Genomic DNA, 57,671 nt, shown 5'->3' with positions numbered 1-57,671 from the left:
GGACATGCGCTTGCTGCTGCAATTTGTTATGAAGTGGCTTATCCGAACCTTACCCGACGTAATGCAGAAGACAGCGACTTTTTAGTGACTGTATCTAATGACGCTTGGTTTACGGGTACTGCGGGGCCATGGCAACATTTACAGATGGTGCAGATGCGTGCTAAAGAAAATGGTCGCTGGTTTATTCGTGCAACCAACACTGGTGTAACAGCATTTATCGATCAAAATGGTCATATCACTGAACAAGCACCGCTCGATAAAGAGTTTGTCTTGAGAGGTGATTTACCTGCCATGCAAGGTCAAACTCTTTATAACCGTTTAGGTGATTATCCAGTGTTAGGATTTGCAGTATTACTGCTGATTTTAGGTTGGGTGTATCGTCCACGTAAAGTTGACGTTTCTTTTAAATCACGTCGCTAAATTATAATAGCTTTGTACCCAGAGGAACTTCAAACTCTGGGATACAAAGTGCAACGTCCCCATCTGCGTTATGAAACCCTGTCACCAAACATTCTGACTGAATAGGCCCTATTTGTTTTTTAGGGAAATTCACTACAGCAACAACTAATTTACCAATTAAATCTTGTGGTTGATATAGCTTGGTAATCTGAGCACTTGATTTACGTATACCCAATTCTTCACCAAAATCTACATGCAAAATATAGGCAGGTTTACGCGCCTTTTCGAAAACTTCAGCTTGAATAATTTTACCAACGCGAAGCTCTACTTTTAAAAAATCATTCCACTCGATTTGTTCCATTTACTTTTCTCATGTTCTTAAATATCTGATTTGAAGCATATAATATGTACAAATAAAGAAACACCCTCTTTTTATTTCCAGTTTTCAAAATTCATGCTAAATTAAATCTGCTCATTAAAAAGCCGTAAACGTTTACGTCAATCAACGTGCCCATACCTCCAACAATGCTTGGAGCTATTTGTTCAAAATATTTTTATATTTTTGAATGGCACTGGCGTTTGTTGGTTTACGGAGTCAAAAATGCAAAACTCAAAATCTTTGTCTAGTTCTAAAAAACTTCCAAATCGCTATACATCTATCGTTTTACCTTTTCTTCTATCCATCATTATGACTTTTGTAGTGTCTATGGTCAGTACTTTACGAAGTTTAGGGCTAGAAGAATTTTCCATTTATGTCTGGATGTCTGCATGGGTCATTTCTTGGCTGATTGCTTTTCCAACGTTACTTTTAGTCTTACCTGTTGTTCGTAAAATTACGGCAATATTGGTACAACCTGCTTAACTAAAAAATAAAACGTAGATGTTGAGTCTACGTTTTATTTAAAAATCTGGTTTTAAAATATCATTAAAAAGCGATAGATAGTTCTAAAGATAAATAAGCAACTAGACTTGATAAAAAGACCATGGGTACATAGCGATAAGCTTTAAACAGTAATTGCTCATATTTCGTAGATATTTGTTTAGCTTGCCAGACACTCGCTTTTAATGCGGTAAAGAAGCTCACCATCAACCATGCACTCACAATACTTAATGCAAAGAAGCCAATCATAATTTGGCTACTTCCCTCTGTACTCAACCATAACTTTAATGAAAATTCAGCAATTGGCAATAAACCCAAAATCAATAGGACAGATTTGAGCATTACCCAATGGAACTGAGTCAGTTCATCTAATATGAGAAATGCTTTCATTTAATCTCTCCTTTTTAATTGAATAAAGTGCTTTTTATTTATTATGCAAAGCTTTCATTTAAATATATAGCTTATTTCTCTCTACATTTTAACTTTCTTGTAACTATTAAATATGGGAATAATTCTTATTATAAATCTCAAATATCATTATTAATTTTAATTTATATTTTTCAGTTGTTTATTATATTTTTCTGATTGAGAGAGATTATCAATTCGAATTTATCGGTTTATCTTTTTAACTAAATTGATAATCTCTATTATATTTTCAATTAAGGCTGATAATAAATATCCGCATCATTACCCTCACCACCATCTTTGCCATCTGCTCCAAATGAATACAAATCAAAAGCGCGACCATCTGCCCCAGGAATGACATATTGAATATCATTTTTCCAACTGTCTTTAGGATAACCACCTTTTACATAGCCACCCGGCATCCAGTTTTTCGCTGTTGCAGGTTGATTAACTAAAGCATCTAGCCCGCCTTCTTGCATGGTTGGGAAATGTCCATTATCAAGCTTGTACTGATCTAAAGCACCAGCCACACCTTTTAATGTAATTTGGGTGGTATCAATTTTAGCTTTTTCACTACGCCCCATGACATTTGGTACGATTAACGCTGCTAACACGCCTAAAATTACAATCACGACCATGACTTCAATGAGGGTAAATCCTGAGTTTTTATTTCGTTTGCGTTGCATAGGTTGTACTTTCATCATTATCTCTAATATCAAAGTTATTAAATCATATTGTTCATATTTACGATTGGCAGCATAACCGCGATTACAATAACCAGTACAATGCTTGCCATTAGAACCAGCATAAGTGGTTCAAGTAATGCCAGTAAGGTTGAAATGAATGTTGTAACCTCACGGTCTTGCATGGTCGATGCACGTTCTAACATGCGGTCCAGTTCGCCTGATGCCTCACCACTTCGAATCATTTGTACCATCATTGGTGGGAAATAACCACTACGCTCAAGCTGTGTACCCAAGTTACCACCTTCGGTAACACGCTCAGCTGCATGGGCAATTGAATCGCGTATGACCCAATTACTGGTCACTGCTGCACCAATCTTTAAGGCATCGACCAAAGGTACGCCTGAACGAGTCAAAATAGATAAAGTACTGGCAAATCGTGCAGAATTAATACCACGTGACAGTTTACCGAATAATGGCAATTTGAGTGTTAATCGATCAAAAGCATAATGCCCAGCAGTCGTTTTTAAAAATCGTACGAATGCGACAATTCCCACAACTGCAAAAATAATAATAAACACCCAAGCATGACGGATAAAATCGCTGGCTTTCATTAAAGCAACTGTAATCCACGGCAAGGCATCTTTACTTTGGTCAAACGTTTTTACAATCTCTGGCACAACATAAGTCATTAAGCCCATCACAATACCAAAAGACATCAGCATTAAAATGATTGGGTAAATCATAGCGCCCTGAACTTTCTTTTGCATGGCAAAACGGTTTTCGGTGTAATCAGAGAGCTGATCTAAAATCAGATCTAAATGCCCAGACCGCTCACCAGCTGCGACCGTTGCAATATAGAGGTCTGGAAACCGTCCAGATTGCTGCATCCCTTGTGCGAGTGAATGCCCTTCTAAAACGCGAGAACGGACAGATAATAAAAGGTTTTGCACATGTGGTTTTTCACTTTGCCTACTCACCGCACGTAAAGCTTCTTCTAGAGGAATTGCGGCTGCAACCAAAACAGAAAGTTGTCTGGTCATGAGTGCCAAATCATAAGCACTGAACTTTTTTTGGAATAACCCCTGACTTTGATGTTTATCTTTTTGTTCAACAGGGTCAACACTAATTGGTGTCCATGCTTTATCGCGTAATTGTTGGCGAATCTGGCGTGCTGAATCTCCTTCAAGCACTCCTTTTTGCTGCTTCCCTGAAGCATCAATGGCAGTAAATTGATATGCAGGCATGGTAATGTTCTAATTTTCCAAAAATAATAGTCGCTGCTGTTGCATCTATGCTACGCAATCATTCATATTCGTTCTATAGCCTGTGTAGAATACCCAAGTCCTCTTCACGACGCTATGCCGTTTTTTAAAATTGACGAAATGAGCCTCTATGACCATAACGCCAAAGCCTGATTCAGTTGTTTATCGTGTGCGTGTAGCCGTACCTGTGCATCTGTACGACACTTTTGACTATACACTCACCCAAGCACAATATGAACGGGCTCACGTAGGCTCACGCGTAGCTGTTTCATTTGGACGCCAAAGCTTAATTGGCATCATTACAGAAAAAGTGAATCCAAATGAATCATTTACAGGCAAATTTCAGCTTAAAGCCATTTCTGAACTTTTAGATGAAGAACCAATTTTAGATGAACAAGTTTTAAGTTTATTGACATGGTCCGCGCAATATTACCAATTTCCAATTGGTGAGGTTATGCAAACGGCTCTTCCAGCCTTATTGCGTCAGGGCAAACCGATGGATGTTTTGTTCCATCTTTGGAAAATCACACCCTGTGACAATGTTGAAGCACTACTTAAACGCTCGGTAAAGCAACAAGATGCGTATCAAATTTTAAAATTACACCCTGCCGGAACTACAGAAAATATTCTCAATTTAAGTGGTGTAGAAACAGCAACGCTTAAAGCACTTCAAAAGAAAGGACTGGTTGACTGCACGCTGGAACCACATGACTTTAGCCCAACACCTGTTCAATTGGCACAAATGCCGCTCACACTCAATGAAGACCAAAAGAAAGCAACCCAGCACGTCGTAAACGCGCAACATCAATACCAAGCCTTTTTATTAGATGGCTTAACAGGAAGTGGTAAAACCGAAGTTTATCTGCACATCATGCACGAGGTGCTAAAACAAGGTAAACAAGTACTGGTGTTAGTACCTGAAATTGGTTTAACCCCTCAAACGATTTCCCGTTTTAAGTCTCGTTTTAACTGTGATATTGCTTTATTGCACTCTGGCTTAAATGACTCCAAACGCTTACAAGCATGGCAACAGGCACAGACCGGAAAAGCGTCTATTATTTTAGGAACACGCTCTGCCATCTATACGCCACTGCCACGTTTGGGCCTCATCATTTTAGATGAAGAACATGATCTGTCTTATAAGCAACAAGAAGGCTTCCGTTACCATGCGCGTGATGTCGCACTGTACCGCGGTCACTTGCAAAACTGCCCTGTTATTTTAGGTTCAGCAACGCCAAGTATTGATAGTTATTATTTGGTCGAAACTGGCAAATTAACTGCACTGCAACTCAACAAACGTGCTGGACATGCACTTTTGCCTAAAATGCATTTGATAGATCTTAAAATTGTCAAAAAACAGCATGGAATTAGCCAGCCCCTTATTGAACAAATCAAACATACATTAGCTAGAAAAGAACAGGTTTTAATCTTTTTAAACCGTCGTGGCTATGCACCTGTACTGGTTTGTGAAAGCTGTGGATGGCAAGCAAATTGTCCGCATTGCGACGCGCATTTTACCTTACACACTCAGCCTTATTCTTATTTACACTGCCATCACTGCGGAACCATTCATCGCTTACCCGATCATTGCCCTGAATGTCAGCAAAAAAGCTTAAAAACTTTAGGCGCAGGAACCGCTAAGGTTGAAGAGCATTTACAAGAACTATTTCCAGATCATGATGTAATTCGGGTCGATCGTGACAGTACCAGTCGTGTCGGAAGCTGGCAAAAAATCTATGACCGTATTCATCAAAACAAACCAACAATTTTACTCGGCACTCAAATGTTGGCAAAAGGCCATCATTTTCCGCATGTCACATTAGTTGCCATTTTAGATATTGATGCAGGTTTACTTAGCGTAGACATCCGCGCACCAGAACGTACTGCGCAATTGATTGTTCAAGTAGCTGGCCGTGCAGGCCGTGGTGAGCATAAAGGCCATGTTTATTTACAAACATTAAGACCCGATCATCCTTTACTCATCACTTTAATTGAAAAGGATTATCGCGCGGTTGCCAAACAAACATTGGCTGAACGTAAAGTTGCTTTACTACCGCCCTACCGCTATGCAGTACTCATACGTGCAGAGTCTAAAGATCGTGACTATACCTTACAGTTTTTAAATGAAGCTGCCGAGCAACTTCGTCAAGTGGCTGGCGAGATTGTTGATATTTGGGGACCTATTCCAGCGCCGATGGAACGTAAAGCGGGACGCTACCGTGCCCACATGGTGATTTTATCTGCTGACCGTGCTCGCCTACATTTTTACTTAAGACAATGGTGGTCTCAATTGGTTCATGCACCAAGACAGCATCAACTCAGGCTATCAATTGATGTCGATCCGCAAGAATTTAATTAGATGATTTGAATATCATGGTGTGAAGAAGCCTTTTTGGCTTTACACTTAAAAGAGACTAATACATTCGAGGCAATGAATGTCATTCCTACTGCAAGCAACAATCTTTCTTGGAGCTTCTCTGATTTTAGTCCCTCTTGGCAAACGCCTAGGGATAGCAACAGTTTTAGGTTATTTATTTACAGGAATACTTCTAGGTCCTAGTGTTTTAAATATTGCACATGACCCTGAAGCAATTATGGAACTTGCCGAATTCGGTGTCATTTTATTGATGTTCCTGATTGGTTTAGAACTAAGACCACAGCGGTTGTGGGAAATGCGTGACTCTATTTTTGTAATGGGAAGTCTGCAAGTCCTCATTAGCGGTGGCGTACTTATGCTGATCATACTATTACTGTTTAAACAGCAGCTTTCTGTTAGCTTTGTCATTGGTTTTGCCCTTGCACTGTCTTCCACAGCTTTTGTCTTACAGCTTCTGACTGAAAAGCAGCAACTCAACACCACTTATGGTCAGCAGTCTTTTTCGATTTTGCTCTTTCAAGATATAGCGGCGATTCCCTTACTTGCCATCATTCCATTATTGGCAGGAACAGAATCAACCCATCACGGGATCGCTTATTTTGCGGCGATTATTGCAACCTTTACGGGCTTGTTTTTGTTTAGTCGCTACGTGATGCGTCCATTCTTTCGTTTTGTTGCCAAAAGTGGCGCGACTGAGCTTATTACAGCAGTAGGATTATTTATTATCCTTGCCGTTGTCTTGCTTATGGATACCTTAGGAATTAGCACCACATTAGGCGCGTTCCTTACAGGCGTATTATTAGCAGATTCAGAATTTCGTCACGAAGTTGAAGCGAGTATTGCACCGTTTAAAGGTTTACTACTTGGCTTATTCTTTATGACCGTGGGTATGACCACCCAACTGTCACTACTCATTGAAATGCCTTTACTTATTATTGGTGGAGCAGTCGGCTTATTACTCATCAAAACACTGATATTGACTGCCATTGCCCGCTATAAAAAATACAGTTGGAACAATAGTTTACTTTTGGGTACTTGCTTGGCACAAGGCGGAGAATTTGCTTTTGTAATTCTGAGTCTTGCAAAAAGTGAGAAGATTTTAACTCAAGCTCTATTAGAGCCAGTGACCCTTATTGTGACGTTGTCGATGGTACTTACCCCAGTAATTTACTGGATTATGGCAACCAAAGTCATTCCTCTATTTAATAAGGAACGTCCACCTGAGTACGATGAAATTCCTCAGCAGGATAACCCGATTATCATTGCTGGTTTTGGTCGATTTGGACAAATTATCGCGCGTATTGCCCGTCTGCAACATTTGGGCTTTACTGCAATCGACAATAATCTTCATCAAGTGGACTTTGTTCGTCGATACGGCGGTAAGCTTTATTATGGTGATGTGACCCAGCCAGATTTATTGCGTTCGGCAGGTATTGAAAAAGCCAAAGTATTTATTTTAGCGATTGATGATGTTGAAGATTCAATGAATGTCGCACGTCATCTCAGATTAAATTACCCAAACTTAAAGCTGTTGGCTCGTGCTCGTGACCGCCATCACGTACATCTTTTAAGAGATTTAGGCGTTGAATACATTTGGCGTGAGACGTATTTATCTTCATTAGGAATGGCTTATCGCGCCTTGAGAGAACTCGGTATCTCAGATGAACAAGCCTATAACAATATCGAAATCTTTCGGGATTATGATGAGAAATTGCTCATACAGCAGCAAAGTATTTATACTGATGAACAGAAGATCTTTGAAACGCATCGTAATGCCTTAGCCGAACTTGAACATTTGTTTGAAAGTGATGCACAGCAACAGGCTACGTCAAAACATGATGTGAATTTAAAACGTCATTTACAACCAAATCGCATCGACATTACAAGAGATCATCTAGAATAACTTGAGATTTCAGAAAATGGCTATATTAAGGACTTATTCACATTGCCTAAATAATTGGACAATGGGCACAAAGCTGCCCCTGTCCGGCTTGCGGCTTCGCTGCATTTCCTAAGCTTGATTAAAACGAAATAGTTATACTCTGCTTAGGGCCCTGGAGAATATTATGTCTGATTTACGCCAACGCTTTTATATTGAGAACTTTCCGGTTCGTGGGGAAGTAGTTCATCTAGAAGAGGCACTACAAACTATCTTAGCTCAACGTGACTATATGCCTGCGGTTAAAATTCTGTTAGGTGAAATGTTGAGTGCGACTGCATTACTTGCAAGTACACTAAAAATCAAAGGCCGTATCAGCTTGCAAATCCAGGCTAGCGGCACCTTTAAGTGGGCAATGGCTGAATGTAATCATTTGGGTGAAGTACGTGCTCTAGCTGATTACGAAACGGACCCACGCTTCATCGAAGCAACAGACAGTAGTACAGTTCTTGGCGCTTTAGTTAATCCAGTTTTATTTATTAATATTGAACCTGAATTTGGCGAGCGTTATCAAGGGATTGTCCCTCTTGATCAAAAAACTTTAGCTGGCTGTTTAATGCAGTATTACGATTTGTCTGCGCAAATCCCAACTCGCATTGTGTTAGCAAGTACGACCAAACGCTCTGGTGGTTTACTAATTCAACTTTTACCACGCCATGATGAAGAAGAGCAAAACTTAGTCGATGAAGATTTATGGCCACGTTTGACGATGTTGACCGAAACATTAAAAGCCGAAGAGCTGACCAATTTAGATGCAAACGAAATTTTATATCGTTTATATAACGAAGAAGAAGTTCGTTTACCAGAAATTGAAGCACTAAAATTTGGTTGTACATGTTCAAAAGAACGCTGTGCAAATGCGCTGATTCAAATTGGTGTAGACGCTGTTCATGAAACCTTAGAAGAACAGAACCCTATTCGTATGGATTGTCAGTTCTGTAATACTCAATACACATTTACTGCTGAAGAAGCTTTAGCATTATTTGGTGAACATTTGAGTTAATTATTAAAATTTATAAAAAGGCGGATATACCGCCTTTTTATTTGTCTGTACTTTTGATGATAGTTTTCAATATTTTATTTTAAATAGGATAATATAAGGCTACTTTATAGCCTATAAATAGATGCTTAAAACGCCATGAATTATTTTGATTATTTTCTCTTTATTTTTAGCGTAATTATTATGATTGCGACCCCTGGCCCCGTAATGATTTTAGTTGCAAGCGCTGGACTTAAAGGAGGCTATAAAAAAGCGCTTGAAACCATTTTTGGTACAAATCTAGCGTCTCTTGTCTTAATTTTTATTTCAGTACTCGTTTTAAAGGGAGTACTGAGTGTTAACGATAGTTATCTCAATATCATTCGTATTTTAGGCTGCCTATATATTGGTTATTTGGGTTTTAGTATTCTTAAAGAAGTAATTCAAGCACCTCATCCAGAAGCGATACAAACAGTTTCAGCACAAAATGGTGGCTTTAAAAAAGGCTTTCTCGTCGGTATTTCAAACCCTAAAGATATTATCTTTTTCTCGGCCTTCTTTCCGCAATTCGTCTCTATTACCCCTCAATTAAATTTAAGTCTAACCATACTCACCCTGACATGGATTGTTTTAGACTTCCTCACCTTATCTTTGGTTTATATATTCTTCCGTCGCCTCTCTAACAGTCATTTATATCCAAAAATATTAGGGCTATGCGGTTTATTACTTTTACTTATTGCCCTGTATGGCTTATATCAAAGTTTCATCTAAATCATGAAAGGTATAGGCCTCATTTGCCTATACCTTTTTCTATCAATTTCATTTTAGAATAGAACAACTCTTATACAATCTAGCTTATTGAAAACTCTAAAAATCGTTTCATAATGAAATAAACAACTCCATCGTGATAAAACATTATGGCAAAAAATTATTATGAAGAATTAGGGGTTACACGCAAAGCCTCTGCTGATGAAATTAAAAAAGCTTATCGAAAATTAGCCCGTAAATATCATCCAGACATCAGCAAAGAAAAAGATGCAGAAGAAAAGATGCAGGCAATTAATGTTGCCTACGACACGTTAAGCAATGCAGAAAAAAAAGCTGAATATGACCAGTTGTTAGATCATCCTCAAGGTTTTAATAACTTTGGTCAGGGTGCTGCACAAGGTGGTTTTGATGGAGCACAGTTTTATCGCCAAGGCTTTACAGGTGGTGAACAAGCAGACTTTAGCGGTTTTGAAGACTTATTTGGACGCTTTGGTGCAGGATTTGGTGGTGGTCAGCAGCAGTACCAAAGACAACAGCGTAGTTATCGCGGTGAAGACCAACATGCCAGCATAGAGGTTGATCTTGATATTGCCTATCATGGATCAACGCAACAGATTACCCTGCAAATCCCGACCATGAATGCTTATGGCGAGCCTGAAGTTCAACGCAAAACCTTACAGGTGAAAATACCAAAAGGTATGAAAGAAGGTCAGCAAATTCGCTTAAGTGGACAAGGACAAAGTGGTATCAATGGCGGTGCCAATGGCGATCTTTATATTGAAATTCAGTATAAAGATACAGACCGCGTTCATGTTGAAGGTAGCGATGTATATTTGACTGTAGATGTAGCGCCGTGGGAAGCTGCATTAGGTCAAGGTATTGAGGTAAAAACACCAGCTGGACCTTTAAACGTCAATTTACCTCACAACGCAAAACAAGGACAACAGCTACGTTTAAAAGACAAAGGGATACCAAATAAAACGCCAGGCCATCTCTATTTAATTTTAAATATTGTATTCCCACCCGCACATTCTGAAAAAGAAAAACAAGCTTATCAGCAACTGGCTGAAGCCTTCGCTTCATTCGAACCTCGTTCATCTCATTAGGGAGCAAGATCATGACAACCATTCATTATCGCGAAATTGTATATGACGGCCATACCTTTAGTGCGGAGGTCGTTGATGAACAATCTACATTTGACCTACAACAATTTGCTCAAGCTTGTGGTCAAAGCCCTGACTGGATTATTCAGTTAATTGAATATGACATTTTATCTGTCGACAATACGCCTGAAGCACACCAATTTATCGGTGAAGATGTGGCACGTGCACGTAAAGCTTATCGTCTGCAACGTGACTTTGACGCAAGTTTGGCAGCAGTTGCGGTGATGTTAGATTTGATTGATGAAGTACAACAACTTAGAAAACAGTTAAAGCATTTTCATTAGATTAGATAATCACGACGGAGTCCTACTGGCACTCATTGTCTATTCCATCAGCTAATTACGTTACTTTTGTTTTGGCATGAGTAGCGAAGCTACACAAGGCCAAAACCAGAGATATTGAAGTGCGTACTAAGGTCAAATTTATATTTGAACGTAAGCTACGCACTTCGTTTGTCTTGCGCTCGAAGCAAACGATGTTTGCTTTTTCTCGCTCAGGTTGTGGATGACGCTTAGCTCGAGAAAATTTTTGAAAAAATTCAATAAAAATAAAAATTTATTTTAATCGAGTAATCTTCTCTAATTCCTTCACCGTCTGTTTAATCGGCTCATACTCCAAAAACCAAAATAAATTCATCCGATCTTGACGATGCTGTTGAGCCAGTAAATCAATCACACTTTTTTCACCACGCCCAACCAAGTGCTGTCTATAAAAATAGTACAACAGAAAAATCGTACTAATCAGCATGGCACCCAACATAATCCAGAAACCAACAGGTGATTTAAGACCAGGTATAAACTCAAAGTTCATTCCATAAATGCCTGTTAAAAGGGTAAGCGGCGCAAAGACTGCCGTGATAATCGCAAGAATCCGCATGTTTTCATTGGTTTGGTTTGCAATAGCAGAAAAATGTAAATCAATGGCCGACTGAATTGCACTACGTAACCGCAAAGTATGTTTCTGAATACGTTCAACATGACTCATTAAATCATTTAAACGAACCAGTAAAATATCTTGAGAATTATGGATGTGACTGCCAACAACATGATGGTAATTTTCTACAATTTCATCCCGAAACTCTTGAAGGGTTTCAATTTGTTCTTCACATAAATTTTCGACCTGTTGAAAGGCCATATTCTCATGGAACAACTGGTGCCATTGTTTAAAACGACGATTACCCTGCAATAGTTGTTGTTGCCAATGCTCTACTCTTCTCGTCAATGGTGAGCGGATATCAAGATAACCATCAACCATACTATTTAACAAGCGTAATGATAAATCGACGGGTGAATTCGGTAATTTACGGGTTTTGTTTTGTTCTTCTAAAGTTTTACATAAAATATTTTCGAGACGTTGAATATAGTTTTCAATCGACTTATTCCCCTGCTCGCGCACACTAATCAGCACATCAGGTGTCAAAATAAAACTAATCGGCGTCGTTGCTAAACCAAAAACACTATCTTGTGATTCTGCATGCTTAATTTCATCGTCAGGCGTAACCAATTTCTTAAAAATTAACAGGTCATATTCTTCAAGCGTGTCAAATGCACAGGGATGTTCAATGTTGGCAATATCCCGCATATGAAACTCATTAATAACCACACCTGAAAGCTTATGAATCTCTTGTTGCCATTCTTCGTTATGGTTAACCACATCCGTTCTGACACTATCAATCCAGAAAAACTCCAGAACATGTTCACTATGCTGTTCGCGACTTAAAAAGACATAGCCGTCGCTTTGATGGCGATAAAAATAATAAACCTGCATACCACAACGATCTGTTTTTGTATTACTTGCATCATGCCATAAAAAAAGTCCGCATCAAGCGGACTTTTTCGTGTCATTCAAACAATTATGCTTGTTCAATGTCTTTCATAGTCAATTTAATACGACCACGGTTATCAACATCAGCAACTTGTACTTTCACTTCTTGACCTTCTTTAAGAACGTCAGTCACGTTCGCAATACGTTCGTTTGAAATTTGCGAAATGTGAAGAAGACCATCAGTACCCGGCATGATGTTTACAAACGCACCGAATTCTACAATACGGATTACTTTACCGTCATAGATCTTACCTGGTTCAACTTCAGCAGTAAGTGCTTGAATTTTTGCAATCGCAGCACGAGCAGCAGCTTTAGTTTCACCAAATACGCGAACTGTACCGTTATCTTCAATATCAATTGCAGCTTTAGTTTCTTCAGTAATGGCACGAATCGTTGCGCCACCTTTACCAATAACATCACGGATCTTGTCTGGATTGATGTTAATCACTTCAAATGTCGGTGCATGTGCGCTGATTTCAGCACGAGCACGTGAAATGACTTTATTCATTTCATTCAGGATGTGCATACGACCAGCAAATGCTTGGTTTAATGCAACTTCCATAATTTCTTCAGTGATACCTTCAATCTTGATGTCCATTTGAAGCGCAGTAATACCGTTTGCAGAACCTGCTACTTTAAAGTCCATATCACCTAAGTGATCTTCATCACCCAAGATGTCAGAAAGTACTGCAAAACGCTCGCCTTCTTTCACTAAGCCCATTGCGATACCAGCAACTGGTGCTTTAAGTGGAACACCCGCATCCATAAGTGATAATGAAGCACCACATACAGAAGCCATTGAAGATGAACCGTTAGATTCAGTAATGTCAGATACGATACGAATCACGTATGGGAAGCGGTCAGCAGCAGGGAGAACAGCTTGAACACCACGACGTGCTAAACGACCATGACCGATTTCACGACGCTTAGGGCCAGACTCACGACCAGTTTCACCTACAGAGTATGCAGGGAAGTTGTAGTGCAACATGAAGTTGTCAGTTTTAGTACCTGACAATGTATCAACCATTAATGCATCACGAGTATTACCCAAAGTTGTTGTTACCAACGCTTGAGTTTCACCACGTGTAAATAATGCAGAACCGTGAGCGCGGTCTAATACACCCACTTGAACGTCGATACCACGAACAGTTTTAGTATCACGGCCATCAATACGTGGTTTACCTGACAAGATGTTGTCACGTACTGTACGGTATTTAAGGTCTTCAAATAATTCATTTACTTCGTCAGCAATACCAGTTTCGTCATTTTCAGGAACGAACTGAGCTACAGCTTCTGCATAAAGTGCATCAAGTGCTGCATAACGGTCTTGTTTAACCGCAATTGTATATGCTTCAGAAATTTTAGCTTCGAAAGCTGCTTTTAATTGCTCAAGAAGTGCTTCGTTTTTGCTTGGAGCAACCCAAGTTGATTCAACTGCACCAGCAGCAGCAGCAAATTCTTTAATTGCTTGAATCGCGATTTGCATTTCGTCATGACCGAAAAGCACAGCACCAAGCATTTGGTCTTCTGAAAGCTCTTTAGCTTCAGATTCAACCATTAATACAGCAGATTCTGTACCAGCAACAACAAGGTCAAGGTCACTTTCTTTCAACTGTTCAAAGTTCGGGTTAAGAACATATTCACCGTTGATTAAACCAACACGTGCGCCACCGATTGGACCACGGAAAGGAGTACCAGCAATAGATAATGCTGCTGATGTACCAAGCATTGCTGCAATATCAGCATCCATAGTTTTGTCAGAAGAAACAACTGTTGCTGTTACTTGGATTTCGTTGAAGTAACCTTCTGGGAACAATGGACGAATTGGACGGTCAATAAGACGTGAAATTAAAGTTTCAGCTTCAGAAGCACGGCCTTCACGCTTACCGTAACCACCAGGGATACGACCAGCTGCATATTGTTTTTCTTGATAGTTAACTGTTAACGGGAAGAAGTCTTGACCCGCTTTTGCTTTAGGTTGAGCAACAACTGCAACTAAAACAGTTACGCCACCCATTGTAATTAAAACTGTGTTTGCTTGACGTGCAACGCGACCCGTTTCTAAAACGACTTGATGTTGACCGAATTGGAATTCTTTACGAACGATATTAAACATTGACATGTATTGTATTTTCCTAATTTTATTCTAGTGAGACCCCTAAGGTTTGGCATTCAGACTACAACTGTTGGTAGATAAATGACAAAGCTTAGAAGCCATCACACTAGGCCAAAAATTTTAAATAATATTAAACGCAAAGAAGGAGCGCACAAGCGCCCCTTCTAAACATCACTTAATCTAAAATTAAGTGAAACTCTCTTTTCAGCGATAAAGCATTGCGACATGCGAAATAGCGAAAACAAAGTGAAAATCGAATTAACGACGTAAACCTAAAGCACCGATCAAAGCAGTGTAACGACCGTGGTCTTTACCATTTAAGTAGTCGAGCAATTTACGACGTTGGTTAACCATACGAATCAAACCACGACGGCTGTGATGGTCGTGTTTGTGAGCTTTAAAGTGACCTTGTAAATCATTGATTTGAGCAGTCAATAAAGCTACTTGTACTTCTGGTGAACCAGTGTCATTTTCAGCGCGAGCAAATTTAGCAATGATCTCTGCGCGGTCTGCATTAGTTAAAGCCATTCGATTTCTCCGAGATGCTTAAAAAAGTAAACGATATGAATCAGTTGAGGCAACTGACTGCCGTGCATCACTACAGCAAGTTGCCTATTTTAAGGTATCTATAGGTGGATTGCAAAATAGTTTTCAGTAACTTGTCATTTTAGACACTGACACGAGCATGCTAACCCTGCACACTAGCTTTGAATAAAAAGAAAGAAGCGCGAGGGACGTGTGAAAATTTTTTCAACCAACACTTGTCCAGTACCGGACAATATTGAGCAAGTTATTCGTCGTCAAGATGAAGTTGCTGCTGAACAGGGTGGAATGACTGAGCGCCAGATTCAAAAAATCTGGAACAGTATAGAAGCACTATATAAAACCGGAAATTATCCACTCATTACCTTCTGCTTACGTAGACAAGGTAAAGTTTTGCTGAACAGAAGCATTGGATATGCTCAAGGGAACTCTCCGGCAGGACTACAAGAGAATGCCCTGATTGCGACTCCAGATACGCCCGTTTGTCTGTTCTCAGCATCTAAAATGATCACGGCCATGCTGATTCATTTATTAGATGAAAAGGGCGAAATCAATTTACTTGATCCTGTGAGCTACTATATTCCGGAATACGGCGTAAATGGTAAGCGCCGTGCGACTCTCTTTCATTTATTAGCACATCGTGGCGGCATTCCCTATATTGATGGCGATGTCACGCCCGAACTACTATTTAATAAAGACGAAATTTTAAAACGTTTATATGCTGCCAAGCCTGTGTCTCCTGCTGGTAACCATCTTGCCTATCATGCGGTTACGGCGGGTTATATTTTAGGCGAAGTCATTGAACGGGTAACTGGGCAAGATTTACGTGAGTTTGTGCATCAAACTATTGAAAAGCCAATGGGAATGCCTTATTTCAATTATGGCTTAAAACCAGAATACCGCTCACAAGTAGCCTTAAACTGTGCAACGGGTCTACACCCTCGGCTTGGTACCGATCACTATCTAAATCATGTGTTAGGTGGAGGGTTACAACTTGCAGTTGATGTGACTAACGATAGCCGTTTCATGGACACAATTTGCCCAGCCGGCAACATTTATACGAGTGCAGAACAAGCTGGACGTTTCTTTGAAATGCTTTTAAGTGGCGGAAGCTACGGCGGTCAGCAAATATTCAGTGAGAAAACAATTTTCAGGGCAACACTGCCGACCACAGGCGTTAACATTGACCGTACTTTACTCATTCCAATGCGCTATGCCTTAGGTCCAATGTTAGGTAGCAATCCTGTAGGACTTTTTGGTCCAATGACGGGGCAAGCTTTTGGTCATTTAGGATTCTCCAACATTTTATGTTGGGCCGACCCTGAAAGAGATATTAGTGTTTCTCTATTAACAACGGGCAAATCGGTCGTGGGAACTCACCTACCTGCTTTAGCCAACGTGCTTTATCAGATTTCAACACAATGCCCACGCATTCCTAGAGATCAGCGCCGATCTTTGTTTGGCAGCGACGCTCATGAAACCAACTTAGTGTAAATTAAATAAAAAACCCAAGCATTTCTGCTTGGGTTTTTTGCGCTGTAGTTTTTGTTTATCGTGTTATTTCTATTTTTATTATCGTTGGTGAGATGCTAGTCACATCCTTCTTGTTGTTTTAACTGACTTCCGTTGTTTTGTTTCTATTTCCTTATGTGATGTATTGTGACATATCCAATTATGAAGAAAAGTAGTATTTTTCTTATCATCATGTAAGCAAAAACGTACAGGTCTGTCTAATATTTAATAAATAACGGTTTTTGCCCCATTATCGTACAGTTCTGTATAACATTTAACTTAACAATTCACAGGAAAAATGGCTGTTTAAAAATCATATTACAGATAAATATATTGATATTATTGATATAAATTTTTAAAAGAAATTACACTCAATATTGGCTTAAATCCGAACTTTTCTGATAATTTTTAGAAGTAAATAAAATTGAGAATATAAAAAAGCCCTGTAGTCTCTCCCAAAACTACAAGGCTTAGCGGCTGTAAGTTTCCTCTTTATACACCTACGTCATTGTAAGTTCGCAGTCTCTCGACTTAAGCTATTATTATTGTGCGATTTTGCCCGACATTCCTTGCCAAGCTCGTTGTGCGTTTATAATCTCAAAAACGTGGGGTGTACTCTAGCAGCAAATATCTCGAATCTATGTAAGCTTTTTCTTACAAGGGTGAAAATATTAAGTTTGGCTTAACGAACTAACCGATTAACTTTCTGAACTAAACCACTTTTTCGTGTCGTACGAACTGTAAAGGACTGTAGTAAAGCTTCGGGATGAACCAAAAGACTTACTACTTTTTTAGCACGTGTAATCGCAGTGTAAATAAGCTCTTGGCTTAATAAATTCTTTGCGGCTTGATCTAAAACGACAGCAGTGTGTGTAAATTCAGACCCTTGCGATTTATGAATCGTTAAAGCGAATGCACTTTGAATACTCTTAGGTAATCGATTTGCAGCGACCCATTTATTCAAACTTGGAAAATATACTTCAAACTGCTGAGGTTGAGTTCTGTGTTCAAAACACAGACCAATGTCACCATTTGAAATACCGAGCTGATAGTCGTTATAAGTCATCATGACCGGACGACCGACATACCATCCCCCTGCTGTCACTATTGATAACTGTTGCTGTATCCAACGCTGCGCATATTGATTTAACTGCTGTAACCCAAATGAACCATGGCGAACAGCCGTTAAAATACGATAGTCATCAAATGCTTTTACTACATTTTGGACCTGTTCAATCGAGCGTTCTTCTTTTAAATAATTTTTTAGGCTTTTTACATATCCTTGAAAACCGAGCATGAGCTTCTGATAATAAATTTCGACTTCTGCGTGATTCCCTTCTGGCAAATACTCAAGCTGAACTACATCGGGCATATCAACTTCTAAAGGAATTGAACGTAACTCTGAAACCTGAACAATGTCGATTTCAAACTGTTGCAAAACCTGCTCATGATTGATCTGACTGGTTTGCATTTGAATAAAACGTGCAACCTGCCCAATCAACGCCCCTTCAGCAAAACGGCGACTGGTTTGTAATTGTACTCTGTTGTCGGCGAGTACCTGTATTTGTTGCAAGTCAGCAAGAACCGCTCCGACGTCGACGGAAGCCAGCTGATTTGCATCTCCTAATAAAATAATTCGACAAGACTCTGGCACTGCTTCAAATAGAAGAGTAGCTAGATTTAAATCCAGCATGGAAGCCTCATCCACGACAATCACGTCATAAGGAAGCGGTTGTTTTTGATTAAACCGTGGTGTTTGACTATGTCCCATTCCCAATAATCGGTGAATTGTTTGCGTTCCCTGATTCCTTAGTTCTTCACTCACTAATCCAGACTCAAGCAATTTAGGGTCATTAAACGAGTTCTGTAAGGCCTCTTGCATGCGCTGTGCGGCTTTACCTGTTGGAGCAGCCATCGCTACACGAATATGTGGAATTGCTTGGCTAAGCACTGCAATAATACGTGCAAGCGTATAGGTCTTACCCGTACCTGGCCCACCCGTAATAATACTCAGGCTCTGCCGAGCGACCATTTGTAAAGCTGCCTGTTGATGCGGGTCTGTGAGTAGGTTTAAGTAGTCATCACAAGATACAGGTTGAATTAATTGTTGCTTTAATCGACAAATTTGTTCTGCAAGTCGTTGCTCTAGGTGCCAATATCGGTATAATGCCAACCCCTGCTCATCATAGACGCATGGGGCAACATTTGAGGTTGCTTGATCGGCAGATATAGCAAGCTGACCAAGTGCTGCAATTTGCTCAGAACTGACATCGATACAACTATCGCCTTGTAAGCTCGCTTCAATAAGCTGCTGCAAGTAAGAAGTGGCTTCTGACACTTGCGATTGCTCAGTAAATGGAGCCTGATTTAGGAAGTTACTCCACGTTGTTAACCAGCTTAAATCGGCCTGTTCAGAGCTATTTAGATTGTCCACACACTTATCCACCTAGTTTTCCACACGCTTGTCCACATGGTTATAGACAGGCTTATCCACATGCCAAATATTTGTTAATATTAAAATTACATACTTTATCAGCATTTTTCATGCAATTTTATCCTCAGCAAAATACCCTAAAATGGCATCAAGACGCAGAATAAACTCAATGCTAGGCTGCCAGTAATAATAGCCCTGCTCAGCTTCACCATTCATGCCACGTAAATAAAGATAAGTTGCCCCACCTAAGTGTTGCTCAATTTGGTAATCCTGCATTTTGACTTGCAAATAGCGATGTAATGCAACGAGATATAGACCTGCTTGTAGCCAATAACTTGCTAAAGACATGCTTTGAGCAATGCTATCACTACGATAATCTGCAAGATTATCACCTAAGTAATTACTTTTATAATCAGCAATGTGATAACGCTGCCCATCAAAATAAACTAAATCGATAGAACCATTGAGGTAACGTGCTGAACGTGCTTCAAGTAATTCAGGCATATTCAACCCATATTCAGCGAAAAGCTGCTGAATACGTGTCATCGCTAGAACCCGATCTGACAATGCTAAATAAAAAGGAAACTCTGACAAATACTGCTCTTGTTGAAGCTGATTTAGTCGGAAACTTTGATCAAGCGGCGTTCGCAAAATATCTTTCAGCCACTCTGCAACTGACTGGTAAAGCAGATTCTCGGCATCTTCTTGCTCTGGGAAGCTCTCGTTATATTTATTAAGTAAATCTTGCCAAAGACTACTATAGTCATTTTTAAAACGACGACGTATTTCACTTACCCAGTCATCTGAACATTGAAAATTGATGTGCTCAAAGATTTCATGTAAGAAATTACCGGCAAGCGTTCCTCGCGGGAAGTTACTCTTTATCCAATCAATCGGCTGAGCACTGATTGCCTCAGCAGTGTTAATTAAATCCAGCTCATCTTCTGCTAATACAGCATCATCGCTCTGACTCACTAATAAATCTGTGCCAGCTTTATGTTTTAAATGCTGTGCCAAGTAACTGAAACTGGTTTTACCTCTCGAATAAAAACGCTGTTCAGGAAACCGTTGTGCTTGTATTTCAATAATACTTGTTTGTTTGGCTAAATGAATTGCCTGTGGAATCTGCTCCAAAACCATTTCATCCGTACAGCAACGGTGTTGAAAAGGCTCAGTCCTATTTTTCCAAAACGCGAGGCCTGATACGGATTTACCATCCACATCTTGTAAAAGCGCGTAGACGCGGTGGCTTGCTCGCGTTAAAGCGACATACCAAAGACGATTCTGTTCAGCAAGCGCTCGTTCTTCGTGTTGCTTAAGTTCAACTTCATTCAAATAAGTTTTATCAGCAATCGCAACGACACGTTGAGTCAAAGTCTGACTTGAGTCTGGTTGGACTACATCTTGGGTCGAAAAATTCAGAGTTTTGTTATTTTCTCGAAAGGGCTTGTCTGCACCTAATAAGAAAACAATCTTAAATTCCAGTCCTTTTGACTGGTGAATTGTCATGAGCTGAACACCAGCTTCACTCGACAATTTACGCTCTAACTCCCAATCACGATCCAGAGGAGAACTCAACTGTTTGAGATACCAGTGATAGAGGTTTTGCGCGCCTGAGTATTTCTCACTGTGCTGACTCAAAATTTCAGTCAAATGACGCAAGTTCACCACAACCCGTTCATTATCTTTACTTTGGGCAGCGACCAAATTTTGCCATATATCAAATTGGATGAGACATTGTTGCCATGCTACTAAAAAGCCTTGAGCGGACCACAACTCTCTAATGCTATCAAAACCAGTCATAAACTGGCTTAACCCTTCGGCTGTCTGCTCAAGCTGTAAGAGTTGTTTTAAATCCATGGCAAATAGACGGCTAATTAAAGCTCGCTTCACTTTTGCCTCATCGTAAGGATGAAGTATGGCAGTCAACAAAGCACCAACGTCTTGCGCAACTGTGCAATCGAAAACACTTCGTTTTGATGGCCTGTTAACCCGAATTCCTAAACGCTCTAGCTCAAATTGAACTTTATCTAGGCCATCATGGTTACGGGACAATACCGCAATATCATCTTCGTTTAGAGTTTGAGTCTGAGCATCTTTTTGAAAATATAGCTCTCCAGCATGTGACTGGTTGAGTAGATCTCGAATCCTCCAAGCAACTTGCTGTGCCTCAGTTTCTTTATCTTTGAGCAGGAGCCAGCGTAAAGGATGAGGATTATGATTGTTCTGCTCAATCAGTACTGGATGAGGCCGAGTTCCTGCTCGAATTGGGTCATATTGAACCTCTTCACCGAAATCAATTTGTCGTTGAAATAAGGCATCGACCACTTCAACCAGATCAGCAACGGAACGATGGTTATGAATTAACTTATATTCGCGGCCGTGTTTAGCTTGAATATCTTTATAGGCATTTAAGAAGGTGAGCATATCCCCACCACGGAAACCGTAAATCGCCTGTTTACGGTCACCCACCATAATCATGCAGCCTTTTTGGTAGCGCTCTGGATGGCGCCAAATGCTCGCCAGCATATCGTCTTGATCTTGGTTGGTGTCCTGAAATTCGTCGACCAAAATTAAGGGATAACGTGCCTGAACAAATACAGCAAAACGCTGTCCCTGCTCACCTTTTAAAGCTTCTGAAAGTGTACGAATTTGCTGAGAAAAAGTAGTTTCACCTTTATTTTGTAAAACCTGAGGTAAACGTTTTTTCACCTCTACACATAAATAGGCTTTTAAAAAAATATGAAGCTGGTCGAACTGCTCAGCGTAATTTTTTAGTACTCCAAATAGCTGTTGAATCTGTTGAATACAAGGATGTTGATAGAAACTATCTGAAATTTCAGCAGGACATTTCTTGAAAACTTTCTGATCGGCAAGTTGACCTAAAAATTTGAAAACGAGTTCACGTTGTGCAGTCAAAGACCCATCAAAAACCAAAATGCTGTCGCTTTGCGTTAGAACTTGCAAAAGCTGCGGCAAACATTCACTAAATAATTTGTTAAATGCCCCATTCCGAAATATTGTGCCGCTCACATGTTTATAGTGCTCGCCATCAAGTTGGTAATAGTTTTCTAAAAGGCTTAAGTCAATTTCTGTTGCTAACTGTTTGAGCTGTGCAAGTTGTTCAAATTGAATGGTTGGTTTTTCAGGAAGTTTAAAGTGAGCCGAACTAAAATTCAGTGAGTCTTCAACAAGTTTGACAAAACTATCGACACTCTTGAGTTCACCTGCCAGATATAAAGCATCAATCACGGTCTGAGGTTGAGACTGTATCCATTCACGTAAAACATCATGAATTAGTTGTCGACTATATGTTTTGGCATCATCGGTAATTTGAGCGCGCTCAATTTTGCCACTCTCAAAGGCAAACTCACGTAACAGTTTTTGGCTAAAGCTATCAAGTGTCCCGACAAATAACTCGTCTAACTGATCGATGACCAATTTTAAACGTTCACATGCATAGGCAATACGCGTCGCAAAGCTTTTTAAAATATGTTGAAGTAATAAGTCAGACTCTTGCTCAGCCTGCGTAATTAATTCGTGTTCTGTAAAACTACGCTTGGTCTCTAAGTAACGATACGTTTCTACCAAACGGGCACGAATACGACTTTTTAACTCAGCAGCGGCAGCACGGGTAAACGTGGTCGCAATCACTTGTTTAGGCAAGTATTTTTCAAGAAAGATACGGACCATCAAGCTCGATAAGGTATAAGTTTTTCCTGTACCTGCCGAAGCTTCAATTAAATGTAAACCACTAAATTCAATATCAATAATAGGTTGATAAGACACCTGTACTCTTGAGTTCATGTCTTACTCCGAATGTTGAAATTGAAAAACCGGATGATACAGATCATACGCAAACTCATCACAAGCATGTTGAAGCAAAGCTTGCGCATCTTGTTCTTGTAAAATAAAGCTCCAGTCTCGATGCAACTTGCAAGCTTCATTTTGAGTCATATCCATTGTGGTAAATGACCCTGTTTCATTCCAGTATTTTAACAGCTCAGTGTAGCTCTTCTCATCCAGTTTTGCTTTTTCTGCCTGATTTGTTGTTTCCCACTGATATGCTTTGGCTTTTTCTAATGGTTTTAATAATAAGGCTGCTGGTAGAACCAAGGGTTGTTGCTGTGCATGACGCCAGATTTTAAACCATGGCTGTAAATATTGCCGAGCTTGCTCAGAACTAACCCCACTACAAATCACAGTTTGATCGCTAAAAACCACAATACGGCGTTTTTCAGCTCCTGCACTTCCCTCATTCAAATAAGCTAACCAAAGTAAGTGTTCCAACCAGACTTTCGCGCGTCTTTTTGCGCGGGCACTTGAAGGTTCCATACTGACCCAATCCTGAGTTTCAGACTTTGGAACCGTAATATTCATATGAAGCTGTTTAGCAATGCGCCAAACTCGCTGCGTGGTTTGTGTCACTGCGGGTGCATAATGGTGAAGGCGTTCAAGTAAACATTCTTGCTCAAACACACCTTGTTGCCATGCGCTATATTTGACTTTACCTACAGGCAACTGATCAATTAATACTTCAGGTTGTGCATGCTGTTCAGATTGCTGTAAAAAATGTCGAATCGCATAGCGCCCTAAACCATCTAATAATAACGGTTCATTTTGGTCGAGCACTTCGACACTTCCTAAGTTTTCTACCCCTAAAGTTTTCAAATATAACCGTGCAGGGAACGTCACATCCTGTATCCACTGCTGGCTATCTAAAGCCAACATATCAGGGGCTTGTAGCGGATAGGTCGTATTCGCCCAAGGTTGACGGTTTCCTGAGATTTGCTGAATTTGTGAAGCGACCTTAAACCAGTGATCTTGATAACGGATCACACTTTTTTCTACAGTAAAACCTTTCGGGTCGAAGGGCTGTAAGTCATGTAAGTGATAGAGTTGTTTTAACTGTGATGGAATCTCAATTCCTTCCACAACTACATTTTCAGGTACATCGTCTTCAGCTTTCACAATCAAGGCAAGGTGTTCACGGAACTCTTGAAGAATACTAGATGGTTCTCGCACCTCACCATCATTCACATCAAAACCGTTATAAAACAGCCATAAATTGTCTTGGGCTAATAATAATGCATCTAAAAAAGCACCTTGATCATCTTCAAGCCGAGAGCGGTCACCTAACTGTTGACGCAGTGCATCCATTAAATCAAATGGCACATGGGTATCACGGTTTGGAAATTGCCCTGCATCCAGATTTAGCATGACTATTAAACGATAAGGTAACGGCCGAATATGTCCAATTTGGGCAAAGGTAATTTGTCCTGTCGGTTCAGCTTGCGCACTTTGACTTTCTAATGTCCGTTGAATTTCTTCAATAATATAAGGTAGAGGTAAGGTGATTTTCCGCAAAGCTCCTGTTTCTGTCTCGGCGTAATAGCTTGCGAGCGTCAACATTCGCTCTTGTTTTTTAACAATTTCCCGAACAGCTTTTAAAGCAGCAACACCGACCTGCTCAAATTCAACAATATCTTTGCTTAGCACCTGAAGCCAATATTCAACCGTGTAGACTTTCCCCTGTTCATGTAAAGTCAGCCAATCACGGCGCTCATTCAAATCTTGATAAATCTGAATGAGTGTACCAATCAGCTCGAAATCACCCGGTTGAACTTTGGCATAACTCAACACCTGATTAAATGTCGCATGCACAGGCACGGCAATACCAAGAGCCAATCGCTCTAAGGCAAATTTAAAGCTATATCGATAATCATCATCACCGTCACACAAACTTCGCTTGAGATGTTCTGCATCAAGCCCTCGTTTAAAGCCTGCATCGGCGAGTAAATTTAAAATTCGCTCAACCTGAACATATTCAAGTTCATAACGTTGCTGAGTCGCATGTAAGCTTAACCAGTCAGCAAAATCATCAAAGCTAAAACGTCCCTGCATCAGTTGAATACGCCCAATCACGGCGCGCCATGCATTCAGTGCATCAAGTGATGCAACACCTGCAATTTTCACAGGCAAATGCACACCTTGCTCTGTGGCCGTAGCAGGAAATACACTTCGAATTAAAGGCTCTATGTCGGCTAAATTAGGAATTAAAACTAAAATATCGTTTGGACGGCGCGGCTGCTCATGCGGTTTAGCCAACCAACAGATTAATTGCTCTTTTAATACTTCAAGTTGACGTAGCGTCGAATGACAAACATGAATCTGAATAGAGTCATCATCGGAAGCAAGCTCATATTGCTTAGCTTGCGGCTCCACTAAATGCAAAATATCTGACTGAACCTTACCAAGTAAACTTTCTGGAAAATCATCCACAAAAGCATCAACCCACTTACCTTCTTCGCCCGTAGACAAATTCGATAATAGTGAAAAGTGGTCGCGGGCTTGTTTACCCAGTCTGGTTAAAAGCGGATGTCTGGACTCACGCGCTTCAGCATTAAAATTGAGTGTAAATTTATTAAAGAAATCGCTAATTTCAGCATCAGTAGCCTTTGGATTTTTTGCAATAAAACGCTCTTTTACCCCTAGGTCATAACGCTGTTTCCACAGTGGATCGACACTATCGGCCCAATATTCTTGTGAAGGGTTATAGTGCAAAATCAAGACATCAATATATTGGCCTAAACGGCGCAAGAACTGTAACTGGCTTGGTGGTAAATCCAACAAAGTAAAGATCACCACTTGATTAGGTAATCTTGAAATAGCGCGCTTACTGCGGTCCGGATGATCTAACTCTTGCCAGAACAACGCATCAATTTGCTGCATCTGCACAAAATCATCATGAAAATGTTGCTGCCACAACCAACGCTGCCAGCGTTCTAACTCCTCAGTTTGGTGCAATGCAAAAGCAGTCACTTCTTCATCTTTTTGTACAATATATTTTTCAATATCGAGTGCTCGACCCTGCCCCCAAGCAGACAACCAGTTTTCAGGACAAGTGCAACTATTTTCACAACCACGCTGGCACTGTCCACGATAAATCATATAGTTGCTAAATAAATCAGCAACCTGCTCAGCGACCCAATACAACATTTTTTGTTTTTTTAATTGTTTATCTATGCCTTGTTCGAGTCGATCTGCACTGTCATAAATACGCTGAACAATAGAATGTAAAGGATGCGATGTGTCTATGCTCATCGTATCAGGTTGAATAAATTCGTGTAGAGCCTGATGCACTCGCCATTTAAAAATCAAACGGGGGATGTTGGCTTTACGGACCTGTTCTTTATGCGCAGTTAAAACTTGCTGGTAGGCATACCACTGAAAGCCGCGTACCCGTTGGTGAAACTGGTAATTGGCACTCATGCCTTGCTGTTCTGCAAGTTTTTGTATCAGCCACTGCTCGACTGCAGGACTTGGAACAATAAAATGTTGGGTTTTCAAAACCTGTAAAGGATGCGTTGAAGCTTGAGATGTAGACGCTAATACACCTTGCAACAACACATCAATACGTTGACTTTGAATAACATGGATCCCCATTTATTTCATTTCCTGCTTGCATAATTTATGCACAAAATCATAAACATTCATTACTATACAACTGAATCTGACTATGTCACGTTGGTTTAAACACAGCATAATTTAACTTCAGGTGTCACTTACACTTGGTTTGAATGACGCCATCAAGAAATTTATACAGGTAGACATTATGAAAATTGACAAGATTCCTGACTATATTGATCCTAGCCTAAATCTGGAACAAATTCGCGATGAGTGCCATGATCTCATCAAAAAAAGAGCTTACGTCTCAGCAGGAGCGGCAATTGTACCGATTCCTTTTTTTGACGTGGTGATAGATTTGGGAATTTTGTCGTACCTGATTCCAGATATCAATTCCCGTTTCGGTTTAGCCCCTGAACACGTAAGTGTCTATGACCCAAAAACTAAAACAATTCACTGGGATGAGCTACGTAAACGTGGTTTTGAATTTTCAGGCTTTGTAGTGGCACGCACGACCGTTAAAAAAACATTTAACGGCTTCTTTGGCAAAATCGTAACGAAACAAGTGACTAAATTTATACCACTAGGCGGACAAATTGTAGCAGCTAGTTTAGGCTATTTCATGATGAAAAAAATAGCAGAAACGCATCTTACTGACAGTTATAATCTTGCAAAACGTATTCAGCAAAAAAGCCGAACCACCATTGTAAATTAATCTATGCCTTATGGCTGAGAGCTTAATCTGCTCTCAGCTGTTTTAAAACCGCCCTTAATACTTCCAGACGTGCCGTATATTTATCATCAGTTGCAACAATATACCAAGGTGCGTAATCTGTACTGGTTCGCTCAAACATATCTGCTGCCGCTTTTAAATAATCATCCCATTTATCACGATTACGCCAATCTTCTGCGGTAATTTTAAAACGTTTATGCGGTGTCTCTTCTCTGGCCTTAAAGCGCTGCTCTTGCTCATCTTTGCTAATCGCAAGCCAAATTTTTACCACAATCGTTTGACTATCAAATAAATCTCTTTCAAAACGATTAATTTCGTCATAGGCACGCTGCCACTCTAAAGGTGAAGCAAAACCTTCAACACGTTCAACAAGTACGCGCCCATACCATGTCCGATCAAAGATTGTGATTTTCTCGGCTTCATTAATGCGGTTCCAAAAGCGCCATAAGTAAGGGTGTCGTGCTTCAAAGCGTTCAGGTGCTCCAATACAGTGAATATCATATTCACGCGGGTCTAGGTTTTTAACAATTCGCTTAATTGCACCACCTTTACCTGCAGCATCCATCCCCTCAAAAGCAATGACGACATTACGTTTATCGAAACGCATGGCATCAGCAATTTTTTTGCTTAATTTATCGAGCTCTTTTTTATATTCAGCTTTTTCAAGTGGTTCATTAGAAGGTTTTAATAAACTTTCTGGAATTTTGGCCTGCTGCCATTTTCCTTTAACTTCGGTTTCATGATCAGGAAGTTGGCGCATGTGTTGTAAAAGGTACTGAGCAAAAAACTGATCACGCTGCTTTTCATCTTCGCCATCAATAATGTACCAGTCGTCAGTAAAACGACGGCGTAACTTTTGCAAAGTGTCGTATTGTTTTTTATTACGCCAATCTAGACCGTGAAGCTTATGCCAGTGTTGCTCAGACGGGTCAATTTTGTCTAAACGTTTTTGTAGTGATTTCCATGAAAGATCGAACCAGACTTTAACCACATCGACATAGTTATTTTTTAAATCTTGCTCAAATGCCCGCATATTTTCAACATAAGCATCAAAGCGTGCTTCATCTAAAGGTTCAGATACATGCGTTGCTGTTACGAGCAAATCGCTATACCAATTGCCAAACATCACCACAATTTGGCCTTCGGTAGGAATAAACTCCGAATAAGATTGCCAAAATGCTTCTGTATCTGTCAGTACACGTGGCGCATCTGCTTTGACTCGCAAATATCTAGGGTCTAACCACTCACGAAGCTGCTTAACCGCTTCCCCTTTACCTGCCAGCTCAATACCACTCATTAAAATGAGTGTGCTTTTAGCGTTGGGTTTTCCCCGACTTTCTTTTAACGCATATTGTGCTTCAATCAAGTCAACTGAAAGCAGTTCTTCATCTCGAATTTCAAATTTTGGTTGTTGTTCACTCATAGTCTACGGCTCTAATATTTTATTGTTTAATTTCGATGATCTTTAACTTATGCGGTTAAATGATGAATTGCTATACAAATTATGTCATTGCGACAAAAATCTGTCTAAGAATTGACGCATGAATCATTTTTTTTACATCTTCTCGCCATAGTACAAGGTTACAATGCCTCTTATGATTTTTTGCAAATAGCCCAATATTAGAGCCTTAAATGTCTAAACTCGCTGCTTTTGATGATCTTTTACAACAATATAAAACATTTAATTATCACGACAATCCAGTGCTTGCCCAACGTTTGCAAGATGTACAAACATGGCTAAAAGAGCGGATGAAAGATACGCATCACGACTTTTTTAATCTGCCTGAACATAAACTCATGTCAGAGTACTTTTTAAATCGTTTATATGGTGGTCCAGAGTTTGATGCTCTGGCAGCTCAAATTGAACGCTTATTGAAATATGCTCATAAAGCCGAAAAAGTATTGCCTGAAAATGCAATTAAAACTGGTACTAAATCGGTAAGTTTAGCTGTGCTTGCAACTCAACTTGATGAACAAGTAGCGATGCAGCTTCTTGAGGACTATCCAGCAGATACAGTACTCACTGATGAGATTATGCGTTTAACCTTAATCAAACTTGATCAGGCAGAAGCTCGTTATCAGCAGCTTGCTCTTCTTGATGATTTAGGAGCCGCACTCGATAAATACATGCGCTCATTTATGATGTTTACGGCCTTTAAAATGTGTAAAGGTATTGCCCAGAAATATCACTTCGAATTGATGTATGATTTTATCCAAGATGGTTTTAGTGCGATGAAACCGTTAAAATCAGCCGAGAACTTTATCAGGACTTTTACTGAAAAAGAACGCCAAATTATTGAAAATGTACATTCAGGGCATCCGAATCCGTTTAGAGTGTGATAAGGTCGGCACAGAGAAAAAATCAACCTTACGAAGTTGAGATTTTATTCATTATATTTGCATGATGATGCCTGTAAAAATAGACAAAATCTGTCATCATGCAGAACTTATTCCGTTTCACTTGAGTTTGAGTCTAGGAGAGACAATATGTCTAACGAAAACCAAAAGCCAACATCTCCAACTGAGCAGGCACAAAGTTCAGACAAAGTTAGCCCATTCCTAAGCTCACCTTTACCGTCAGGTACCCCTCAAGGGCAACAACAATCTTTACAACAAACCTTAACCGACACACCGGTTAATGGTTCTGTACCGAAATATAATTTACCTCGTGGTGCTGGCAATACTGGCAACGTTGGTGAAACCACGCACTTCGGTTACTCAACAGTTAGAACTGAAGATAAAGCTCAAAAAGTTGCAGAAGTATTCCACTCGGTTGCAAGCAAATATGACTTGATGAATGACTTAATGTCATTTGGTATTCACCGCCTATGGAAACGCTTCGCAATTAACATGTCTGGCGTACGCCGTGGTCAACACGTATTAGATATTGCTGGTGGTACAGGCGACTTAGCAAAAGTATTTAGCCGTGAAGTTGGTCCTCAAGGTCATGTCGTTCTTTCAGACATTAACGAATCTATGCTTAATGTTGGTCGCGACCGCCTAATTGACGCAGGCTGTACCAATGTTGACTTCGTACTTGCCAATGCAGAAACTTTAGAGCCTTTTGCAGATAACAGCTTTGACTTACTCACCATTAGCTTTGGTTTACGTAACGTGACAGATAAAGATGCAGCGCTTGCTTCTATGTTCCGTGTGTTAAAGCCAGGTGGTCGTTTACTTATTCTTGAGTTTTCTAAGCCTGTATTTGAGCCATTCTCAAAACTTTATGACCTCTATTCATTCACTGCTTTACCGATTATGGGTAAATTGGTTGCGAATGACTCAGAAAGTTATAAATATTTGGCTGAATCAATTCGTATGCATCCAGACCAACGCACCTTAAAAGGTATGATGGAAAATGCTGGCTTCCAGAACTGTGACTATCACAATCTTACTGCTGGTATCGTTGCCGTTCACCGTGGCTTCAAACTGTAAGGGATAACGATATGTGGTCGATTCTGGCACTCGGTGCAGTCGAACGTATCATTCATCATCTGATCGACCTGGATGCGGTTACACGCATTCAGCTTAATCAGTTACAGGGCAAAATGTTGCGTGTTGTGATTGATAGTCCGCAGCTTTCTGTCGATGTATTCTTTGACCAAGAAAAAGTACGTCTTGAACCTACTGCAACAGGGCACAGTGAAAAGCCTTCTATTTTTGAACAACGCCCTTTTGATGCGCAATTCAAAATTTCTGAAGCAACAGCAACTTTGCATGTTAAAGATGTCGTCGAACTGATTAAATTATTGGTCAGCGATCCAGATCAGATTGGCAATATCCCATTGCAAGGTGATTACCATCTGCTACAGGATATTCAAAAGATTATGCAGCAAGCTGAACCAGATTTAGCTGCACATTTATCAAGATGGGTAGGTCCTCAACTCGCCCACGAAATTGGCAAGATTCAACTTGCACCTAAACATTTAAAACGCTCCCTTCAAAGTCATCTATTTTTTGCAGAAGACGCATTAAAAGAAGACAGCGGTCTATTTGCCCCTCGTTGGGAAATGGATGATTTAACTCAAGCAACTCGCAAGCTTAATCAAGACATTGACCGTCTAGAAGCAAGATTGCAGCAACTCAACACACAACTACAACCCTCTCAAGACTAGGTAAGACTGTATATGATTCCGCACGTTTCACGTTTACTCGAACTTTGGCGTATTGCAGCGCACTATAGACTCGATACGTTGTTCCCTGCGGATGAATTACCAGTTAAAGCTCAACGTGCATTAAGTGTTATTAAAATGCACCCAGCTGCATGGTCTAGTCGCGAACGTAAAAATCCTTTAAAGCTCAAAGAAGCTTTGGAAGAGATGGGGCCGCTTGCAATTAAGCTTGGACAATTACTGTCAACTCGACGTGATTTGATTCCACCTGAAATACTCGCTCAATTGGTCTTACTTCAAGATCAGGTCAAACCTTTTGATAGCAATGTTGCCAAACAACGTATTCAAGAATCATTAAAAGCTGACGTAAATACCTTGTTTGCACGATTTGATGACCAGCCATTAGCAGCTGCTTCAATTGCACAGGTTCATACTGCTGCTTTGCACGACGGTCGAGAAGTTGTTGTTAAAGTGACTCGCCCCGACATTCGCAACCAAATTTTGCAAGACTTTGAAATTTTGGCATGGTTAGGCAACACACTAGAAAGTCGCCTTGAAGCTGCTCGTGCCTTACATCTCTCTGAAATTATTCAAGACTACCGCCAGATTATCTTAAATGAGCTGGACTTAAGTATCGAAGCAGACAACACCCGTCGTATGCGCCATTATTTTACTGGCTCAACCATGATGTATGTGCCTGAAGTCTACATGGACACCAAAGATGTCATGGTAGCAGAGCGCATTACAGGTGTTCCTATTTCAGATACGGCAACCTTTGACCGTCTGGGTATGGACCGTGCACAACTTGCAGAAAAAGGATTAACCATTTTCTTTACTCAAGTATTCCGCGATAACTTTTTCCATGCCGACATGCACCCCGGCAATGTCTTTGTAGAAACAATTAACCCAAGCAATCCACGCTTTATTGCACTCGACTGTGCAATTATGGGTGAATTATCTAAGCATGACCAGATGACTATTGCCCGCATGTTGCTTGCTGTAATGAACAGCAACTTTATGCAGCTCATTCAAATTGTGCATCAAGCGGGTTGGATTCCACCGGGTACAGACCAAGATGCGCTATCGCGTGAAATGCGTCGCACCGTTGGTCCAATGGTGTCTAAACCAATGGATCAACTTGATTTTGCTGGTATCTTGATTCAAGTGATGGATATTGCACGTCGCTTCCATTTAGAGATTCCACCCCAACTCATGTTGTTGCTAAAGACTTTAGTGCATGTCGAAGGCCTAGGTACCGATCTTTACCCGCAGCTCGACATCTGGAAATTGGCAAAACCAATTTTGACTGAATGGGTCAAAGCCAACATGAACCCAGTCAAAAATATAAGAGAGTTAGGACAGCAATTACCTGACCTGCTTTTAGGTGCTCAAGATTTCCCAAGCTTAATTGTTGATAGTTTAAATGGTTTAAAAAATCAGTCTGCTTGGCAAGACCGTCAGTTACGCGAAATGCAGCAACTTCGTTTACAAATGGAACATCAACAACGTCGCAGTTGGATGTTCGGTAGTAGCATGCTGATTTTACTCACCATCGCGATTATTAGTCCTTGGTTTGTTTCTATTATTTTAATTGTGCTAAGCAGTTTATTAGCGCTTTGGCGCATATTGAAATAAGTTCTAAATCCCTTGCCCGCGCAAGGGATTTTTTTATGTGAAAACTTTAATTTTCAAAAAAATTATAGATCAGCTATTCGTTGATTGCTAAATTGAATCTATAAATGCATCAAAAGAACAAACAATGAAAACACCTCATTTTGCCATTATCGGTGCAGGTACCGCAGGTTTAGCCACTGCAATTTTGCTCGCCCGTGAAGGTAATGACGTTACTATTTTTGAACAAGTTGATGAGTTATCTCCAGTAGGTGCAGGTTTATTACTACAACCAGCGGGCTTAGCAGTATTTGAACATTTAGGTGTGCTCAATAAAGCTCTGCCATTAGGTGCAAAAGTAACGGGGTTAGAGGGGCAACTTCCCAACAAGCGTCTTTTAGTCAACAGCCACTATCATGAAGCATCTACAAATCTCTATGGTTTAGGTATACACCGAGCCACTTTATGTCATGTACTCACCCAAAAACTTAGTGAATATTCGAGCCAAATTACTTGGCATATGAACCATTCTGTTGAGAGCTTTGAAGAACATAACAATGAAGTTCAGCTATTCGGCAGTCATCAAAACCAAAAATTTGACGCTTGCTTTGATGCCGCCCTTATTGCCAATGGTGCTCGTAGCCAGTTACGCCCCAAAGCATGGGTAAAGGTTGACAAAGCCTACCCTTGGGGTGCTGCATGGAGTATCGTACCTGAGTGCCAAGTACTCGATTCTGAAATTCTGCATCAATTTTATGATCGCTCAAAGATTATGATGGGAATTCTTCCTACAGGAGTAGTTCCAACAGAACCTCAACAGCGCCTTTCGAGTATCTTCTGGAGCTTACCTACCCCACAATTACAAAGCTTTCTGCAAGATGAGCAAGCTAAACAAACTTGGTTAAAACAAGTCTCAGAGCGATGGCCCAAAGTTGCAGAATGGCTAAAAGAGATTTTATACGACAGCCAAATTCAGCCTAAATGGCTATCTGCAAATTACCGTGATGTCGTCATGACTCAATTTGGTCAAGGCAGAATTGGAGTGATTGGCGATGCCGCTCACGCAATGAGCCCACAGTTGGGGCAAGGCGCAAATATGGCATTATTGGATGCTTGGGCTTTTTCTCAATCATTGCAACATGCTCAAAAGAATCAAAAGATTGATTGGCCCCTACTCTGGCAGCACTACCACCAGCTTCGCCGCTCATCCACCCAGTTTTATCAATTTCTTAGTCGCTTATTAACACCACTTTATCAATCTGAACATTGGTGGGCTGGAGGCTTAAGAGATTTAGTTTTCCCTTGGATGTATCAAATCCCCTATTTTCGAAAAGAAATGGCAATCACAATTTCAGGTTTAAAGACTGGTCCATTTCAGCAAATTGATTATGATCGAGTGGCTCAATTACCTAAAGAAAGCCGTGCTTTCAATTTAAAAAGCGAATCTTAGTCTGACTATTAACCCAACTAAATGATAGTGAATAACACATGAAAATCAGCCATCTTGATCATCTTGTTTTAACCGTCTCAAATATTGAAACCACCTGTAATTTCTATCAAACTGTATTAGGGTTTGAGGTCATCACTTTTAAAGGTGATAGAAAGGCTCTACAGTTCGGAAATCAAAAAATAAATTTACACCAGCAAGGTAATGAGTTTGAACCTAAGGCATTACAGCCAACTCCTGGATCTGCCGACCTGTGTTTTATTTCAGAAACTCCCATTTCCGAAGTGATTGCGCACCTTAATCAATTAAATATTACAATTGAAGAAGGCCCCGTTGAACGTACGGGTGCAATGCACCCTATTCTTTCAGTTTATATTCGCGATCCAGATCAAAATTTGATTGAGATTTCAAATATCCTCACGTCTTAGCCACTTGAATAAGATACTGACTGGTAAGCGTTACAAGATGTTTGTTCCGCTGACAAAGACAAAAAGGACAAAGAATTTTTCCGCAAAGCGACGTTGATGCCGTACACTATACAAGCTATTTTTTAGCATCTGATTGAAATCAATTTATAGTTCATATTTCTTTGGTGATTCCTCATGAATAACACGCAATGGCTCGATGAAGTAAAATTTAACGAACAAGGTCTTATCCCTGCCATTGCTCAACATCATCAAACCGGACGTATTTTGATGGTGGCGTGGATGAACCGTGAAGCACTCGCGCTCACAGCAGAAAAAAATCAGGCTGTTTATTTCTCTCGCTCTCGCCAAAAACTTTGGCACAAGGGTGAAGAATCAGGCCACTTTCAAACAGTTTATGAAATTCGTCTGGACTGTGACGGCGACGTAATTATTCTACAAATTGAACAACACGGTGGTATTGCATGCCATACGGGTCGTGAGTCTTGTTTCTATCGTAAACTCACACCACAGGGTTGGGAAATTGTCGATGCACAATTAAAAGATCCTACTGCAATTTATGGTGATAAAGCTAAAACTGAAAGCCACGATCATGCTCACACCACTGAACAAGTCGATGTACTTGCTCACTTAGGGCAATTGATGCAAGAGCGCAAGCAAGCTGAAGCTGATACTTCATATGTTGCAAGCCTCTACAAAAAAGGCATCAATAAAATCTTAGAAAAAGTGGGTGAAGAAAGTGTAGAAGCAATTATTGCTGCTAAAGATTTTGCTGCACAGGATTCAGAAGCTCACTTAAACGATCTCGTTTATGAAACAGCAGATTTGTGGTTCCATACTATTGTGATGTTGGGTTATTTCGATCTTAATCCACAACTTATTATTGACGAATTAGCTCGTCGTCAGGGTTTATCTGGTTTAGTTGAAAAAGCTAACCGCAACAAGGTTTAAAATCACTCAGTGTCGAATATTGAAAAACCTAAAGCAACCTATGAGCAAGCAATTGCCATAGATAACGCACGTCTTGGGCAATCATTTAAAGTGATTGCCTATGCGGGCACAGGTAAAACCACCACTTTACAAATGATTAGCGATGCCATGCCTGAACGGCGTGGTATGTATCTAGCATTTAACAAAGCTATTGCTGGTGAAGCACAAAATAAATTTCATCGTAATGTAGACTGCCGTACTTTTCACTCGCTTGCTTTTCGTAGTGTGCCACGTGGTGTAACCGATAAATTACGCCTACCTCGCTTAAGTCCAAGCTTTATTGCTAAAGAATATCGACTAGAACCCATTACGCTGCGACGCATGATGGGCGGGCGTTACGAAAAATATGTCTTAATGCCAAGCCGTCTAGCGAGTCTTGTCGCAAATGCAGTGAGCTATTTCTGTTCAACAAGCTCTCAATATCCGGCACCTCGACATATTCAGGCGCCCAACTGGTTGCATCCAGACGATATTATCGAATTACAAAATCACCTTTACCCTGCTGTGGAACGACGTTGGTTAGAATCGATTGACCAAAACCATCAAGCTGGTATTGGGCATGACATTTATCTCAAACTTTGGGCATTGTCTGAGCCAAACATTCCTACTGACTACGTCTTGTTTGATGAAGCACAAGATGCTGACCCTCTAATGCTAGGCATTTTGCTTCGCCAAAAAAATACTCAAGTTATTTATGTCGGTGATGCGCATCAACAAATCTACGCTTGGCGTGGTGCAATTAATGCCATGCAACAATTGCCCTTGCCGGAATCTCGGTTAACCACTTCTTTTCGTTTTGGCGAAACGATTGCCGATGTGGCCAATGCACTGCTGGGCGGTTTAAATGAAACTGTTCCCTTACTTGGTAATCCAAACCAGAAATCAAGTGTAGTGAATAAACCGCATACCAAAATGCGTGATGCGATTTTATGCCGCACCAATGCTCGTGCAATGGAACTTTTATTAGCAGGCTTAGTTCACGGCGACAAAGTGAGTTTGCAGGCGGATCATCAAAAGCTAAACCGTTTTGTAGACGCCGCAAGTCTTTTAAAGCAAGGAAAACGAGTTACTGACGTTCCTGAATTGGCATGGTTTAACTCATGGCATGATGTACATGAGTACTGTGAAACCAATGAGGGAAGTGACATTAAACCATTGGTTAAACTGGTTGATGATCACGGCACTGACCCGCTAAAAAAAGCACTTGCAAAGATTACTCCACTTGAGCAAGCTGATTATGTCATCTCTACAGCTCATAAAGCGAAAGGGCTAGAATGGAATCGCGTTCATATTGAAGATGACTATCAATTTAAAATTAATGGCTTAGAACACAAGATTAGTGATGAAGAGTTAAGATTACTTTACGTTGCCTGTACTCGTGCTAAAGTAAGTCTAAATATCCATCATCTTTATGATCTGATACAACAATTAAAACTAAGGGCGCCTTTAAGTCTTCGTCAATCAGTTGGTTGAAGCGCTCATAATTAGGTGAGCCTATGCAACTTGAATCTATCCAATTTAAACATATTGCTCTGTTTCACGATCTTAAAATACAGTTTCAATATGAAAAACAGCCGATTACCCTAATTTTAGGTGAACAAGCAACGGGTAAAAGTATGTTACTCAAACATACTTACCATGCTCTAACTTGGTTCCCTGCCCGTTTTAAAGATTTACGTAGTCCCGGTATTGTTATGCCTGACCAAGACATTACTCAATCGCGTTTACAGTCAAAAATCGAAGTGACCCTTCAAGTTCCACCAGAAATTGGCTCTTTACCAGAAAGTACTTCTGCACAAGAGGTAGATTCTTCTCTGTGTAGCTGGAAACTTTTTAAAACCCTAAATTCAAGTGGCATTGGAATCAGCCAAGTTGAAACTCAACAACTTGACCAGACTATGGCCCTTTATCAACAAGTCATCAAAAAAGATCCATTACAAGGATTACCCTTAATCGCTTACTACCCAGCCGAGCGATTTGTAAATGATATTAATCTGCTCAATAAAAATTTACCTGGCATAACTCAAGCCATTTCAGCCTATGATATTAGTCCAGTTCCGTTCACCACCTTCACTCGTTTTTTTGAATGGTTACGTGAAATTAGTGATATCGAAAATGCTCAAGCTGCACATTTAGTACAACGCATTAAATCTAAGCAATTAGATCCACAAGATCAGACAGAACTATTAAGTGAACTTCAAAAAGAGTTATCTGGGCAGCCTAAACAGCTCACCGCACCTAACCTCTACGCTCTTAAAAATGCATTAAATATTGTTTTGCCTGAGCTCAAAGACTTATATTTACAATATCAGCCTAGGCTTCAACTTATGGCTGACTATGATGGCCAAACCCTACCTTTTCAGCAACTTTCCAACACCACAAAAACATGGATTGCTTTAGTCGGCGATATTGCCCGCAGGCTCTGTTTACTCAATCCGTTAAGCCTAAATCCTTGCCTTGAAGGTGAAGGAATTTTATTGATTGATCAAATTGACGCACAACTCGATGCACAGCATTGTTCAGAAATTTTAAACAAACTACATCAAGCATTTCCACGCTTACAAATTATTGCAACTGGAAGTCGTGAAGAGTTATTAGAACATGCCTCGGCTTATCAATGTTTAAAATTAGAGCATGGTAAAATTAGCCATCTTGATTTAAATACCACCAAACAACAGCTTGAACACATCTATACATTACTCCAAAGAAGTGAGTCATTAGTTCCACATATAGAAGCACAGCTTCCAAGCTTAGTAGACCCTACGCCCTCTCCAGCACAGGTTGATGTTTTATTTCAGCAAATTCAGGGTTTAAATGAACAACAAAAAAACGAATTGCTACGCATGATTCATGCAGGAGACACACCAGAAGAAAGTCCTTCTGTTTAAATTTTATAATCAATCGGCTCTCTTTTTATAATTAAAAAGCAGAGTCACAAAATATATGGTTAAGTCAGGTTTTTTAGCTTTAAAAATAACTAGATGTTGTTACTACATGTAATAACATCAGATTTTTACTGCTTTTTTAGTGTACAATAAATTTCATTTTGCGTTTTTATTCTTCAAGTTGCGCAATACAACTTGTTTCTCGCTTTATTTTCTAATTTGGTTGGGTTTTCAGAATAACAAAGTCTTGGAACTCTCTTTGAATTCCTATCTATTCTGAAATTAAAAATTCACCTTTAGGTTTCGGCCTAAATCACATATGGATACGAGTGTGCTACCGATAATTATCTTATTACCGTTAATATTAGGCACCACCCTTGTTTCATTGCTTCAACGGTTCTCGCGTGGAGTAACGGCTTTAGGGGCAATTGGAGTCAGTTTAACCAGTTTTGGCTTATTACTGACTCAAGCTAAAACTGTGCTTGGTGGTGCAAGCATTCAACAAAGCTGGGATTGGTTACCTCAATTAGGAATTAATCTAAGCTTCAGACTCGATGCTCTTGGTTTACTATTCTCTTTACTTATTACCGGTATCGGTACCCTCATTTATATATACGCCTATTACTATCTTGGCCCTAAAAATTCTTTAAGCAAACTTTATGCTTTACTCATGCTGTTTATGGCAGCAATGCTGGGTATTTCGCTCTCTAATAATCTTATTATTTTATTAGTCTTTTGGGAGCTCACCAGTATTTCATCTTTCTTGTTAGTGGGTTACTGGAGTCATTACGAAGCTGCGCAACGCGGCTCTCGAATGGCGCTCACCATTACAGGGATGGGCGGTTTGGCGTTATTGGGTGGATTTGTTCTATTAGGGCAAATCACCGGAACCTATGAAATTAGTGACATCACGGGCATGAAAGACGCTATTCAAGCCCATGCTCTATTTGTTCCAATGCTATTGCTTATTTTGCTTGGTGCATTTACGAAGAGTGCTCAGTTTCCATTTCATTTTTGGTTACCTAACGCAATGGCAGCGCCAACACCGGTGTCCGCTTACCTACACTCTGCGACCATGGTTAAAGCCGGGATTTTTCTACTTGCCCGCTTACTACCAATTTTTGTAGGCGCTGCGATCTATCACAATATCGTGACATTTATCGGCCTGTTTACACTTTGCATGGCCGCATGTTTTGCCATTTTTAAAGAAGATTTAAAAGGACTGTTAGCCTATTCAACGATTAGTCATTTAGGACTCATTGTTTGTTTACTTGGTATCGGTTCGCCTTTAGCAGTTGCTGCTGCTATTTTTCATATTATTAACCATGCAACATTTAAAGCTGCACTCTTTATGATTGCAGGGATCATTGACCATGAAACGGGTACACGTGATCTTCGAAAACTCAGTGGAATTTGGCAATTACTTCCTTTCACTGCCACATTAACCATGATTACCGCTGCCTCTATGGCAGGTGTACCGCTCACCAATGGCTTTATTTCTAAAGAGATGTTCTTTACCGAGCTATTGGCGAATCTTTCAGGTTCAGCAGTTATCTTTGCCAGCATCATTGCAACGCTTGCTGGTATTTTTGCAGTGAGTTATTCAATTCGCTTAGTACACGGCGTGTTTTTTGATGGTCCAATTGGTAAGCAAGTGCCAAATAAAGATGCACATGAACCGCCTATGGGCATGCGCGCACCAGCCCTTCTTCTTGCTGTGCTATGTATCTTGGTCGGTGTTTTACCTTCTTTGTTGGTAGAACCACTAGTAAATAGCGTAACCAGAGCAAGCTTGATGCAACCAGAGTTTGCAGGAACTCATCTTGCGATTTGGCACGGATTCAATGCTCCTCTTGTGATGAGTATTATTGCTTTAGTCGGCGGCTCACTGTTCTATTTTGCTTTGGCAAAAGATGGCATGATTCGTAAAATTGACCTTGACCCACGTCTTGGTAGATTACAAGGCCGCATTTTATTTGATTTATTTTTAAAACATCTGTTGCTTACAAGCCGAAAAATCAAACAAAAAACTGAAAATGGCTCACTGCAAAGTTACTTGTTCTTGATCATTGCTTTTAGCGTCATCATGGTCACTATGCCTCTACTTAATCAAGGACTCACTACAGGCACACGTGAACTTACCCATGCCCCATGGATTGCCATCGTTCTATGGCTAACCCTGTTCTCAGGTTGCTGGATGATGCTGTGGTTCCATCATGAGCGTATTAAAGCAGTCCTTATTAGTGGTGCAATTGGTTTAGTGGTAACAATGGTGTTTGTTACCATGTCAGCACCAGATTTAGCACTGACTCAAATTACCGTGGATGTTGTAACCACTGTTCTTCTATTAATGAGTTTATCTTTACTTCCACAGCTAACCCCGTATGAATCTCTTCGCTCTAGACGTTTAAGAGATGCTGCTTTAGCGATTATTGGAGGCTTAGGAATAGGCTGGATCGCGTGGCTCATTTTAACCCGTGATCATAATTCGATTTCATGGTTCTTTGCGCAGCAGTCTTTACCACTGGGTGGTGGCTCAAATATTGTAAATGTCATTTTAGTTGACTTCCGTGGTTTCGATACCTTTGGTGAAATTACGGTACTAGGCATTGCTGCTATTGGTTCACTTTGCCTCATGGATGGTATGCGTGTACATGGTACAACCATAACCCAAGGTCTCACCTACCGTTTTAATCCATCTCCACTCATGTTCCGTATTACAGCTTCTTGGGTATTACCATTGGCGCTTGTCGTGAGTGTTTATATCTTTATGCGAGGCCATAACTATCCAGGTGGTGGATTTATTGCAGGTCTAATCACCTCAATGGCGTTAATCATTCAATATATTGCGCTAGGTCAAGACCAGACAGAACAATTACTTAAAGCAAAATCAGGTCGTCTTTACGAAGTGTGGATTGGTTCAGGTTTAACTATTGCTGGGCTTACTGGTGTAGCTGCATGGTTCTGGTTACGCCCATTCCTAACTAGTGCGCACGTCTATGTTGAATTACCAATTTTAGGAAAACTACATTTGGCTTCGGCTGCGAGTTTTGACTTAGGGGTTTATATCACCGTGGTTGGTGCAACGATGTTGCTCATCTCGGTATTGGGAGACTCTCGCCACTCAAGTATGTCTGGTCCTGTAGTACCACATCGGGAGGAATCATCATGATCAGTTTAGAATTCTTATTGGCTTCTGCGATTGGTTTACTTGTTGCCACAGGTATTTATCTGATTTTACGTGCTCGTACTTTCCCTGTCGTGCTTGGATTAGCTGTAATTGGCTATGCTGTAAACCTATTTTTATTTGCGATGGGCCGATTACAAATTAGCTCACCCGCGATTTTAACCGAGACAACAAAAATAACCGATCCACTTCCTCAAGCACTGGTGTTAACAGCCATTGTGATCGGTTTTGCAACCACCGCTTTTATTGTACAACTGGCACTGCGTAGCCGTTATGAATCAGGTAGTGATCATGTTGATGCTAAAGAAGACATCTCTCCAACATACGACCCACGTGAGGATGAGCCGTAATGTTTGATTTTTTATCTTTCTGGCAAGAACATGCGCCGATTTTTAGCATTCTCATTCCGGCATTCACTGCTTTTATCTTATTACTGCTAGGCAACCCAGGTGCAGGTGCTTTAAAAGATGACTGGCGACAACCATGGCGTCGTGGCATTAGTCTTGTTTCTGCAATTGCTGGCTTAGTTACCGCAATTGTATATTTAAGCTTTGCAAGCACAGGCCAAATTACCACTTACCAGCTAAGTGAATGGTCAGCACCGTTTGGTATTGTGCTCGTATTAGATCGTCTTTCTGCTTTTATGCTGGTACTGACCTATGCATTAGTCGTTCCAGTTCTATGGTATGCAAGCGACAATTGGGATACCCGTGGTCGATATTTCCATGCCATGGTACATTTTTTATTAATGGGTATCTGCGGAGCATTTTTAACAGGCGATTTATTTAACCTTTTCGTCTTTTTTGAAATCTTGTTGATGGCTTCGTATGTTTTGCTTTTACATGGGCAAGGCAAACCACGTTTTCAGCTTGGTGTTCACTATGTCATTATCAATCTTCTAGCCTCTGCCCTATTCTTAATCGGCCTTGGTATGATTTATGGCAGTGTAGGTAGCCTCAACATGGCGGATGTTTCACGTCTTATTCCGACACTTGAAGCAGATCAACACAAATTAGCCGTAGCAGGTGCCCTACTTTTATTTGTAGTGTTTGGCATTAAAGCAGCGATGCTTCCTGTAGGTTTTTGGCTACCAAAAACTTATGCTGTTGCAAGTACACCGGTGGCTGCAATTTTCACCATTATGACCAAGGTCGGAATCTATTCGATTTTGCGTGTAAATGGAACCGTATTTGACGATGCACTTAGTCAAGAAATCTTAAAAAGCTGGTTACTTCCGATTGGTTTGATTACCTCACTATACGGTGTAATTGCAGCAATTGGAGCAGATCGTTTACGTCGCTTTGTCGGCTTTATGGTACTTTCCTCAATTGGTACATTGCTCACAGCAATTGCCATGTCAAATACACAAGCATGGTCTGGTGCTTTGTATTACTTAGTGCACAGTACGCTGATTGGCGCGGCTTTTTATCTATTTTGTGGATGGATAACTTCGCAACGTGGAGATTTTAAAGATCATTTAAAAGTTGCCCCAAGAATCAAACAAGAAAAAGCAGCGATGGTGACTTATTTCTTGATTGCCATGATGCTCGCGGGTTTACCACCTTTTAGTGGTTTTCTTGGAAAAGTATTTATTTTACAAGCGACAGTCGAAGCTAGCTACCAAGGTTGGATCATTGGTGTTGTTCTTGTTGTGAGCCTATTAAGTATTATTGCTCTAACGCGAGTTGGCTTTATCTTGTTCTGGCGAGCAACACCACCAGAGGAAGATCCAATTCATCCGGCTTATATTCTTTATCGAGCATTACCAGAACGAGCACCACCACGTAATGATCAAGTGATTTATGTGTTACTTGCCGGCTTAATCGCTTATGTCGTCTTTGCTGCACCTATTCAGCATTACACATTAAGTACTGCCCAGCAGATTCAAGACCATGCACTTTACCAACGCACTATTCTTAAAGTAGATAAAAATGGTGAAGCTATCAGCGTGCAACCATTTGACCCTGCTTACTTACCAGAAACTAAATATGGTGGTGAGGTTGAAGATCATAATGCTTACCTCGTTCCAGATATTATTTCGAAAGATACCTTCAATGGTGAACATATTTCGGAATATAAACTTCGACAAATTCAGCAACAGGACAAACTACAAACGCCTACCATTGTTGATGAAAGTCAATTGAAACCTATGGAGCCATAAAAATGCAGTTATCTCATTTGCTTGAACGCTGGTTTCCACATCCATTTGTTTCAGTTCTTATCATTTTATTTTGGCTGATGCTGTCACATAGTCTTGATGCTAGTGACATTCTGACGGCAGTACTGTTGGGTTTAATTATTCCTCGTTTAGTTAAACCGTTTATCACCCGTACACCGCATATTCACTGGAAACCAGCTATTAAATTATGCTTTGTGGTTCTTTGGGATATTGTCATTTCTAACTTTCGAGTGGCAAAACTCGTTTTAGGACCTACCAAAAATTTACATCCTAAATGGTATCGTGTGCCATTAGAAACGGAACATGAGCAGGTTAATACTTTACTGGCAATGATCATTACCACAACGCCGGGTACGGTTTCTGCAGGCATTGATCAGGAACGTGGAGATATTCTGGTTCATGCGTTGAGCACGGATAATACCGAATCTGATATTGAAGACATCAAACAACGTTATGAAATTCCACTTATGGAAATTTTTGATGTAAAAAGCAAAACGGAGGCAAGTGCATGACCATCCTACCCTATGCTCTAGGTATTAGCTCAATTGCCATTACAATCTCTATGCTACTTTGCCTCTTCAGATTGATCATAGGTCCATCAATTGTAGATCGGCTTTTAGCACTCGATACTCTCTTCTTAAATGCAACTTGCCTCATTGTTGTTTTAGGCATTTATTGGATGACGACGTCTTTATTTGAAGGAGCCCTACTGGTTGCGATGCTAGGTTTCGTATCTACAGCAGCCTTAGCACGTTACTTCACAACTGGTCACGTAATCGATTAAGGAGAGATCAAAATGCAGTTCGTAATGGAAATTATTGTTTCGGTCTTTCTGGTTTTTGGCGCTTTCTTTATGTTAGTCGGCTCGATTGGCATGGTGCGCTTGCCTGACTTATTCATGCGCTTACATGCACCCACAAAATCGAGTACGTTAGGATTAGGCAGTTTTTTGATTGCGTCCATGATCTTTTTTGCTTTTCAAGGCCGCTTTGGTTTTGCCGAGCTACTGATCACACTTTTAGCTTTTATTACCGCACCGGTTTCAGCAAATTTAATTGCTCAAGCTGCGCTACATTTACGTTTGCGCTCATTGAGTGGAGAAGTTCCTGAGTCAATTGAACGCCCCTTGCCGTGGGACCGTTATAAAATTGGACAGCGTTTCTCGCAAAATAAGCCGCCTATGGACCCTCCTAAAGACTAGGAAAAAGTCCACCAATAAAAAAGCCACCCGAAGGTGGCTTTTTTATTTTTTATATTACTGTTCTTCGTCTGAATCGCGTTTCGGTAAATCATTTACCGCTTTTTCGATCAAACCAAACATATAGTTACCATAAGCATTCGTCTTGTCATAATGGAAACGCAATCTCGGCGTAATACGTGTCTTGATACGACGGCTCAATTCATGACGCAAGAAACCAGAAGCTTTATTTAATACATCTAAAGTTTCTTTATTTGCTGCTTCACTTTGCTCATCGCCAAGCTCACGTCCCATTACGGTGACATAAACTTCAGCATAACCCATGTCTGCACTGACTTTCACCGCAGAGATGGTCACTAGACCACCTAAGCGAGGATCTTTAAGCTCTTGACGAATCAGCTCAGATAACTCGCGTTGAACTGAATCCGCCATGCGCTTTAAGCGTTGGCTACCCGCCATTAAAGACTCCGTTTAATCAATTGAACATCATAGACTTCAATTTTATCTTTCACTTTGATGTCTTTATAACCTTTCACCGCAAGACCACATTCCATACCGGCACGAACTTCTTCAACCACTTCTTTATAGCGACGAAGAGATTCAAGCTCACCTTGGAACACAACCACGTCATCACGTAATACGCGAATCGGTTTATTACGATGCAATACACCTTCAAGTACCATACAGCCTGCTGCTGCACCAAACTTACTTGAGTGGAATACTTCACGTACTTCAGCAACACCCAAGATAGTTTCACGATGTTCAGGAGCAAGTTTACCGCTCATGGCATCTTTCACATCATCAATTAATTCATAGATGATGCTGTAGTAACGAATATCGATACCGTCTTGGTCACTTCTCTGACGAGCAGTCGTATCAGCACGAACGTTAAAGCCTAACAATACAGCTTCTGAAGATTCAGCAAGAATCACATCAGACTCAGTAATCGCACCAACACCCGAACTAATTACACGAACTTTTACTTCATCAGTAGATAATTCATGTAAAGCTGCATTCAATGCTTCTAAAGTACCACGTACGTCTGTTCTTAAAACAACATTCACTGTAGGAACATCTTTTTTGCCCATTGACGACATGATATTTTCAAGACGCATTGCGCTTTGACGATCAATACGTTTTTGACGTTCACGGTCAGCACGAGCATCAGCAACTTCACGTGCTTTCTTCTCGTCATTTACAACAAGAACTTCATCACCTGCCATTGGAGCATCTGGAAGACCCAGAATTTCTACTGGAATAGATGGTCCTGCTGATTTAATCGGCTTACCATTTTCATCAGACATTGCACGTACACGACCATATGACGAACCTGCAAGAACAAGGTCACCAATGTTTAATGTACCGTTTTGAACAAGAATAGAAGTTACTGCACCACGGCCTTTATCAACACGCGCTTCAATAACAACACCTTGTGCAGCACCTTCAGCAGATGCTTTTAATTCCATCAATTCTGATTGAATAAGAATTAAATCAAGGAGTTCATCAATACCTTGTCCACTGTGTGCAGAAACCTTAGCAATCGGAACATCACCACCCCATTCTTCTGGAACGATTTGTTTCGTTGTTAATTCATTTAACACACGGTCTGGATCAGCAGATTCTTTATCCATTTTGTTGATTGCAACAATAATTGGAGTACCTGCTGCACGCGCATGGTCAATTGCTTCTGCAGTTTGTGGCATTACACCGTCATCTGCCGCAACAACTAATACCACGATATCTGTTGCTTTAGCACCACGTGCACGCATTGAAGTAAACGCAGCATGTCCCGGTGTATCAAGGAATGTAATGATTCCTTTGTCTGTTTCAACGTGATATGCACCAATATGCTGGGTAATACCACCTGCTTCACCTGCCGCCACTTTCGAACGACGGATACGGTCAAGCAATGATGTTTTACCATGGTCAACGTGACCCATAATGGTAACAACTGGCGGACGAGTTGTTTGCTCACCACGAGCTTCTTCAGCCGCTTCAAGCAAGTTATCTTCCGCTTGAGTATCAGAAACTAAAACAGGGTTATGGCCCATTTCTTCAACAACAAGTGCTGCTGTATCTTGGTCAATAGCTTGTTCCTGATTAACCAACTCACCCATTTTCATAAGTGTTTTGATAACTTCACGTACTTTAATCGCCATTTTTTGAGCAAGATCGGCAACAACAATGCTTGAACCGATTTCTACATCATAAACTTGCTTTTTAACTGGTTTTTCAAATCCATGCTTATTAGCTTGGCTTGATTTTAAACCACGTTTGTTATGGTTAACAAAGCTTTGCTCTTCTTGACCACGACGACCACCTTTTTTACCCGCACGAGGGTTAGTGGTTGCGCCACCGCGTTTAATTTCACGGTCTTCTTGCTTGAATGAATCCTCATAAGCTTGGCCTACTAGACCTGAAGCAAGTGGAGAATCATCAATCACACGAATTGTGGTAGTAGCTTCGTCACTTGAATACTTAGACGCCATTTTGCGCATTTGTTCAAGTGTACGTTGCTGAGCTTCTTCAGCCGCTTTACGACGCGCAGCTTCTTCAGTTGCTTTCAACTGAGCTGTTTGTGCTTCACGAGCTTTCTTTTGCTCTAATGTTTCTGCTGGTTTTGGTGCAGGTTTTACTGTACCACCACCACGTTTTTTCACTACTACAGCAGCTTTAGGAGCTGTCTGAGCAGCGCTATCTTGTTGATGAGCAGCACGCATCGCATCTAAAGTTGCTTTTGCTTTTTGCTCTGTTTGAAGACGCGCGTTTTGCTGTGCAGTGTCACGCGTTTGCTGTTCTACACGTGCTTTAGCTTCAGCTTCTGCACGTGCTTTAGCTTCAGCTGCAATTTGTTCAGGGTTTGGTTTAGCAAAAACCTGTTTTTTACGTACTTCTACGTTAATTGTTTTTGCTTTACCTGAAGTACTTGCAACTTTAGCGGTACTGGTTGTTTTACGTTTCAACGCAATTTTTCCTGTGTTACCACTTTCCTGACCATGCACTTTTTTCAAATGATTGACTAAAGTATCCTGTTGTTCAGTGGTAATAATGTCGTCTGCTGTACGTTGAGGCAAACCTGCTTCACGAGCCTGTTCTAGGAGCTTCTCAACAGGACGTTCTACACTGAGAGCTAACTCTTTAATCGACTTGTCCGTCATATTTCATCTCCTAGTTAAACCATGATTCGCGAGCTTTCATGATCAATTGACCTGCTTTTTCATGATCAAGTCCTTCAATATCAGAGATATCGTCAGTAGCTTGATCTGCCAAATCATCGACAGTAATAATACCGCGAGCGGCAAGCGAGTAAGCGATCTCAGAAGTCATGCCTTCCATAGTGAGAAGGTCTGCGCTCGGTTCTTGAATATTTTCTTGCTGTTTCAAAGCATCAGTAAGTGCTGCTTCTTTTGCACGACTTTGCAATAACTCAACCAATTCAGCATCAAGCTCAATTTCGTCAAAAGTTTCAGCTGGAACATAAGCAATCTCTTCTAAAGAGGTAAAGCCCATTTCCACCAATGCCATTGCTAAATCTTCTTCAATATCGAGACGTGATACAAACATATCAAGATATTGCTGAGCTTCATTTTGCTGACGAGCACGATACTCTTCTTCAAGCATCATGTCGAGTTTGTAGCCAGTTAAATCAGAAGCTAAGCGAACATTTTGGCCTTGTGAGCCAATCGCGCGAGCCAATTGATCGCTGGTTGCAAAAATAATATCGGCACTTCTTGCATCTTCATCAAGCACGATGCCTGAAACATCAGCTGGTTCTAATGCACTTGCAATGTACTGAGCTGGATCATCAGACCAGACCACTACATCAATACGTTCACCGTTTAACTCTTGTTGTACTGCTTGAATACGCGTACCACGCATACCAATACATGCACCTACTGGGTCAATACGATGGTCATTTGTTTTCACTGCAATTTTAGCACGAACGCCTGGTTGACGTGCCGCTGCTTTAATTTCAATAATTTCTTCAGAAATCTCAGGAATTTCTTTTTTCATTAAAGCAATTAACATTTCAGGCTTAGCGCGTGATAACAACAACTGAGCGCCACGACCTTCACGGTTCACATTGTATAAAATAGCGTTCATACGTTGTTTCGGGCGAAGAATTTCTTTAGGAATCATTTCTTCGCGCGCAAGATAAGCTTCAGCGTTGTCGCCTAAATCAATAATAAAGCCATCTTTGGTTTGTTTTTTCACTTCACCGTAAATTAACTCACCAACTTTAGATTCGTATGCATCAGCAACTAAAGCACGCTCAGCTTCACGAATTTTTTGTACGATAACTTGTTTTGCAATTTGTGCAGCGATACGACCAAACTCAATAGATTCTACTTCGAGTTCACGAACATCACCAATTGACCATTTAGATGGGTCAAGGTCAGAAATCGCATCTTGGCAAGCTGGCATTTCATGATCTTCATCTGCCACAACAGTCCATTGACGGAATGTGCTGTAATCACCAGTTTTACGATCAATTTCTACACGAAGCTGAGCTTCTTCAGCATGCGTACCTTCGTAAAATCTTTTCTTCGTTGCAGCAACTAGAGCTTGTTCTAAAGCCTCGAAGATCGCTTCACGACTAACACCTTTTTCATTACTAACCGTTTCAACAACGGTAAGAATTTCGCGGCCCATAAGTCACCTACCGATTTCTTATAAAATTTAATAAATTTAATCTTGATAGATCAAGTTTGCTTTATCGATATTGTTGCTGTCGATCTCAAGCACGTGCTTCCCATCAACTTCAACCTGAATTTCTTCATTTTCAAGGTCTACTGCAATAAGCTTTGCTTGAAATTTACGACGGTTTTCTACTGCTGCAATCAAACGCAAAGCAATTTGTTGTCCGATGTAGCCTTGTAACTGTTCTAGTTGAAAAAATGGACGATCCCAACCTGGTGAAGAAACTTCTAATGAATACTCACCTGAAATTGGATCATGAACATCCAACATTGCGCCAACTTGTTGTGTTACACGCACACAATCTTGTACACCAATACCACGGCCTAGTTCTACTTCACCATCTTCATTAAGTACTGGCTCAGCATCTTCTTCACTTACCGCTTTGTCGATATAAATACGCAATAATGAACGTTTACCTTGTGGGAGAAACTCGATTCCCCAAAGGTCGACACCACATGCTTGTACTGCAGGAACAATTAAGTCATGCAATGCTTGGGATTTATTTGATAATTTCATTTACTCTCGTCATTCTCGTGCGATTCAATCGGTTGTTTTAACCGACACAGACCTACTATAGTGAAGCATGACTATTTGACCAATTGATGTCGAAACTACACGATAGCGATACGATAACCAATAAAAAAGGGCGTTAATCGCCCCTATATAGCACAGAAAACAATAGTCCACTGTGCAAAAAGGCCCACTTGTCTGTGAGCCTCTTTTAAGAAACTTGGTAGCGGGAGCTGGATTTGAACCAACGACCTTCGGGTTATGAGCCCGACGAGCTACCAGACTGCTCCATCCCGCATCAACGTGCAAAAATTATATACAAATATCAAATAAAGTCAATGTAAACTTTCTAGATACTGTCTGATTAAGTTGCACCTTAATCAATTTGGTAGCGGGAGCTGGATTTGAACCAACGACCTTCGGGTTATGAGCCCGACGAGCTACCAGACTGCTCCATCCCGCATCAAAAAACTGCTTGCACTCAACTTTCTGGTTCAAAGTTGGTGCGGAAGGGGGGACTTGAACCCCCACGCCCGAAGGCACTACCACCTCAAGGTAGCGTGTCTACCAATTCCACCACCACCGCAGCTTGTGGGACGCATTCTAGTCCTTCCAATTATAAAAGGAAAGCCCTATTTCGAATTATTGACCCGTTTTTGGTGCATTTGGTGAAGTTTCAGGCGATGTTGTTTGAATTGGTGCTGTTGTTTGTACAGATTTCAAACTATATGCCTCAGTAGTCTGTTTTTTTGCAAAAACAGCCAAGGTTAAACTCGTCACAAAAAACAGTGCCGTTAAAATAGCAGTAAGGCGAGTAAGGAAATTAGCTGAACCCGATGCGCCAAATACGGTTGCTGCTCCGCCACCACCAAAAGAAGCACCAGCATCCGCACCTTTACCGTGTTGGACTAGAATCAAGCCAATCATCAGTACCGCTAAAATAATATGTACGATCAGTACAAAAGAGTGCATACCCTATCCTCGTTATTTACTTTGTGCAAAGGCATGTACGATTTGATAAAAAGATGCTGCATTTAACGAAGCACCTCCAACCAACGCGCCATTAATATCTGGACATGCTGCCAACTCGACTGCATTCTCAGCTTTTACACTACCGCCATATAAAATCGCAATGTCTGGACCCGCAGAAGTAATCTGACTTAAACCTTCACGGATTTTAGCATGCATTGCCTGTGCATCTTGTGGTGAAGCAGTTTTACCTGTACCAATTGCCCAGATTGGTTCATAAGCAATTACAATTTGCTTTTGCCATTGCTCTGCAGTCACTACAGGAGCTATATCACAGATTTGTTGCAATACAACCTGCTCTGCCAAATCTTGTTCACGCTGTTCGAGACTTTCACCCACACAATAAATGACAGTTAAGCCTGCATTTAAAGAATTTTGGAGTTTTGCCTTCAAAATTTCAACGTTATCACCTAACAAATCACGGCGTTCAGAGTGACCCACCAATACAAAATTAATTTGGCTATCTTTTAATAATTCTGCACTGACTTCACCAGTATAGGCGCCTGTACCTGCTACACGCGATACATCTTGTGCAACTGTATATACTGTTTTTGCAGCATCTTGCAATTGTGTTTGTACCATTGCAAGTGCAATAGAAACTGGAGCAACTCCGACATGGCAGCTTTCATCTGCAATTTCGTTTTGTTGCAATAGTTGTTTAAATTCTTCTATAAGTTGTTTGGCATTGGCACGCATTGGGTTCATTTTCCAGTTGCCAACTACCCAAGGCGTAATCGTCGAACCCGACATACGGCTCACCTTTCATCAAAAATGCAGCACATTCTACACGCATTTCTACAAATTTCAGATACTTTTCTTTAACGGCTTTGCTCATATCTTTTCTACTATTTGAAAACAGTCATAAAACTTTATTAAGACTAAAGCTCCGCGTTTTAAAAATTAATGAATAAAAACTTCGACTGGTTCAAGCTTTAATATATGGATCAAGACGAAAGCATCATTTTCTCAGGTAGTAATTTTAGATAACAAAAGTATAATTTTTTATATACCAATTATAAACATATGAGCACAGGTAGGCAGATGTCAGTCATACATACATCTCCAAAATTTTCGGGGTTTTTTCGACGATTAGTCGAAGAAAAACATGTGTCGGCAGCGACCATGCAAGCAGCACTAGATGCAGCAAAAAGAGCTAAACAGGATACTGTTGCGTACCTGATTGAAGAGGTTAATCTCTCCCCTTCTTTATTAGCTGAGACAATTTCTATTGAATTTGCTGAACCATATTTTGATCTGGACGTTTACGATACTAGCCAGATTCCTAAAGATTTGGTCGATCAGAAACTGATTTTAAAACATCGGATCTTGCCTCTCGTACAAAGAGGACAGATTTTATATGTTGCAACCAGTAATCCCAGCAATATTGATGCTATTGATGCTATTCGCTTCAACAGCAAGCTTATGGTTGAGCCAGTTATTGTCGAGCACCATAAACTCGAGAAAATTCTGGTACAGCAATTTACTGAAGAAAGTAATTTCGAGTTTAGTGATGAAGAGTTTGATCTAGATGTAGATCTTGATACCTCAACTGCTCCAGAAGAGGATGAGGATACTCCACAAGGCGATGAAGCACCTATTGTTAAATATATTAACAAGTTATTGATTGATGCGATTCGTATGGGGGCTTCTGATTTACATTTCGAACCTTATGAAAAATCGTATCGGGTCCGTTATCGGGTCGATGGCGTTTTGCGTCAAATTGCAAATCCACCTCTGCAACTGGCTAATCGTTTGGCTTCACGCTTAAAAGTGATGTCTCAAATGGACATTTCTGAAAAGCGTGTCCCTCAAGATGGTCGTATCAAGCTCAAGCTATCAAAATCTAAAGCAATTGATTTTCGTGTGAACTCTCTTCCGACCTTATTTGGTGAAAAGCTAGTTCTACGTATTCTCGATCCATCGAGTGCTATGCTGGGAATTGATGCTCTAGGATATGAAGAAGAGCAAAAAGCGCTCTTTATGGAAGCATTAGATAAGCCACAAGGTATGCTTTTAATCACAGGTCCGACAGGTTCTGGTAAGACTGTATCTTTATATACAGGCCTCAATATCTTAAATACTGAAAGTTCTAATATTTCTACTGCCGAAGATCCAGTCGAAATTAACCTTGAAGGCATTAATCAGGTTAACGTGAACCCTAAGGTAGGTCTGACTTTTTCAGCTGCACTTAAGTCATTTTTACGTCAGGACCCTGACATTATTATGGTCGGCGAGATTCGTGATTTAGAAACAGCTGAAATCGCGATTAAAGCAGCTCAGACAGGTCATATGGTGATGTCCACGCTACATACCAACAGTGCTCCTGAAACACTGACTCGTCTACGCAATATGGGAGTTCCATCTTTTAATATTGCAACATCGGTCAATCTGGTCATTGCTCAGCGTTTGGCACGTCGACTATGTTCTCAATGTAAGGTACCTACTGACATTCCTAAACAAAGCCTATTGGAAATGGGTTTTACCGAACAAGATCTGACACATCCCGATTTTCAAGTTTTTCAACCCGTCGGTTGTCCAGAATGTCGTGAGGGTTACAAAGGTCGAGTTGGTATTTATGAAGTAATGAAAGTCACACCTGAGATTTCCAAGATTATTATGGAAGATGGCAATGCTTTAGAAATCGCTGCCGCTTCTGAAAAACTGGGGTTTAATAATCTACGTCGCTCAGGTTTAAAGAAAGTTATGCAAGGTGTTACTTCTTTACAAGAAGTCAATCGCGTAACCAGTGAATAAAAGACAATTTAAAATAAGGATAATGTCATGACTGTCAAAAAGGCACAATTGATGCCGACTTTTGCTTATGATGGGGTTGACCGTAAAGGCGTAAAAATTAAGGGGGAACTTCCAGCTAAAAATATGGCTTTAGCGAAAGTCACCCTACGCAAACAAGGTGTAACTGTTCGTAATATTCGAGAAAAGCGTAAAAATATTCTTGAAGGTTTATTTAAGAAAAAAGTATCAACCCTCGATATCACGATTTTCACGCGGCAACTTGCAACTATGATGAAAGCTGGTGTCCCACTGGTACAAGGCTTTGAAATTGTGGCAGAAGGTCTAGAAAACCCAGCTATGCGCGAGGTGGTACTCGGTATTAAAGGTGAAGTTGAAGGTGGTAGTACTTTTGCGTCAGCTCTAAGAAAGTATCCTCAGCACTTCGATAAACTGTTTTGCTCGCTTGTAGAGTCTGGCGAACAGTCTGGTGCGCTTGAAACCATGCTGGACCGCGTGGCAATTTACAAAGAAAAGAGTGAATTGCTTAAGCAGAAAATTAAGAAAGCTATGAAATATCCAGCAACGGTTATTGTGGTTGCTGTGGTTGTTACCATTATTTTGATGGTTAAAGTAGTTCCCGTCTTCCAAGATCTGTTTTCTTCCTTTGGCGCAGATCTACCTGCTTTTACACAAATGGTCGTAAATATGTCGAAATGGATGCAGGAATACTGGTTCATTCTGATTTTTGTGATTGGGATAATCATTGCCGCATTTCTGGAAGCTAAAAAGCGTAGTAAAAAATTCCGTGATGGTTTAGACAAACTTGCCCTGAAACTACCTATCTTTGGTGATCTGGTTTATAAGGCGATTATTGCCCGTTATAGCCGTACTTTAGCAACAACTTTTGCAGCTGGTGTTCCTCTCATTGATGCGCTTGAATCAACGGCGGGTGCAACCAATAATATTATTTACGAACAAGCTGTCATGAAAATTCGTGAAGATGTTGCTACAGGTCAACAACTCCAATTTGCGATGCGCATTTCAAATCGTTTTCCATCTATGGCTATACAAATGGTCGCAATTGGTGAAGAATCTGGTGCACTAGACAGCATGCTCGATAAAGTTGCAACGTACTATGAAAATGAAGTTGATAATGCCGTTGATGGTTTAACTTCAATGATGGAACCTTTAATTATGGCAATTTTAGGGGTACTAGTAGGCGGTCTGGTGATTGCTATGTATCTTCCAATTTTCCAAATGGGCTCAGTTGTATAATGCAAGAAATTATTGCTTATTTTATTCAAAACTTAACTGCACTTTATATTGCAGTTGCATTATTGAGCCTATGTATTGGTAGCTTTCTGAATGTGGTGATTTATCGCATCCCAAAAATGATGGAACAAGATTGGCAGCAAGAATGTCAAATGCTACTCAATACTGAACAACCCATCATTGATCATGAAAAACTGACATTAAGCAAGCCTGCTTCATCATGTCCAGAGTGCCATCAGCCCATCCGTTGGTATCAAAATATACCAGTCATCAGTTGGTTGGTTTTAAAAGGTAAATGTGGCCATTGCCAGCATCCAATCAGTATTCGCTATCCAGCGGTTGAACTATTAACAATGGCATCTTCACTGGTTGTGGTCCTGGTGTTTGGTCCAACCGTACAAATGCTTTTCGGCCTAGTCCTGACCTGGGTCCTGATTGCCCTCACCTTTATAGACTTTGATACTCAGCTGCTACCTGACCGTTTTACCCTACCTTTGGCTGCGCTTGGTTTGGGCATTAACACCTTTAATATTTACACCTCGCCTAACTCAGCCATTTGGGGTTCCCTGATTGGCTTTTTATGTCTTTGGATTGTGTATTACTTATTTAAAGTGATTACAGGCAAAGAAGGCATGGGCTACGGCGACTTTAAATTGCTTGCCGCATTAGGCGCGTGGATGGGGCCATTGATGCTGCCATTAATTGTGTTATTGTCATCTTTACTCGGTGCAATTATTGGCATCATTTTATTAAAATTACGCAATGACAATCAGCCCTTTGCCTTTGGGCCCTACATTGCCATTGCAGGTTGGGTTGCCTTTTTATGGGGTGACCAGATTATGAAAATCTATTTGGGAGGTTAAGATGGCTTTTATTCTGGGAATCACAGGTGGTATTGGCAGTGGAAAATCTGCTGCAACACAATGGTTTGAATCCCAAGGAATACAAGTCGTCGATGCCGACATCGTTGCTCGCGAAGTGGTTGAGAAAGGCCAACCTGCCCTGCAAAAAATCCAACAAACTTTTGGAGACTGGGTGCTTCAATCCGATGGTAATCTCGATCGTCGTGCCCTACGCGAATATATTTTTCAAAATCCTGAAGCAAGACAAACACTCGAAAAAATTACGCATCCAGCTATTCGCCAATCTATTATTCAGCAGTTGCAAAACCCAAAAAGTTCTTATGTGATTTTAGTTTCACCACTACTGTTTGAAACCAACCAGCATGAATTGGTTAACCACACCTTATTAGTTGATGCGAGTGAACAAACTCAAATTCAGCGTGCAAGCCAACGTGATGGGCAAAACCAAGAACAAATTCAGAAAATTATTGCAGCGCAAATGCCACGCGAACGTAAACGCGAACTTGCCAATGATATTGTGTTTAATGATGGATTACTCGAACATTTACATCAGCAATTAGAGCCATTACATCAAAGTTATTTAAAGCGTACAAACTAATTTGTTTTATTTTGCTGCTTAATTTGTTGTGCCAAGCTATCTGGTCGGAACCATCGCCAAGGTTGTAAGGCACCGATTCCCATTCCGACCAAGCCCACAACAATAGATGGACTTAATGCTTCACCGAGTAAAGGTACCGCTAAAATGGCAGCAATAAACGGCGCCAAAGTTACAATACTTCCTGTTTTAAAAGCGCCAAGTCGCTGAATCGCTGCCACATAAGTCAGAGTTGCAATAATAACCACAAATACACCGTGGAAAATGCCCTGTATCGCTAAATGGACAGGACTAACTTCCATAAAATGCTTTGGTAAAAATAAAGCATAGATGGGCAAGTAAATAATTGCAGACCAAATCGCAACACTTGCCATAGAGTGCCATGCAGAAAGTTTCCACTGTTTAAGTAATACAGTGAAAATACCCCACCAAATCGCACTAATAAAAAGAAGTAAATCACCCACGCCAAAAGCAGAAGCATTACCTTGCAACATCAACACACTCATG

47 protein-coding genes and 3 tRNA genes (2 of these 50 running past the window's edge) are annotated in these 57,671 nt (G+C 40.6%); 29 read left to right on the top strand and 21 right to left on the bottom strand.

The window, feature by feature from the left end; all coding sequences use genetic code 11:
* Window positions 1-420, top strand: partial view of an apolipoprotein N-acyltransferase gene (gene lnt / locus F886_RS04420; protein ID WP_005301941.1) — the final stretch only. The gene continues 1,140 nt to the left of window position 1, outside the view; only the last 420 of its 1,560 coding nucleotides appear in the window; its start codon lies off the left edge, out of view; its stop codon occupies window positions 418-420.
* 1 nt (window position 421) lies between these two features.
* Here lnt and F886_RS04415 read toward each other — a convergent pair whose 3' ends face one another.
* Window positions 422-760, bottom strand: coding sequence for a tRNA-binding protein (locus F886_RS04415; protein ID WP_005301940.1), 339 nt, complete (start codon window positions 758-760; stop codon window positions 422-424).
* Window positions 761-1,000: 240 nt separating this feature from the next.
* Here F886_RS04415 and F886_RS04410 point away from each other — a divergent pair, with 240 nt between their 5' ends.
* On the top strand, window positions 1,001-1,261 hold the full coding sequence (locus F886_RS04410; RefSeq protein ID WP_005301937.1) for a DUF2798 domain-containing protein: 261 nt from the start codon (window positions 1,001-1,003) through the stop codon (window positions 1,259-1,261).
* Window positions 1,262-1,324: 63 nt separating this feature from the next.
* Here the strand turns inward: F886_RS04410 and F886_RS04405 are convergent, their stop codons facing one another.
* From F886_RS04405 to gspF, 3 genes are all read right to left on the bottom strand, one after another.
* A complete protein-coding gene (locus F886_RS04405; RefSeq protein WP_005301935.1) occupies window positions 1,325-1,669 on the bottom strand; it encodes a hypothetical protein in 345 nt (114 codons plus the stop codon).
* Window positions 1,670-1,938: 269 nt separating this feature from the next.
* On the bottom strand, window positions 1,939-2,388 hold the full coding sequence (gspG, locus tag F886_RS04400; protein ID WP_171067764.1) for a type II secretion system major pseudopilin GspG: 450 nt from the start codon (window positions 2,386-2,388) through the stop codon (window positions 1,939-1,941).
* A gap of 20 nt (window positions 2,389-2,408) precedes the next feature.
* Window positions 2,409-3,614 (bottom strand): type II secretion system inner membrane protein GspF, encoded by a 1,206-nt coding sequence (gspF, locus tag F886_RS04395; RefSeq protein WP_005301929.1) that lies wholly within the window; start codon window positions 3,612-3,614, stop codon window positions 2,409-2,411.
* Between the two features lie 148 nt (window positions 3,615-3,762).
* On the opposite strand from gspF, the gene F886_RS04390 reads away from it, so the two are divergent.
* The 6 genes from F886_RS04390 (at window position 3,763) to F886_RS04365 (ending at window position 11,142) form a co-directional block, all read left to right on the top strand.
* Window positions 3,763-5,991 carry a primosomal protein N' gene (locus F886_RS04390; protein WP_005301926.1) on the top strand — a complete coding sequence of 743 codons (2,229 nt, stop codon included), beginning with the start codon at window positions 3,763-3,765 and terminating at the stop codon, window positions 5,989-5,991.
* A gap of 76 nt (window positions 5,992-6,067) precedes the next feature.
* Window positions 6,068-7,912 (top strand): monovalent cation:proton antiporter-2 (CPA2) family protein, encoded by a 1,845-nt coding sequence (locus F886_RS04385; protein ID WP_005301924.1) that lies wholly within the window; start codon window positions 6,068-6,070, stop codon window positions 7,910-7,912.
* A 163-nt stretch (window positions 7,913-8,075) separates the two neighbouring features.
* The gene (gene hslO, locus F886_RS04380; protein ID WP_005301920.1) at window positions 8,076-8,951 is read left to right on the top strand and encodes an Hsp33 family molecular chaperone HslO; all 876 of its coding nucleotides are present in this window, start codon (window positions 8,076-8,078) and stop codon (window positions 8,949-8,951) included.
* A 135-nt stretch (window positions 8,952-9,086) separates the two neighbouring features.
* Window positions 9,087-9,698: a LysE family translocator gene (locus F886_RS04375; protein WP_005301917.1), complete on the top strand. Its 612-nt coding sequence runs from the start codon at window positions 9,087-9,089 to the stop codon at window positions 9,696-9,698.
* A 146-nt stretch (window positions 9,699-9,844) separates the two neighbouring features.
* Window positions 9,845-10,801 carry a DnaJ C-terminal domain-containing protein gene (locus tag F886_RS04370; RefSeq protein WP_005301915.1) on the top strand — a complete coding sequence of 319 codons (957 nt, stop codon included), beginning with the start codon at window positions 9,845-9,847 and terminating at the stop codon, window positions 10,799-10,801.
* An 11-nt stretch (window positions 10,802-10,812) separates the two neighbouring features.
* The gene (locus F886_RS04365; RefSeq protein ID WP_005301912.1) at window positions 10,813-11,142 is read left to right on the top strand and encodes a chaperone modulator CbpM; all 330 of its coding nucleotides are present in this window, start codon (window positions 10,813-10,815) and stop codon (window positions 11,140-11,142) included.
* A gap of 271 nt (window positions 11,143-11,413) precedes the next feature.
* Here F886_RS04365 and F886_RS04360 read toward each other — a convergent pair whose 3' ends face one another.
* The 3 genes from F886_RS04360 to rpsO all read right to left on the bottom strand — a co-directional run bounded on the left by F886_RS04360 (window position 11,414) and on the right by rpsO (window position 15,326).
* Window positions 11,414-12,625, bottom strand: a complete 1,212-nt coding sequence (locus F886_RS04360; protein ID WP_005301909.1) for a magnesium transporter CorA family protein — start codon at window positions 12,623-12,625, stop codon at window positions 11,414-11,416.
* Between the two features lie 85 nt (window positions 12,626-12,710).
* A complete protein-coding gene (pnp, locus tag F886_RS04355; RefSeq protein WP_171056879.1) occupies window positions 12,711-14,798 on the bottom strand; it encodes a polyribonucleotide nucleotidyltransferase in 2,088 nt (695 codons plus the stop codon).
* Between the two features lie 258 nt (window positions 14,799-15,056).
* Entirely contained in the window at window positions 15,057-15,326 is a 270-nt protein-coding gene (gene rpsO / locus F886_RS04350) for a 30S ribosomal protein S15 (RefSeq protein WP_002114951.1), read from the bottom strand.
* 210 nt (window positions 15,327-15,536) lie between these two features.
* Here rpsO and F886_RS04345 point away from each other — a divergent pair, with 210 nt between their 5' ends.
* A complete protein-coding gene (locus F886_RS04345; protein WP_005301900.1) occupies window positions 15,537-16,835 on the top strand; it encodes a serine hydrolase domain-containing protein in 1,299 nt (432 codons plus the stop codon).
* 700 nt (window positions 16,836-17,535) lie between these two features.
* Here the strand turns inward: F886_RS04345 and recD are convergent.
* The 3 genes from recD to F886_RS04330 all read right to left on the bottom strand — a co-directional run bounded on the left by recD (window position 17,536) and on the right by F886_RS04330 (window position 26,733).
* On the bottom strand, window positions 17,536-19,287 hold the full coding sequence (recD, locus tag F886_RS04340) for an exodeoxyribonuclease V subunit alpha (protein WP_005301897.1): 1,752 nt from the start codon (window positions 19,285-19,287) through the stop codon (window positions 17,536-17,538).
* 108 nt (window positions 19,288-19,395) lie between these two features.
* Window positions 19,396-23,094, bottom strand: a complete 3,699-nt coding sequence (locus tag F886_RS04335) for a UvrD-helicase domain-containing protein (RefSeq protein ID WP_005301893.1) — start codon at window positions 23,092-23,094, stop codon at window positions 19,396-19,398.
* Window positions 23,095-23,097: 3 nt separating this feature from the next.
* A complete protein-coding gene (locus tag F886_RS04330) occupies window positions 23,098-26,733 on the bottom strand; it encodes an exodeoxyribonuclease V subunit gamma (protein WP_005301891.1) in 3,636 nt (1,211 codons plus the stop codon).
* Between the two features lie 169 nt (window positions 26,734-26,902).
* Here F886_RS04330 and F886_RS04325 point away from each other — a divergent pair, with 169 nt between their 5' ends.
* Window positions 26,903-27,409 (top strand): hypothetical protein, encoded by a 507-nt coding sequence (locus F886_RS04325; protein WP_005301888.1) that lies wholly within the window; start codon window positions 26,903-26,905, stop codon window positions 27,407-27,409.
* 22 nt (window positions 27,410-27,431) lie between these two features.
* Here the strand turns inward: F886_RS04325 and F886_RS04320 are convergent, their stop codons facing one another.
* The gene (locus tag F886_RS04320; protein WP_005301884.1) at window positions 27,432-28,850 is read right to left on the bottom strand and encodes a polyphosphate:AMP phosphotransferase; all 1,419 of its coding nucleotides are present in this window, start codon (window positions 28,848-28,850) and stop codon (window positions 27,432-27,434) included.
* Between the two features lie 209 nt (window positions 28,851-29,059).
* Here F886_RS04320 and F886_RS04315 point away from each other — a divergent pair, with 209 nt between their 5' ends.
* From F886_RS04315 to F886_RS04245, 15 genes are all read left to right on the top strand, one after another.
* Window positions 29,060-29,767 (top strand): DUF8198 family protein, encoded by a 708-nt coding sequence (locus tag F886_RS04315; RefSeq protein ID WP_005301881.1) that lies wholly within the window; start codon window positions 29,060-29,062, stop codon window positions 29,765-29,767.
* 147 nt (window positions 29,768-29,914) lie between these two features.
* Window positions 29,915-30,862, top strand: coding sequence for a bifunctional demethylmenaquinone methyltransferase/2-methoxy-6-polyprenyl-1,4-benzoquinol methylase UbiE (gene ubiE / locus F886_RS04310; protein WP_005301878.1), 948 nt, complete (start codon window positions 29,915-29,917; stop codon window positions 30,860-30,862).
* Between the two features lie 11 nt (window positions 30,863-30,873).
* The gene (locus F886_RS04305; RefSeq protein ID WP_005301875.1) at window positions 30,874-31,542 is read left to right on the top strand and encodes a ubiquinone biosynthesis accessory factor UbiJ; all 669 of its coding nucleotides are present in this window, start codon (window positions 30,874-30,876) and stop codon (window positions 31,540-31,542) included.
* A gap of 12 nt (window positions 31,543-31,554) precedes the next feature.
* Window positions 31,555-33,174 carry an ABC1 kinase family protein gene (locus F886_RS04300; protein ID WP_005301871.1) on the top strand — a complete coding sequence of 540 codons (1,620 nt, stop codon included), beginning with the start codon at window positions 31,555-31,557 and terminating at the stop codon, window positions 33,172-33,174.
* Between the two features lie 124 nt (window positions 33,175-33,298).
* Window positions 33,299-34,600 carry an FAD-dependent oxidoreductase gene (locus tag F886_RS04295; protein WP_005301867.1) on the top strand — a complete coding sequence of 434 codons (1,302 nt, stop codon included), beginning with the start codon at window positions 33,299-33,301 and terminating at the stop codon, window positions 34,598-34,600.
* 38 nt (window positions 34,601-34,638) lie between these two features.
* Window positions 34,639-35,025, top strand: a complete 387-nt coding sequence (locus F886_RS04290) for a VOC family protein (protein WP_005301864.1) — start codon at window positions 34,639-34,641, stop codon at window positions 35,023-35,025.
* Window positions 35,026-35,199: 174 nt separating this feature from the next.
* Complete coding sequence (gene hisIE / locus F886_RS04285) at window positions 35,200-35,973, top strand: bifunctional phosphoribosyl-AMP cyclohydrolase/phosphoribosyl-ATP diphosphatase HisIE (protein WP_005301863.1); 774 nt, start codon at window positions 35,200-35,202, stop codon at window positions 35,971-35,973.
* A 9-nt stretch (window positions 35,974-35,982) separates the two neighbouring features.
* Complete coding sequence (locus F886_RS04280; protein ID WP_005301860.1) at window positions 35,983-37,485, top strand: UvrD-helicase domain-containing protein; 1,503 nt, start codon at window positions 35,983-35,985, stop codon at window positions 37,483-37,485.
* Window positions 37,486-37,508: 23 nt separating this feature from the next.
* Window positions 37,509-38,900, top strand: coding sequence for an AAA family ATPase (locus tag F886_RS04275; protein ID WP_005301857.1), 1,392 nt, complete (start codon window positions 37,509-37,511; stop codon window positions 38,898-38,900).
* A gap of 316 nt (window positions 38,901-39,216) precedes the next feature.
* Complete coding sequence (locus F886_RS04270; protein ID WP_034590839.1) at window positions 39,217-42,069, top strand: monovalent cation/H+ antiporter subunit A; 2,853 nt, start codon at window positions 39,217-39,219, stop codon at window positions 42,067-42,069.
* Entirely contained in the window at window positions 42,066-42,434 is a 369-nt protein-coding gene (locus F886_RS04265; protein WP_003654595.1) for a Na+/H+ antiporter subunit C, read from the top strand. The genes F886_RS04270 and F886_RS04265 overlap by 4 nt, the downstream gene beginning before the upstream one ends.
* The gene (locus tag F886_RS04260) at window positions 42,434-44,245 is read left to right on the top strand and encodes a monovalent cation/H+ antiporter subunit D (protein WP_005301850.1); all 1,812 of its coding nucleotides are present in this window, start codon (window positions 42,434-42,436) and stop codon (window positions 44,243-44,245) included. Before F886_RS04265 ends, F886_RS04260 begins: the two co-directional genes overlap by 1 nt.
* A 2-nt stretch (window positions 44,246-44,247) precedes the next feature.
* Entirely contained in the window at window positions 44,248-44,775 is a 528-nt protein-coding gene (locus F886_RS04255) for a Na+/H+ antiporter subunit E (RefSeq protein WP_005301847.1), read from the top strand.
* Window positions 44,772-45,047 carry a monovalent cation/H+ antiporter subunit F gene (locus F886_RS04250; RefSeq protein WP_005301843.1) on the top strand — a complete coding sequence of 92 codons (276 nt, stop codon included), beginning with the start codon at window positions 44,772-44,774 and terminating at the stop codon, window positions 45,045-45,047. Before F886_RS04255 ends, F886_RS04250 begins: the two co-directional genes overlap by 4 nt.
* A gap of 12 nt (window positions 45,048-45,059) precedes the next feature.
* Entirely contained in the window at window positions 45,060-45,464 is a 405-nt protein-coding gene (locus F886_RS04245; protein WP_005301841.1) for a Na+/H+ antiporter subunit G, read from the top strand.
* 54 nt (window positions 45,465-45,518) lie between these two features.
* On the opposite strand, the gene F886_RS04240 is transcribed toward F886_RS04245, so the two are convergent.
* The 9 genes from F886_RS04240 to tpiA form a co-directional block, all read right to left on the bottom strand.
* Window positions 45,519-45,920: a ribosome-binding factor A gene (locus tag F886_RS04240; protein ID WP_005301838.1), complete on the bottom strand. Its 402-nt coding sequence runs from the start codon at window positions 45,918-45,920 to the stop codon at window positions 45,519-45,521.
* Complete coding sequence (gene infB / locus F886_RS04235) at window positions 45,920-48,619, bottom strand: translation initiation factor IF-2 (RefSeq protein WP_005301836.1); 2,700 nt, start codon at window positions 48,617-48,619, stop codon at window positions 45,920-45,922. The genes F886_RS04240 and infB overlap by 1 nt, the downstream gene beginning before the upstream one ends.
* Before the next feature lie 10 nt (window positions 48,620-48,629).
* Window positions 48,630-50,114, bottom strand: coding sequence for a transcription termination factor NusA (nusA, locus tag F886_RS04230; protein ID WP_003654584.1), 1,485 nt, complete (start codon window positions 50,112-50,114; stop codon window positions 48,630-48,632).
* Between the two features lie 36 nt (window positions 50,115-50,150).
* Window positions 50,151-50,678, bottom strand: coding sequence for a ribosome maturation factor RimP (gene rimP / locus F886_RS04225; protein WP_004795010.1), 528 nt, complete (start codon window positions 50,676-50,678; stop codon window positions 50,151-50,153).
* 215 nt (window positions 50,679-50,893) lie between these two features.
* Window positions 50,894-50,970, bottom strand: a tRNA-Met gene (locus F886_RS04220).
* A gap of 88 nt (window positions 50,971-51,058) precedes the next feature.
* Window positions 51,059-51,135 (bottom strand) — tRNA-Met (locus tag F886_RS04215).
* 38 nt (window positions 51,136-51,173) lie between these two features.
* Window positions 51,174-51,258, bottom strand: a tRNA-Leu gene (locus F886_RS04210).
* Between the two features lie 56 nt (window positions 51,259-51,314).
* Window positions 51,315-51,644: a preprotein translocase subunit SecG gene (secG, locus tag F886_RS04205; protein ID WP_004795012.1), complete on the bottom strand. Its 330-nt coding sequence runs from the start codon at window positions 51,642-51,644 to the stop codon at window positions 51,315-51,317.
* A 12-nt stretch (window positions 51,645-51,656) separates the two neighbouring features.
* A complete protein-coding gene (gene tpiA, locus F886_RS04200) occupies window positions 51,657-52,451 on the bottom strand; it encodes a triose-phosphate isomerase (RefSeq protein ID WP_005301831.1) in 795 nt (264 codons plus the stop codon).
* 291 nt (window positions 52,452-52,742) lie between these two features.
* Here tpiA and pilB point away from each other — a divergent pair, with 291 nt between their 5' ends.
* The 4 genes from pilB to coaE are packed head-to-tail and all read left to right on the top strand — an operon-like array spanning window position 52,743 to window position 57,167.
* Window positions 52,743-54,455 carry a type IV-A pilus assembly ATPase PilB gene (gene pilB / locus F886_RS04195; RefSeq protein ID WP_005301829.1) on the top strand — a complete coding sequence of 571 codons (1,713 nt, stop codon included), beginning with the start codon at window positions 52,743-52,745 and terminating at the stop codon, window positions 54,453-54,455.
* A 27-nt stretch (window positions 54,456-54,482) separates the two neighbouring features.
* Window positions 54,483-55,709 carry a type II secretion system F family protein gene (locus tag F886_RS04190; protein ID WP_005301826.1) on the top strand — a complete coding sequence of 409 codons (1,227 nt, stop codon included), beginning with the start codon at window positions 54,483-54,485 and terminating at the stop codon, window positions 55,707-55,709.
* On the top strand, window positions 55,709-56,569 hold the full coding sequence (locus F886_RS20650; RefSeq protein WP_005301822.1) for a prepilin peptidase: 861 nt from the start codon (window positions 55,709-55,711) through the stop codon (window positions 56,567-56,569). Before F886_RS04190 ends, F886_RS20650 begins: the two co-directional genes overlap by 1 nt.
* Before the next feature lies 1 nt (window position 56,570).
* The gene (coaE, locus tag F886_RS04180; protein ID WP_005301820.1) at window positions 56,571-57,167 is read left to right on the top strand and encodes a dephospho-CoA kinase; all 597 of its coding nucleotides are present in this window, start codon (window positions 56,571-56,573) and stop codon (window positions 57,165-57,167) included.
* On the opposite strand, the gene F886_RS04175 is transcribed toward coaE, so the two are convergent.
* Window positions 57,164-57,671: the 3' portion of a DMT family transporter gene (locus F886_RS04175; protein WP_005301817.1), read on the bottom strand. Its footprint extends 407 nt past the window's final position; 508 of the gene's 915 nt are visible here — the last part of the coding sequence; the start codon falls outside the window, past its right edge — the gene reads right to left on this strand; the stop codon is at window positions 57,164-57,166. The two genes, coaE and F886_RS04175, sit on opposite strands and share 4 nt — an antisense overlap.

Origin of the sequence: Acinetobacter sp. NIPH 542, from assembly GCF_000369825.1 — a bacterium.
In the GTDB taxonomy this organism is placed as follows: Bacteria; Pseudomonadota; Gammaproteobacteria; order Pseudomonadales; family Moraxellaceae; genus Acinetobacter; species Acinetobacter oleivorans.
The sequence above is the reverse complement of the archived record's forward strand: the minus strand, read 5'-3'. Positions and strand labels throughout refer to the sequence as shown.

What these genes read in the sequence shown, in the direction of transcription:
- F886_RS04415 (WP_005301940.1), bottom strand. Translation starts at nt 760, where the DNA reads ATGGAACAAATCGAGTGGAATGATTTTTTAAAAGTAGAGCTTCGCGTT.
- F886_RS04410 (WP_005301937.1), top strand. Translation starts at nt 1,001, where the DNA reads ATGCAAAACTCAAAATCTTTGTCTAGTTCTAAAAAACTTCCAAATCGC.
- F886_RS04405 (WP_005301935.1), bottom strand. Translation starts at nt 1,669, where the DNA reads ATGAAAGCATTTCTCATATTAGATGAACTGACTCAGTTCCATTGGGTA.
- gspG (WP_171067764.1), bottom strand. Translation starts at nt 2,388, where the DNA reads ATGATGAAAGTACAACCTATGCAACGCAAACGAAATAAAAACTCAGGA.
- gspF (WP_005301929.1), bottom strand. Translation starts at nt 3,614, where the DNA reads ATGCCTGCATATCAATTTACTGCCATTGATGCTTCAGGGAAGCAGCAA.
- F886_RS04390 (WP_005301926.1), top strand. Translation starts at nt 3,763, where the DNA reads ATGACCATAACGCCAAAGCCTGATTCAGTTGTTTATCGTGTGCGTGTA.
- F886_RS04385 (WP_005301924.1), top strand. Translation starts at nt 6,068, where the DNA reads ATGTCATTCCTACTGCAAGCAACAATCTTTCTTGGAGCTTCTCTGATT.
- hslO (WP_005301920.1), top strand. Translation starts at nt 8,076, where the DNA reads ATGTCTGATTTACGCCAACGCTTTTATATTGAGAACTTTCCGGTTCGT.
- F886_RS04375 (WP_005301917.1), top strand. Translation starts at nt 9,087, where the DNA reads ATGAATTATTTTGATTATTTTCTCTTTATTTTTAGCGTAATTATTATG.
- F886_RS04370 (WP_005301915.1), top strand. Translation starts at nt 9,845, where the DNA reads ATGGCAAAAAATTATTATGAAGAATTAGGGGTTACACGCAAAGCCTCT.
- F886_RS04365 (WP_005301912.1), top strand. Translation starts at nt 10,813, where the DNA reads ATGACAACCATTCATTATCGCGAAATTGTATATGACGGCCATACCTTT.
- F886_RS04360 (WP_005301909.1), bottom strand. Translation starts at nt 12,625, where the DNA reads ATGCAGGTTTATTATTTTTATCGCCATCAAAGCGACGGCTATGTCTTT.
- pnp (WP_171056879.1), bottom strand. Translation starts at nt 14,798, where the DNA reads ATGTTTAATATCGTTCGTAAAGAATTCCAATTCGGTCAACATCAAGTC.
- rpsO (WP_002114951.1), bottom strand. Translation starts at nt 15,326, where the DNA reads ATGGCTTTAACTAATGCAGACCGCGCAGAGATCATTGCTAAATTTGCT.
- F886_RS04335 (WP_005301893.1), bottom strand. Translation starts at nt 23,094, where the DNA reads ATGAACTCAAGAGTACAGGTGTCTTATCAACCTATTATTGATATTGAA.
- F886_RS04330 (WP_005301891.1), bottom strand. Translation starts at nt 26,733, where the DNA reads ATGGGGATCCATGTTATTCAAAGTCAACGTATTGATGTGTTGTTGCAA.
- F886_RS04325 (WP_005301888.1), top strand. Translation starts at nt 26,903, where the DNA reads ATGAAAATTGACAAGATTCCTGACTATATTGATCCTAGCCTAAATCTG.
- F886_RS04320 (WP_005301884.1), bottom strand. Translation starts at nt 28,850, where the DNA reads ATGAGTGAACAACAACCAAAATTTGAAATTCGAGATGAAGAACTGCTT.
- F886_RS04315 (WP_005301881.1), top strand. Translation starts at nt 29,060, where the DNA reads ATGTCTAAACTCGCTGCTTTTGATGATCTTTTACAACAATATAAAACA.
- ubiE (WP_005301878.1), top strand. Translation starts at nt 29,915, where the DNA reads ATGTCTAACGAAAACCAAAAGCCAACATCTCCAACTGAGCAGGCACAA.
- F886_RS04305 (WP_005301875.1), top strand. Translation starts at nt 30,874, where the DNA reads ATGTGGTCGATTCTGGCACTCGGTGCAGTCGAACGTATCATTCATCAT.
- F886_RS04300 (WP_005301871.1), top strand. Translation starts at nt 31,555, where the DNA reads ATGATTCCGCACGTTTCACGTTTACTCGAACTTTGGCGTATTGCAGCG.
- F886_RS04295 (WP_005301867.1), top strand. Translation starts at nt 33,299, where the DNA reads ATGAAAACACCTCATTTTGCCATTATCGGTGCAGGTACCGCAGGTTTA.
- F886_RS04290 (WP_005301864.1), top strand. Translation starts at nt 34,639, where the DNA reads ATGAAAATCAGCCATCTTGATCATCTTGTTTTAACCGTCTCAAATATT.
- hisIE (WP_005301863.1), top strand. Translation starts at nt 35,200, where the DNA reads ATGAATAACACGCAATGGCTCGATGAAGTAAAATTTAACGAACAAGGT.
- F886_RS04275 (WP_005301857.1), top strand. Translation starts at nt 37,509, where the DNA reads ATGCAACTTGAATCTATCCAATTTAAACATATTGCTCTGTTTCACGAT.
- F886_RS04270 (WP_034590839.1), top strand. Translation starts at nt 39,217, where the DNA reads ATGGATACGAGTGTGCTACCGATAATTATCTTATTACCGTTAATATTA.
- F886_RS04265 (WP_003654595.1), top strand. Translation starts at nt 42,066, where the DNA reads ATGATCAGTTTAGAATTCTTATTGGCTTCTGCGATTGGTTTACTTGTT.
- F886_RS04260 (WP_005301850.1), top strand. Translation starts at nt 42,434, where the DNA reads ATGTTTGATTTTTTATCTTTCTGGCAAGAACATGCGCCGATTTTTAGC.
- F886_RS04255 (WP_005301847.1), top strand. Translation starts at nt 44,248, where the DNA reads ATGCAGTTATCTCATTTGCTTGAACGCTGGTTTCCACATCCATTTGTT.
- F886_RS04250 (WP_005301843.1), top strand. Translation starts at nt 44,772, where the DNA reads ATGACCATCCTACCCTATGCTCTAGGTATTAGCTCAATTGCCATTACA.
- F886_RS04245 (WP_005301841.1), top strand. Translation starts at nt 45,060, where the DNA reads ATGCAGTTCGTAATGGAAATTATTGTTTCGGTCTTTCTGGTTTTTGGC.
- F886_RS04240 (WP_005301838.1), bottom strand. Translation starts at nt 45,920, where the DNA reads ATGGCGGGTAGCCAACGCTTAAAGCGCATGGCGGATTCAGTTCAACGC.
- infB (WP_005301836.1), bottom strand. Translation starts at nt 48,619, where the DNA reads ATGACGGACAAGTCGATTAAAGAGTTAGCTCTCAGTGTAGAACGTCCT.
- nusA (WP_003654584.1), bottom strand. Translation starts at nt 50,114, where the DNA reads ATGGGCCGCGAAATTCTTACCGTTGTTGAAACGGTTAGTAATGAAAAA.
- rimP (WP_004795010.1), bottom strand. Translation starts at nt 50,678, where the DNA reads ATGAAATTATCAAATAAATCCCAAGCATTGCATGACTTAATTGTTCCT.
- secG (WP_004795012.1), bottom strand. Translation starts at nt 51,644, where the DNA reads ATGCACTCTTTTGTACTGATCGTACATATTATTTTAGCGGTACTGATG.
- tpiA (WP_005301831.1), bottom strand. Translation starts at nt 52,451, where the DNA reads ATGTCGGGTTCGACGATTACGCCTTGGGTAGTTGGCAACTGGAAAATG.
- pilB (WP_005301829.1), top strand. Translation starts at nt 52,743, where the DNA reads ATGTCAGTCATACATACATCTCCAAAATTTTCGGGGTTTTTTCGACGA.
- F886_RS04190 (WP_005301826.1), top strand. Translation starts at nt 54,483, where the DNA reads ATGACTGTCAAAAAGGCACAATTGATGCCGACTTTTGCTTATGATGGG.
- F886_RS20650 (WP_005301822.1), top strand. Translation starts at nt 55,709, where the DNA reads ATGCAAGAAATTATTGCTTATTTTATTCAAAACTTAACTGCACTTTAT.
- coaE (WP_005301820.1), top strand. Translation starts at nt 56,571, where the DNA reads ATGGCTTTTATTCTGGGAATCACAGGTGGTATTGGCAGTGGAAAATCT.